This is a genomic window from Streptomyces sp. NPDC002104 (genome assembly GCF_053593795.1).
Genome location: NZ_JBSFDF010000005.1, coordinates 1 through 56,130, shown reverse-complemented (window position 1 = coordinate 56,130; position 56,130 = coordinate 1). Strand labels below are relative to the sequence as shown.

At 71.2% G+C, this 56,130-nt stretch carries 51 protein-coding genes and 1 pseudogene (1 of these 52 only partly in view); 17 read left to right on the top strand and 35 right to left on the bottom strand.

All coding sequences use genetic code 11. From position 1 onward, the window contains the following. On the top strand, window positions 1–602 hold the 3' end of the coding sequence (locus ACWCP2_RS06305) for an ABC-F family ATP-binding cassette domain-containing protein (protein WP_450907424.1). The gene continues 1,042 nt to the left of window position 1, outside the view; 602 of the gene's 1,644 nt are visible here — the last part of the coding sequence; the start codon falls outside the window, past its left edge; the stop codon is at window positions 600–602. Window positions 603–682: 80 nt separating this feature from the next. Here the strand turns inward: ACWCP2_RS06305 and ACWCP2_RS06300 are convergent, their stop codons facing one another. The 3 genes from ACWCP2_RS06300 to ACWCP2_RS06290 form a co-directional block, all read right to left on the bottom strand. Further along, window positions 683–2,077 carry an NAD(P)/FAD-dependent oxidoreductase gene (locus ACWCP2_RS06300; RefSeq protein WP_450907423.1) on the bottom strand — a complete coding sequence of 465 codons (1,395 nt, stop codon included), beginning with the start codon at window positions 2,075–2,077 and terminating at the stop codon, window positions 683–685. An 832-nt stretch (window positions 2,078–2,909) separates the two neighbouring features. Further along, complete coding sequence (locus tag ACWCP2_RS06295) at window positions 2,910–4,064, bottom strand: epoxide hydrolase family protein (protein WP_450907422.1); 1,155 nt, start codon at window positions 4,062–4,064, stop codon at window positions 2,910–2,912. Window positions 4,065–4,337: 273 nt separating this feature from the next. After that, entirely contained in the window at window positions 4,338–4,478 is a 141-nt protein-coding gene (locus tag ACWCP2_RS06290) for a hypothetical protein (RefSeq protein WP_450907421.1), read from the bottom strand. Window positions 4,479–4,841: 363 nt separating this feature from the next. Between ACWCP2_RS06290 and ACWCP2_RS06285 the strand changes: the two genes are divergently transcribed. After that, window positions 4,842–5,150, top strand: coding sequence for a hypothetical protein (locus ACWCP2_RS06285; RefSeq protein WP_450907420.1), 309 nt, complete (start codon window positions 4,842–4,844; stop codon window positions 5,148–5,150). A gap of 79 nt (window positions 5,151–5,229) precedes the next feature. On the opposite strand, the gene ACWCP2_RS06280 is transcribed toward ACWCP2_RS06285, so the two are convergent. The 21 genes from ACWCP2_RS06280 to ACWCP2_RS06180 all read right to left on the bottom strand — a co-directional run bounded on the left by ACWCP2_RS06280 (window position 5,230) and on the right by ACWCP2_RS06180 (window position 27,469). Next, window positions 5,230–5,721, bottom strand: coding sequence for a hypothetical protein (locus tag ACWCP2_RS06280; RefSeq protein ID WP_450907419.1), 492 nt, complete (start codon window positions 5,719–5,721; stop codon window positions 5,230–5,232). Then, the gene (locus ACWCP2_RS06275) at window positions 5,718–5,984 is read right to left on the bottom strand and encodes an Ada metal-binding domain-containing protein (protein ID WP_450907418.1); all 267 of its coding nucleotides are present in this window, start codon (window positions 5,982–5,984) and stop codon (window positions 5,718–5,720) included. Before ACWCP2_RS06275 ends, ACWCP2_RS06280 begins: the two co-directional genes overlap by 4 nt. A gap of 4 nt (window positions 5,985–5,988) precedes the next feature. Then, window positions 5,989–6,705, bottom strand: coding sequence for a 2OG-Fe(II) oxygenase (locus ACWCP2_RS06270; protein ID WP_450907417.1), 717 nt, complete (start codon window positions 6,703–6,705; stop codon window positions 5,989–5,991). Between the two features lie 13 nt (window positions 6,706–6,718). Next, complete coding sequence (locus ACWCP2_RS06265; RefSeq protein ID WP_450907416.1) at window positions 6,719–7,234, bottom strand: methylated-DNA--[protein]-cysteine S-methyltransferase; 516 nt, start codon at window positions 7,232–7,234, stop codon at window positions 6,719–6,721. Between the two features lie 15 nt (window positions 7,235–7,249). After that, the gene (locus ACWCP2_RS06260) at window positions 7,250–7,981 is read right to left on the bottom strand and encodes a 2OG-Fe(II) oxygenase (protein ID WP_450907415.1); all 732 of its coding nucleotides are present in this window, start codon (window positions 7,979–7,981) and stop codon (window positions 7,250–7,252) included. 74 nt (window positions 7,982–8,055) lie between these two features. Then, a complete protein-coding gene (locus ACWCP2_RS06255; protein ID WP_450907414.1) occupies window positions 8,056–8,490 on the bottom strand; it encodes a nuclear transport factor 2 family protein in 435 nt (144 codons plus the stop codon). Window positions 8,491–8,521: 31 nt separating this feature from the next. After that, window positions 8,522–9,409 (bottom strand): methylenetetrahydrofolate reductase [NAD(P)H], encoded by an 888-nt coding sequence (metF, locus tag ACWCP2_RS06250; RefSeq protein ID WP_450907596.1) that lies wholly within the window; start codon window positions 9,407–9,409, stop codon window positions 8,522–8,524. A 35-nt stretch (window positions 9,410–9,444) separates the two neighbouring features. Continuing rightward, window positions 9,445–10,428: a carbohydrate kinase family protein gene (locus ACWCP2_RS06245; RefSeq protein WP_450907413.1), complete on the bottom strand. Its 984-nt coding sequence runs from the start codon at window positions 10,426–10,428 to the stop codon at window positions 9,445–9,447. Window positions 10,429–10,510: 82 nt separating this feature from the next. Next, window positions 10,511–11,719 (bottom strand): methionine adenosyltransferase, encoded by a 1,209-nt coding sequence (gene metK, locus ACWCP2_RS06240; RefSeq protein WP_450907412.1) that lies wholly within the window; start codon window positions 11,717–11,719, stop codon window positions 10,511–10,513. Next, window positions 11,719–13,197 (bottom strand): lyase family protein, encoded by a 1,479-nt coding sequence (locus ACWCP2_RS06235; protein ID WP_450907411.1) that lies wholly within the window; start codon window positions 13,195–13,197, stop codon window positions 11,719–11,721. The genes metK and ACWCP2_RS06235 overlap by 1 nt, the downstream gene beginning before the upstream one ends. Then, window positions 13,194–15,158 (bottom strand): FAD/NAD(P)-binding protein, encoded by a 1,965-nt coding sequence (locus ACWCP2_RS06230; RefSeq protein ID WP_450907410.1) that lies wholly within the window; start codon window positions 15,156–15,158, stop codon window positions 13,194–13,196. The genes ACWCP2_RS06235 and ACWCP2_RS06230 overlap by 4 nt, the downstream gene beginning before the upstream one ends. Further along, the gene (locus ACWCP2_RS06225) at window positions 15,155–16,843 is read right to left on the bottom strand and encodes an FAD-dependent monooxygenase (protein WP_450907409.1); all 1,689 of its coding nucleotides are present in this window, start codon (window positions 16,841–16,843) and stop codon (window positions 15,155–15,157) included. Before ACWCP2_RS06225 ends, ACWCP2_RS06230 begins: the two co-directional genes overlap by 4 nt. Next, complete coding sequence (locus ACWCP2_RS06220) at window positions 16,844–18,730, bottom strand: FAD-dependent monooxygenase (RefSeq protein ID WP_450907408.1); 1,887 nt, start codon at window positions 18,728–18,730, stop codon at window positions 16,844–16,846. After that, on the bottom strand, window positions 18,727–19,743 hold the full coding sequence (locus ACWCP2_RS06215) for a methyltransferase (protein WP_450907407.1): 1,017 nt from the start codon (window positions 19,741–19,743) through the stop codon (window positions 18,727–18,729). The genes ACWCP2_RS06220 and ACWCP2_RS06215 overlap by 4 nt, the downstream gene beginning before the upstream one ends. A 101-nt stretch (window positions 19,744–19,844) precedes the next feature. Then, complete coding sequence (locus tag ACWCP2_RS06210; protein WP_450907406.1) at window positions 19,845–21,608, bottom strand: class I adenylate-forming enzyme family protein; 1,764 nt, start codon at window positions 21,606–21,608, stop codon at window positions 19,845–19,847. A gap of 95 nt (window positions 21,609–21,703) precedes the next feature. Continuing rightward, window positions 21,704–22,864 (bottom strand): 3-dehydroquinate synthase II family protein, encoded by a 1,161-nt coding sequence (locus ACWCP2_RS06205; protein WP_450907595.1) that lies wholly within the window; start codon window positions 22,862–22,864, stop codon window positions 21,704–21,706. Then, window positions 22,804–23,616 (bottom strand): 2-amino-3,7-dideoxy-D-threo-hept-6-ulosonate synthase, encoded by an 813-nt coding sequence (locus tag ACWCP2_RS06200; RefSeq protein WP_450907594.1) that lies wholly within the window; start codon window positions 23,614–23,616, stop codon window positions 22,804–22,806. Before ACWCP2_RS06200 ends, ACWCP2_RS06205 begins: the two co-directional genes overlap by 61 nt. 121 nt (window positions 23,617–23,737) lie before the next feature. Further along, entirely contained in the window at window positions 23,738–24,385 is a 648-nt protein-coding gene (locus ACWCP2_RS06195; RefSeq protein ID WP_450907405.1) for an O-methyltransferase, read from the bottom strand. Between the two features lie 169 nt (window positions 24,386–24,554). Then, window positions 24,555–25,181 (bottom strand): cupin domain-containing protein, encoded by a 627-nt coding sequence (locus tag ACWCP2_RS06190; RefSeq protein ID WP_450907404.1) that lies wholly within the window; start codon window positions 25,179–25,181, stop codon window positions 24,555–24,557. Window positions 25,182–25,226: 45 nt separating this feature from the next. After that, entirely contained in the window at window positions 25,227–25,994 is a 768-nt protein-coding gene (locus ACWCP2_RS06185; RefSeq protein ID WP_450907403.1) for an SDR family oxidoreductase, read from the bottom strand. Further along, a complete protein-coding gene (locus tag ACWCP2_RS06180; protein WP_450907402.1) occupies window positions 25,991–27,469 on the bottom strand; it encodes an MFS transporter in 1,479 nt (492 codons plus the stop codon). Before ACWCP2_RS06180 ends, ACWCP2_RS06185 begins: the two co-directional genes overlap by 4 nt. Before the next feature lie 134 nt (window positions 27,470–27,603). On the opposite strand from ACWCP2_RS06180, the gene ACWCP2_RS06175 reads away from it, so the two are divergent. From ACWCP2_RS06175 to ACWCP2_RS06160, 4 genes are all read left to right on the top strand, one after another. Then, complete coding sequence (locus tag ACWCP2_RS06175) at window positions 27,604–28,191, top strand: RNA polymerase sigma factor (RefSeq protein ID WP_450907401.1); 588 nt, start codon at window positions 27,604–27,606, stop codon at window positions 28,189–28,191. Beyond that, window positions 28,188–29,003 (top strand): MGMT family protein, encoded by an 816-nt coding sequence (locus tag ACWCP2_RS06170; protein ID WP_450907400.1) that lies wholly within the window; start codon window positions 28,188–28,190, stop codon window positions 29,001–29,003. Before ACWCP2_RS06175 ends, ACWCP2_RS06170 begins: the two co-directional genes overlap by 4 nt. A gap of 59 nt (window positions 29,004–29,062) precedes the next feature. Beyond that, a complete protein-coding gene (locus ACWCP2_RS06165; protein ID WP_450907399.1) occupies window positions 29,063–29,608 on the top strand; it encodes a methylated-DNA--[protein]-cysteine S-methyltransferase in 546 nt (181 codons plus the stop codon). Between the two features lie 252 nt (window positions 29,609–29,860). Further along, on the top strand, window positions 29,861–31,093 hold the full coding sequence (locus tag ACWCP2_RS06160) for a class I adenylate-forming enzyme family protein (protein ID WP_450907398.1): 1,233 nt from the start codon (window positions 29,861–29,863) through the stop codon (window positions 31,091–31,093). A gap of 128 nt (window positions 31,094–31,221) precedes the next feature. Here the strand turns inward: ACWCP2_RS06160 and ACWCP2_RS06155 are convergent, their stop codons facing one another. The 7 genes and pseudogenes from ACWCP2_RS06155 to ACWCP2_RS06125 all read right to left on the bottom strand — a co-directional run bounded on the left by ACWCP2_RS06155 (window position 31,222) and on the right by ACWCP2_RS06125 (window position 39,093). After that, window positions 31,222–32,043, bottom strand: coding sequence for an AfsR/SARP family transcriptional regulator (locus ACWCP2_RS06155; protein ID WP_450907397.1), 822 nt, complete (start codon window positions 32,041–32,043; stop codon window positions 31,222–31,224). 533 nt (window positions 32,044–32,576) lie between these two features. Next, complete coding sequence (locus ACWCP2_RS06150; protein ID WP_450907396.1) at window positions 32,577–33,614, bottom strand: hypothetical protein; 1,038 nt, start codon at window positions 33,612–33,614, stop codon at window positions 32,577–32,579. Beyond that, window positions 33,611–34,894: a CHAT domain-containing protein gene (locus ACWCP2_RS06145; RefSeq protein WP_450907395.1), complete on the bottom strand. Its 1,284-nt coding sequence runs from the start codon at window positions 34,892–34,894 to the stop codon at window positions 33,611–33,613. Before ACWCP2_RS06145 ends, ACWCP2_RS06150 begins: the two co-directional genes overlap by 4 nt. 491 nt (window positions 34,895–35,385) lie before the next feature. Then, window positions 35,386–36,705, bottom strand: a pseudogene (locus tag ACWCP2_RS06140) (hypothetical protein); the annotation flags it as partial. Window positions 36,706–36,968: 263 nt separating this feature from the next. Beyond that, entirely contained in the window at window positions 36,969–38,177 is a 1,209-nt protein-coding gene (locus tag ACWCP2_RS06135) for a NupC/NupG family nucleoside CNT transporter (RefSeq protein ID WP_450907394.1), read from the bottom strand. A gap of 527 nt (window positions 38,178–38,704) precedes the next feature. Continuing rightward, complete coding sequence (locus ACWCP2_RS06130; RefSeq protein ID WP_450907393.1) at window positions 38,705–38,923, bottom strand: hypothetical protein; 219 nt, start codon at window positions 38,921–38,923, stop codon at window positions 38,705–38,707. Beyond that, window positions 38,920–39,093: a hypothetical protein gene (locus ACWCP2_RS06125; protein WP_450907392.1), complete on the bottom strand. Its 174-nt coding sequence runs from the start codon at window positions 39,091–39,093 to the stop codon at window positions 38,920–38,922. The genes ACWCP2_RS06130 and ACWCP2_RS06125 overlap by 4 nt, the downstream gene beginning before the upstream one ends. 345 nt (window positions 39,094–39,438) lie before the next feature. On the opposite strand from ACWCP2_RS06125, the gene ACWCP2_RS06120 reads away from it, so the two are divergent. Then, window positions 39,439–40,776 carry a lipase family protein gene (locus ACWCP2_RS06120; protein WP_450907391.1) on the top strand — a complete coding sequence of 446 codons (1,338 nt, stop codon included), beginning with the start codon at window positions 39,439–39,441 and terminating at the stop codon, window positions 40,774–40,776. A 76-nt stretch (window positions 40,777–40,852) separates the two neighbouring features. Here the strand turns inward: ACWCP2_RS06120 and ACWCP2_RS06115 are convergent, their stop codons facing one another. Together ACWCP2_RS06115 and ACWCP2_RS06110 are read right to left on the bottom strand one after the other, a co-directional pair. Next, a complete protein-coding gene (locus tag ACWCP2_RS06115) occupies window positions 40,853–41,317 on the bottom strand; it encodes a hypothetical protein (RefSeq protein ID WP_450907390.1) in 465 nt (154 codons plus the stop codon). 258 nt (window positions 41,318–41,575) lie between these two features. Next, window positions 41,576–42,049 carry a VOC family protein gene (locus tag ACWCP2_RS06110; RefSeq protein ID WP_450907389.1) on the bottom strand — a complete coding sequence of 158 codons (474 nt, stop codon included), beginning with the start codon at window positions 42,047–42,049 and terminating at the stop codon, window positions 41,576–41,578. 407 nt (window positions 42,050–42,456) lie between these two features. Here ACWCP2_RS06110 and ACWCP2_RS06105 point away from each other — a divergent pair, with 407 nt between their 5' ends. The 4 genes from ACWCP2_RS06105 (at window position 42,457) to ACWCP2_RS06090 (ending at window position 45,705) form a co-directional block, all read left to right on the top strand. Then, entirely contained in the window at window positions 42,457–43,467 is a 1,011-nt protein-coding gene (locus ACWCP2_RS06105) for a cupin domain-containing protein (RefSeq protein ID WP_450907388.1), read from the top strand. A 24-nt stretch (window positions 43,468–43,491) separates the two neighbouring features. After that, entirely contained in the window at window positions 43,492–44,514 is a 1,023-nt protein-coding gene (locus ACWCP2_RS06100) for a hypothetical protein (RefSeq protein WP_450907387.1), read from the top strand. Then, window positions 44,511–45,398: an amidohydrolase family protein gene (locus ACWCP2_RS06095; protein WP_450907386.1), complete on the top strand. Its 888-nt coding sequence runs from the start codon at window positions 44,511–44,513 to the stop codon at window positions 45,396–45,398. Before ACWCP2_RS06100 ends, ACWCP2_RS06095 begins: the two co-directional genes overlap by 4 nt. An 85-nt stretch (window positions 45,399–45,483) precedes the next feature. Beyond that, a complete protein-coding gene (locus ACWCP2_RS06090; RefSeq protein ID WP_450907385.1) occupies window positions 45,484–45,705 on the top strand; it encodes a hypothetical protein in 222 nt (73 codons plus the stop codon). 69 nt (window positions 45,706–45,774) lie between these two features. Here ACWCP2_RS06090 and ACWCP2_RS06085 read toward each other — a convergent pair whose 3' ends face one another. Then, on the bottom strand, window positions 45,775–46,797 hold the full coding sequence (locus ACWCP2_RS06085) for an ABC transporter permease (RefSeq protein ID WP_450907384.1): 1,023 nt from the start codon (window positions 46,795–46,797) through the stop codon (window positions 45,775–45,777). A gap of 103 nt (window positions 46,798–46,900) precedes the next feature. On the opposite strand from ACWCP2_RS06085, the gene ACWCP2_RS06080 reads away from it, so the two are divergent. The 4 genes from ACWCP2_RS06080 (at window position 46,901) to ACWCP2_RS06065 (ending at window position 52,386) form a co-directional block, all read left to right on the top strand. Next, window positions 46,901–47,557 (top strand): TetR/AcrR family transcriptional regulator, encoded by a 657-nt coding sequence (locus tag ACWCP2_RS06080; protein ID WP_450907383.1) that lies wholly within the window; start codon window positions 46,901–46,903, stop codon window positions 47,555–47,557. Between the two features lie 586 nt (window positions 47,558–48,143). After that, window positions 48,144–49,607, top strand: coding sequence for a hypothetical protein (locus ACWCP2_RS06075; protein ID WP_450907382.1), 1,464 nt, complete (start codon window positions 48,144–48,146; stop codon window positions 49,605–49,607). 163 nt (window positions 49,608–49,770) lie between these two features. Then, entirely contained in the window at window positions 49,771–50,967 is a 1,197-nt protein-coding gene (locus tag ACWCP2_RS06070) for a S8 family serine peptidase (protein WP_450907381.1), read from the top strand. 423 nt (window positions 50,968–51,390) lie between these two features. Further along, window positions 51,391–52,386, top strand: coding sequence for a terpene synthase family protein (locus tag ACWCP2_RS06065; RefSeq protein ID WP_450907380.1), 996 nt, complete (start codon window positions 51,391–51,393; stop codon window positions 52,384–52,386). Here ACWCP2_RS06065 and ACWCP2_RS06060 read toward each other — a convergent pair. Then, on the bottom strand, window positions 52,383–53,957 hold the full coding sequence (locus ACWCP2_RS06060; RefSeq protein WP_450907379.1) for a prenyltransferase/squalene oxidase repeat-containing protein: 1,575 nt from the start codon (window positions 53,955–53,957) through the stop codon (window positions 52,383–52,385). The two genes, ACWCP2_RS06065 and ACWCP2_RS06060, sit on opposite strands and share 4 nt — an antisense overlap. Window positions 53,958–54,166: 209 nt before the next feature. Here ACWCP2_RS06060 and ACWCP2_RS06055 point away from each other — a divergent pair, with 209 nt between their 5' ends. Further along, a complete protein-coding gene (locus ACWCP2_RS06055) occupies window positions 54,167–54,766 on the top strand; it encodes a cysteine hydrolase family protein (protein ID WP_450907378.1) in 600 nt (199 codons plus the stop codon). Between the two features lie 7 nt (window positions 54,767–54,773). After that, window positions 54,774–55,682 (top strand): GlxA family transcriptional regulator, encoded by a 909-nt coding sequence (locus ACWCP2_RS06050; RefSeq protein ID WP_450907377.1) that lies wholly within the window; start codon window positions 54,774–54,776, stop codon window positions 55,680–55,682. The last annotated feature ends 448 nt before the right edge of the window (window positions 55,683–56,130 follow it).

Below are 56,130 nucleotides of genomic sequence, written 5' to 3'. Positions count from 1 at the left end.
CGGTCGTTGCCACCCTGCGCGACGCCACCGTACGGCGCGGCGGGTTCACGCTCGGACCCCTCTCGTTGCAGATCGGCTGGGCCGACCGCGTCGCCATCACCGGCGCCAACGGCACCGGCAAGTCGACGCTGCTCGGCGCGCTCCTGGGCCGCGTCCCGCTCGACTCCGGTCATCAGTCGCTCGGCACCGGGGTGGTGATCGGTGAGATCGACCAGGCCCGGGCGCTCTTCCACGGGCACGAGTCGCTGCTGGACGCCTTCCGGGCCGCCGCGCCTCAGGCGGAGAGCGCCGAGGTCCGTACCCTGCTCGCGAAGTTCGCCCTGGGCGCGGACCACGTCCTGCGACCGGCAGCCACCCTCTCACCGGGTGAACGGACCCGGGCCGCGCTCGCGCTGCTGCAGGGCCGCGGAGTCAATCTGCTGGTACTGGACGAACCCACCAACCACCTCGACCTCCAAGCCATCGAGCAACTCGAATCCGCCCTCGACACCTACAACGGCACCCTGCTGCTGGTCTCCCACGACCGCCGGCTGCTGGACGCCGTACACGTGACCCGCCGCCTGGAACTGACCGACGGCCACATCACCGACACCCCCGTCTGAAACCGCCCGCCCGCGAGCCCCGATCGGCGGCTGCCAGGAGCCGAACACGGCGTCCGGGGAGCCGCCGAGCCCCGGCCCGACTACTGAGGGAGATCTCCTTCGCCGGGACGGTCCACTCCGTCGGCCGCCGTGCGGGCCCGTACCTGTTCCGCGGTGAGGTAGTGGTCCGTGTACTCGAAGTCGCGCAGCGTCCCTGGTTTGTAGGTCTGGAAGCCCGTCCGGACGAAGTCGTCGCCGGCTACGGCGTTCAGGAGCCAGTTCGTCAGCACCCGGGTCTTCGCGGCCCCGGTGCGCAGCGCCGCCCAGTGGTAGCCGCGGGCCACGGCCTGGGCGGGCATCCCGCGCAGGCCGATGCCGAGCGGCCGGGAGACGCCGTCGCGGCCGCCCAGGTCCACGACCAGCCCGAGGTCCTTGTGGACGTACGGACGCAGGGGCGTGCCCCGTAGCGTGGCGACGATGTTGTCGGCGGCGACCTTGCCCTGGCGTTCGGCGTGCTGCGCGGTGGGCGGGCACACCGCGCCCTCCACGCCGCCGGCGAGGTCGGGCACGGCGGCCGCGTCACCGAGCGCGAACGCGCCCTCCGCCCCCGGTACCCGCAGGTCCGGGGCGACCACGAGCCGGCCGCTCCTCGCGGTTTCGGCGCCGAGCGTGGCGATGAGCGGGCTCGCGGTGACGCCGGCCGTCCAGATGAGGGTGCGGCAGGGCAGCACGCGCCCGTCGGTGAGGGTGACGTCCTCGGGGCCCGCCTTGGCGACGGACGCACCGAGCGAGACCTCGATGCCGCGGCGGCGCAGCACGTCGAGGGCGGCCCGGCCCAGCCGGTCGCCGAGCTCGGGCATCAGTTTCGGAGCCATGTCGACGAGGTGCCAGCTGATCTCGCGCCGGTCCAGCCGGGGGTAGCGGTCGACCGCGTTGGTGGTGAGCCGCTCCAGGGAGGCGGCCGTCTCGGTGCCCGCGTAGCCGCCGCCGACCACGACGAAGCCGAGCCGTGAGGTCCGTTCCGCCGAGCCCGGCGTGGCGGCGTCGGCCAAGTCGAGCTGGGCGATCACGTGGTCGCGCAGGTGGGCCGCTTCGGCCAGGGTCTTCATGCCGCGGCCGTGCTCGGCCAGGCCCGGGATGTCGAAGGTGCGGGTCACGCTTCCCGGGGCGAGGACCAGATGGTCGTACGGCTGGTCCACGAACTCCCCGGTGATCTTCCGGATGACGCAGACCTTGGCCCGGGTGTCGACGCCGACCGCTCCGCCGGGCACGATCCGGGTCCGGTGGCGGCGGCTGCGGCGCAGTGACACCGCCACGGACTGGGGGGTGAGCACCCCGGAGGCCACCTGCGGGAGCAGGGGCAGGTAGAGCTGGTAGGAGAACGGAGTGACCAGCAGGATCTCCGCCTCCCCGGGTTCCAGGGTCCGCTCCAGGCGGCGTACGCAGGCGACGCCGGCGAAGCCGGCGCCGACGACCACGATCCTCGGTCGAGCCATGGTGTCCGTCCCTTCTCAGGTGTACGTGCTCCCGGTGCGCCTTCCCCGGGAGGCCGTTCCATGCACGTGGAAAGCGGGGCGGACAACTGCGGATGGCCTCACAATCCGGCGCGGCGGCCGGCAGGCGTCATCCTTGTGCCGTTCTCCGTCACTCTCTGCGTGCGGCAGTGCCCACACGCGGAGCGGCTGGGCCACAGTCACCCGGCCGGGCTCTGTTTCGCGCCGGCGACGCGCGCTTTCGCGCGAATTCCGCGCGTACGAGGCGGCGGCGCGGCCGACCCGCCGCATCGGTCGATGCTGATGACCAGCAGGCAGGCGGGCCCGCACGCGGGGAGAGCGGCTGCCGCCGGGATCCGAGGCCCGGGGACGGTGGTCTGAGCGCCGTCGTCGGGGGCTGCCGGGAAGCCGCTCCGCGGCCGAGGGAGATGGCCGCCGTGCTCGGGCTTCCCGGTGCCGCGCGGATCCCGTGCGGCAGTCGTGGTGCCGGTGGCCGGGGCCGCGTGAGCATCGTTCTCCCGCACGGCTCCGGCCCGCGGAGCATCGCTGCAGTCCGGGCTACGCGCTCCGCTGTCCATGCGTCTGACCCGGTTGTGGCCGGACAAACGCCCCTCGGCGAAAGAATTCTGAGCTGGCGTCAGGGACACATCCCCTGGGTCCGGGCCCTGCCATGTCAGGCGCGGGTCGGGTGTAGCCGCTCGCCCCGCGGTCGCTCCTCGCGGTCGCGCCGGCCCATCGCGGTGGGGTCCGGGTGGCTAGCAGGGAGCCGACCGGCCATCCACCGGGGCGTTCCGGCCGCGCGTGCAGGTCCGGGACGAGGTCGTCGGGCAGGGGGTCAGGCACGCAGGGTACGGAAGAAGGAGCGGATGTCGTCGGCGAGGAGGTCGGGGACCTCGAAGGCGGGGAAGTGGCCGCCTTCGGTGTGCTCTCGGAAGAAGACGGTGCTGCCTTCGCCGGGCCCGAGGACCTTGCGGACCAGCGGGTCGCTGTAGAACAGCGAGGAGGCCATGGGGACGCCGGAGGTGGTGCCCCAGCCCGGGTTGTCGGCGTGGGCGAGTTCCCAGTAGAAGTCGCCGGCCGCGGGTCCGGTCCGCGTGAACCAGTAGAGGCTGGCGGTGATGAGGACGTTCTCGCGGCTGATCGGTGTGGCCGGGTTGGCCCACTGCACGAACTTCTCCGCGATCCAGGCCAGCTGCAGGATCGGCGAGTCCGCCAGGCCCGCGGCCAGGGCGTTGGGCATGGTCTGGTGCAGCACCTTGTAGCCCTTGAGCTGTCCCCAGCTGCGCTGTGCGGCTTCGAGCCTGGCGAGCTCCTCGGGGCTCAGGCCGTCCGGGACCGGGAGGTCCTCGCCGGCCATGCCGAGCTGGAGCCGGTCCCCGTGGGTGTGGGCGCCGATCACCCGCTCCGGCATGAGCATCGCCACCCGGCCCGTCACCCCCGCCCCGAGATCGCCGCCTTCCACGCCGAAGCGCTCGTACCCGAGTCGCGTCATCAGCTCCCCGAAGGCCAGGGCGGTGCGCTCCAGGTTCCAGCCGCGTGCCGAGAGCGGGCTGGAGAAGACGAAGCCGGGCAGCGAGGGAATGACGAGGTGGAACGCGTCGGCCGGGTCCCCTCCGTGCGCGCGAGGGTCGGTCAGTGTCCGGCTGACGTCGAGGAACTCCACGAACGAGGTCGGGTAGCTGTGGTTGAGCAGCAGCGGCGTGGCATCCGGTTCCGGCGAGCGCAGGTGCAGGAAGTGGATGGTCTGCCCGTCGATCTCCGTCGTGAACTGCGGGAAGGTGTTCAGCCGGGCCTCATGGGCCCGCCAGTCGAACCCGTTCGCCCAGTGGTCGGCCAGCTCGTGGAGGTAGCCCGACGGGATGCCGTGATCCCATTCCGATTCGGCGCCGGGCACCGGGTAGGGCGATCGAGTACGAGCCAGACGGTCGTGCAGGTCATGGAGATCGGCCTGCGGAATCTGGATCCGGAAAGGGCTGATGTCGGCACACATGACGGCCAAGATAAGTGGTGCGCAGGCCGGAGCCGGGCAGCGTGATCGCCCATGTCACACAAGCAGCCCAAGCCTCATGTCGAGGCGATCCTTCCCAAGAGGACACGTAGGCGTGTGGTGACAGACACCGCGGCTGGGCGACAACCACCAACTCCTTGCGGGAAAACGCGGGCCACGCATCCGACTGGTGTGACCGTCCTGCCGAGCAGCCCAGGCGTCGTCTCGGCCGGTCGGCACGCGGCGAGTCGGTCTCCCCCGGTGCTCGTCTGGTTCTCAACGCTTCTTCTGGTACCAACGGACCGCCATGAGGGCCAGCGCGGCGACGGCCAGCGAAACGAAGAACACCGTTCCCGTCCATCCGTCCGGGATCCATTGGCCTTTGGCCAGCAGGGTGCTCGATCCGGAGCCGGTCATGCTTCCTCCCTCTGTTCCTGCGCGACGGCACGGGGTCTTGGGCGGTGAATCGGCCGGCGGTGGGGTCGCTCGCCCTTGTCGGTCGTCTGGTGGACGAGCTCATTGGCGGTGTACGTCTTGCCACCCCCCGAAGTCGCGACCTGCGTCGGCCGGTTGCCTGTGTCGTAGCCGTAGCTCGTCGTCTTGCCCGAAACGTTGTCCTTACTCCACTGGAGCAGACTCCGGTCGTCGCCCTTGGCCGCGGAGCAGGTGCCGGGGGTGTTTTTACCAGCGCATCGACGGCTACCACTTCGGTTGGCAGGGGTGAGGTCATGTGTCGGACCATCGTCTGGCGCTGTCGGTGGTGCCCTCTACCCTCCTTCTATGTCGGTCAACATTGATCTCGCCTTCACCGTCACCGGTGTCACGGGTGAGCCGCAGGCCTGGGCCATCGTCCGTGCTCTCGAGGAGCTGCTGCGTGAGGAGTCCCTCAGCCCCCAGGTGTCGTTGGGGGTGGCGGTGGACGACGACGGCGCGTTCTTCGTGTCCGGCGAATCCGACTTTCCGCTGGGGATCAGCCGCTTCTACCTGTGGCGGCCGCATTTCGAAGGGCTCTTCGCGGCGACCGTCGCAGAGGTGGCTGCCGGTGCGAGCGGCAAGGTTCAGTGGGGCTATCCCGACGAGGAGTACTGATCTCCGACCGGCACCGGGGACTGACTCTGCGGCCGTGATGGAGCCAAAGGGCCGGACCGAGGCCGGCTGCCCCGACCGCTCATAGGCCGGCAGGGCCTCCTCGCGCGGTCCGCCAGCTGGCGCCCTCCGGCGTCGGCACCGCGAAGGTTGCGGGGGTGTCGGCGAGGGTGGCCGGTGAGGGGAAGGTGAAGGTGCGCGATGGGGTCCAGTTGGTGCTGTGGAGGAGGCGGCGGGTCATCTGGGCCCAGCCGAGGGGGGCCGCGGCGATCACCCATGCGTCGGGGGTGGGCGCCGTCAGGCGGTGGGCCGGGCGTAGCCAGGATGCGGCCTGTTCGGGCCAGGTGACCGTGTCCAGGACTTCGCCGCCGCTGGAGCGCCAGGCCCTGGCGAAGGCCGACGCGGCGTCGGCCGAAGCGCTGTCGCGGCTGTGGCCGATGACCACCGTCTTGGCCCCGGATCGGGTCACGAGGGTGACGAGGGCCGCCAGTTCGGCCTCGGTGTGCGGGGCGGGGGGTGGGAGGGCGGCGTAGGCGGCTGCCTCGTCCGGGCGGAGCAGGGGCGATCTCTTCATTCTTGGGCTCCGGTCCTCTGGGTGGTCTTCCAGTCGGCGTACTTCTGCGGGAGGCAGCGGGCGCACGGGCGGTAGCCCGCGGCCCGGGCGGTGGGTTCGTCGGCGAAGAAGACGCGGTGCGGGATGTAGCCGCCGCGGGCGATGGCCCGCAGTGCCGAGGGGCAGTCCAGGCGTCCGTAGAGGCGTGCGCCTCGGTGGCCGCCCAGCCGGCCCGGGGTCGGGGACGGGTACGGGCGGCCGTCGGGCCCGGTCAGCAGGTACACCCGGTCAGGCCGCGTCGTGGAAGACCAGGCCCAGGGCGTGGCGGCGGCCGCTGCGGACCGTGCTCACGCCGTGGCGTACGGCGCCTGCGGACCAGCCCCGCTTGGTGCGCACCGGGCGGTCCTTGGTGGTGAAGATCAGGCCGTGGCCTTGGGGCAGCGGGGTCGTGGTGCCCCGGGACTGGGCGCGCGGGCGCTGTTCCACGAGCAGGAACTCGCCGCCCGTGTAGTCGGTGCCGTAGGCGTCGAGGCCGATGACGACCTGCATCGGGAAGACCATGTCGCCGAAGAGGTCGCGGTGCAGGGCGTTCCAGTCGCCTTCCTCGTAGCGCAGCAGGATCTGCGCCGAGCGGTCCTGTCCGGCCGCGTGGCACATCGCGATCCATTCGTCGAGCGAGTCCGGCCAGGGTGCGGGACGGCCCAGGCGTTCGGCCCAGTCGCGGGCGATGGTCAGGAGGTGGGGGTAGAGCGCGGCCCGCAGGGCTGCCACGGGTTCGGGGAGATCGTGGGTGAAGTAGCGGTACTCACCGGATCCGAAGCGGTAGCGGGCCATGTCGATGGTGGTGCGGAAGCGTTCCGCGTCCTGGTAGAGGGAGGCGAGGTCGCGGCACTCGGCGGGGCCGAGGAGTTGCGGTGTCAGCGCGCACCCGTACGTGTCGAGTTCCTGGGCGAGGGCTTTCCAGTCCGCCGTGCCGAGGGGGTGAGGAGAGTTCTGCGGCTTCATCGGGCTCTTTCGTTCAGGTCGTGAGCATCGGCTGGAGGGCGCCCTCGTGGGTGAGCAGGGCGACTTTGCGGTCGATGCCGCCGGCGTAGCCGCGCAGGGTGCCGTCCGCTCCGATCACGCGGTGGCAGGGGCGGAGCAGCAGGAGGGGGTTGGCTCCGATCGCCGCGCCCAGGGCGCGTACCTGGCCGCGGGGGACGTCGAGGCGCTCCGCGAGGGCTCCGTAGGTGGTGGTCGTGCCGTACGGGATGGTGTCGATGGCGTCCCAGACGCGTTCCTGGAATTCGGTGCCCCTGCCGGCGTACTCCACCTCGAAGCGGGTGCGGCGCCCCTCGAAGTACTCCGCCAGCTGGTTGTTCACCTCGGTGAAGGCTTCGGGGTCGTACCGCCATTCGGCGTGGGGCTCGGTGGTGTTGCGGCTGTCCGGCATGGCCAGGGTCAGCATGGTGAGGGTGCCGGGGGTGCTGGTGGACCGCTCTGCGACCAGGAGGAGGGTGCCCAGGGGGCTTTCGGTCCTCGTGAAGAGTTTCATCGGGCTTTCCTTTCGTCAGCGGGCGTTGTGGAAGATCAGGCCCAGTACCGTGCGGCGGCCCCGGTCGACGGCGTTGGTGCCGTGCTTCATGGGGTGGCGGCGGAAGCCCTGGACCCCGCGGACGGGTCGGTGCCGGACCGGGAAGATCATTCCCTGGCCGAGGGACGGTTTGACGACCAGTGCCCGGGACTGGGCGCGGGGGCGCTGTTCGACGAAGACGTTCTCGCCTCCGGTGAAGTCCTCGCCCGGCTCGTTGAGCATGATGGCGATTTGGAGGGGGAAGACGATGTCTCCGTAGACGTCCTGGTGGAGGCAGGCGTAGTCGCCCTTGTCGTAGCGCAGGAGGAGCGGGGTGGGCCGCGACTGGCCGCCTGCCGCACACTCGGCGAGCAGCTCGTCGAGGGTGGCGGGGTAGCTCCGCTCCTTCAGCTGCGGGGCCCACTGGTTGGCCATCCAGGCGACGAGGGGATACAGCTCCTCGCGCAGTCGGCCCACCAGTGGGACCGCGGCGGGGTCGGCGAAGTATTTGTAGGAGCCGCGCCCGAACTGGTAGCGCTGCATCACCACGGTGGAGCGGAACAGCCCCGGCTCGTCGAACAGGGCGGCGATCTCCCGGCACTGCTCGCGGTCGAGGAGGGGCGGGGTGAGGGCCACGCCGTCGGTGTTCAGCTGCTGGAACAGTTCGTCCCGGTCGAGTGTTCCGGGAGCGGTCGTGCGGGCGCGGGTACTCGGTGTGGAAGGGTTCATGGTGGTTCCCATGCTCGACGCCGGGCTGCCGGAGTGCTGGCTGCTTTCCGACGTCGAGTTCTGGGAGCCGGGTCTCAGGGGGCCCGCAGTGCGGTGGTCACCGCCGCCGGGTCCCAGTAGAAGGGGCGGATCTCGGTGATCCTTCCGTCCCGTACGGACATCAGCTGGACGATCCTGGTCTCCAGGACGCGGCCGGACGCGCGGGCCACGAACCGGACGCGGCTGGTGACGACGACATCGGGGCCGTCGATGATCCGGTGCTGGTCCAGGAACTCGACCGACTGCCAGGCCTCCCCCATGACCGCCATGAACCGTTCGATGCCGTCGGGGCCGCGCCAGTCACCCGCGTACGGCAGCCCGGGGGCCTGGTGCAGCACCACCTGCGGGTGGAGGCAGGCGGCGATCTCCTCGAAGCCGGCCCGGCCCGGGCCGCCCGCGGCGATGTAGGCCGTTTCGGCGGCGTAGAACCGGGTCAGGGTTTCGGTTGTGCTCGGATTGGTGGTGGTCACTCGTCCCCTAACGAAGAGGGACGGGTGCGGGTTACAGCCGCGTGATGGCGAGGTTCCGCGTGATGCCGAGGTTCTGGTGGATCTCCAGGGTCGCGGTGGATTTGTTGAGGGTGATGTAGTGCAGGCCCGGGGCGCCCTCGGCCAGGAGGCGGTCGGACATGGCCGTTGCGTGCTCGACGCCGATGCGGTGGCCCGTCGCCGGGTGGTCCTTCGCCGCTTCGAGTTTCCGGGCGAGGACGTCCGGGAAGCGGGCGTCGCTGAGTTCGGCGAAGCGCCGGATCTGGCGGAAGTCGGTCGCCGGCATGATCTCGGGGATGATCGGCGTGTCGCAGCCCGCCGCCGTGACCCGGTCCCGCAGCCGGAGGTAGTCGTCCGCGTCGAAGAACATCTGGGTGATGGCGTAGTCGGCGCCGGCCCGGCATTTGGCGACGAAGTGCCGGATGTCCTCGGCCCAGGAGGGCGAGCGGGGGTGACGCTCGGGGAACGCGGCGACTCCGACCGTGAAGCTGCCCAGTTCCCGCACCAGGGTGACGAGTTCGTGGGCGTGTGTCAGGCCGTCCGGGTGGGGTGTCCAGTGGGCGCCGGGGGCACCCGGCGGGTCCCCGCGCAGGGCGAGGATGTCGCGGATGCCCGCGTCGGCGTAGCTGCCGACGATCCGGCGCAGTTCGGCCACCGAGTGGCCGACGGCGGTCAGGTGGGCCACGGGGCGCAGGGTGGTTTCGGCGGCGATGCGCCGGGTGACCTCGATGGTGCGGTCCCGGGAGGAGCCGCCCGCGCCGTAGGTGACCGAGACGAAGGTGGGCGACAGGGCCTCGACCCGGCGGACGGCCTCCCACAGGGTGCGGTGTCCCGTCTCGGTCTTCGGCGGGAAGAACTCGAAGGAGAAGGAGGGCAGGCCCGCGTCCAGGTGCTCCCGCAGGGGTGTGGCGGCGAGGGGGGAGGCAGCCGGCGTGGTCACGGCAGGTCCGTCAGGATCGGTTCCAGAACGGCGGTTTCTTCGGGTCCGTAGGTATCGGCGATGCGGTGGAGGAGGTCGGTTGGCACGATCTTGTACTCCTGGGTGCCGATCGATTCGAGGACCAGGGTGGCCAGGGCGCAGCCCAGCCGGGCGGCTGTCGCGGCGGGCACTCCGCGGCCGATCGCGGCGAGGAAGCCGGACCGGAAGGCGTCGCCCACGCCGGTGGGGTCGGCCGGGGTGGCTGTCGGGAGGGCCGGTATCCGCTCGGGTCGGCCGTCGCGGGTTTCGAGGCGTGCGCCGTCGGCGCCGAGGGTGGTGACCCAGGTGCCGACGCGGGCGAGGACGTCCTCGCGGCTCCAGCCGGTGCGCTGGAGGAGGAGGGCTGCCTCGTAGGCGTTGGTGAAGAGGAAGCGGGCGCCGGTGATCAGGCGCCGGGTCTCGTCGCCGTCGAGCCGGGCGAGCTGCTGGGAGGGGTCGGCGGCGAAGGGGATCCCCAGCCGGCGGCACTCGTCGGTGTGGCGGAGCATCGCCTCGGGGTCGTTGGGGGCGATGACCACCAGGTCGGGGGTTCCGGTGCGTTCGGCGACGGTGGCCAGGGAGATGTGCCGGGCCTCGGCCATGGCGCCGGCGTAGAAGGTGGCGATCTGGTTGTGGTCGGCGTCGGTCGTGCACATGAACCGGGCCGTGTGCAGGGTGGTGCTCACACGTACGGAGCCGGTGTCCACGCCGTTGTTCCGCAGCCATGCGGCGTAGTCGGCGAAGTCCTGGCCGGCGGCGCCGACGAGCACGGGGGTCAGGGCCAGCCGGGCCAGGCCCACGGCGATGTTGGCCGCCACGCCGCCCCGTCGCACCTCGAGGGTGTCGGCGAGGAACGACAGCGAGACGTGGTCGAGTTGGTCGGGGATCAGCTGGTCGCGGAACCGGCCGGGAAAGACCGTCAGGTGGTCGGTGGCGATCGAACCGGTGACTGCGATGCGCACGAGTTCTCCTGGGCTGGTTGGGGCCGGCTCACGCTGTCGGCGGGTCTGGCCGGATGGGGGCAACGGCGCCGGAGGCGCGCCGTCACCGGGCTGCTGCGGCCTTCAGCTGTGCGGCCCGGTCGGTGCGCTCCCAGGTGAAGTCCGGCAGCTCGCGGCCGAAGTGGCCGTAGGCGGCGGTCTGGGCGTAGATCGGGCGCAGCAGGTCGAGGTCGCGGATGATCGCGGCCGGGCGCAGGTCGAAGACCTCGCCGATGGCGTTCTCGATCTTCTCGACGTCGACCTTGTGCGTGCCGAAGGTCTCCACGAACAGGCCGACGGGCTCGGCCTTGCCGATCGCGTACGCGACCTGGACCTCGCAGCGCGAGGCCAGACCGGCGGCGACCACGTTCTTGGCGACCCAGCGCATGGCGTACGCGGCGGAGCGGTCGACCTTCGACGGGTCCTTGCCCGAGAAGGCCCCGCCACCATGACGGGCCATGCCGCCGTACGTGTCGATGATGATCTTGCGGCCGGTCAGGCCGGCGTCGCCCATCGGGCCGCCGATCTCGAAACGGCCGGTCGGGTTGACCAGCAGGCGGTAGCCCTCGGTGTCGAGCTTGATGCCGTCCTCGGCCAGGTCGCGCAGGACGTGTTCGACGACGAACTCGCGGATGTCGGGAGTGAGCAGCTTCTCCAGATCGATGTCCGCCGCGTGCTGGGAGGAGACGACGACGGTGTCGAGGCGGACGGGGCGGCTGCCCTGGTATTCGATGGTGACCTGGGTCTTGCCGTCGGGGCGCAGGTAGGGGATCGAGCCGTCGCGGCGCGCGGCGGACAGCCTCCGGGACAGGCGGTGGGCCATTTCGATGGGCAGGGGCATCAGGTTCGGCGTCTCGTCGGTGGCGTAGCCGAACATCAGGCCCTGGTCCCCCGCGCCCTGCCGGTCGAGCTCGTCCTCCTCGCCCTCCACGCGGCTCTCGTACGCGGTGTCGACGCCTTGGGCGATGTCGGGGGACTGGGCGCCGATGGAGACGGAGACTCCGCAGGATGCGCCGTCGAATCCCTTGGCGGACGAGTCGTAGCCGATCTCCAGGATCTTCTCGCGCACGAGCTGGGCCATCGGCGCGTAGGCCTGAGTGGTGACCTCGCCCGCGATGTGTACGAGGCCGGTGGTGATCAGGGTCTCGACGGCGACGCGGGAGGCGGGGTCCTCGCGCAGCAGGGCGTCGAGGATGGTGTCGCTGATCTGGTCGGCGATCTTGTCGGGGTGGCCCTCGGTCACGGACTCCGAGGTGAACAGGCGGCGGGACATCACATTTCCTCCGGCTTGTCGGGACGCGGCACGGGCGGTGGCGGCTCGCGGAGCGCGCGGGAGACGAGCGAGCGGGCCGCGCCGGTGTAGGTGGTGGGGTCGAGCAGGCGGTTCAGTTCCTCGCCGGTGAGGTGGCGGGACACTTCGGGCAGTTCGCGCAGGACGTGGGCCAGCGGGCGCTGCTCGCGGTCGGCGGTGAGCGAGGCCGCGGAGAGGAGGTCCTTGGCGCGGGTGCGGCCCAGCCCGGGGGTCAGGGCCGCGGCCAGGCGCTCGGTGGCCACCTGACTGCCGGTGAGGGCGAGGTTGCGGAGCATGCGCCGCGGATCGGGAGTCAGCCCCCGGGCGAGTTCGGCGGCCGTCCACGCGGCGCCGCCCGCCAGGCGCAGACACTCGCGCAGCAGGAGCCATTCGGCGTGCCAGACGCCCGCGGCACGTTCGTCCTCCGTGATGAGGCACTGGGTCAGGGCGCTTGCCATGGCGGGGACTTGGAGGGCTGCGCTGCGGATCAGGGTGGAGAGCACGGGGTTGCGTTTGTGGGGCATCGCGGACGAGCTGCCCCGGCCGGGGACGGCGGGTTCGGCGGCCTCGGCGATCTCCGTGCGGACCAGCACCTGTACGTCGACGGCGAACTTGCCGAGCGCGCCCGTGGTGAAGGCGAGCGCGGCCGCGGTGTCGGCGATCGGTGTGCGCAGCGCGTGCCAGGGCAGCACGGGGCAGGCCAGACCGGTCTCGGCGGCGAAGGCCTCGGCCAGCCGGGCCGGGTAGGCCTCGGGGGCGGGGGGCCCCGCCGGGGCGGAGGCGTCCGCCGGGGTCCGGCCCGGGGCCGGGGCCGCGTACTCCAGGTAGCCGGCCAGGGTGCCGGCCGCGCCGCCCAGGGAAACGGGCAGGGAGGTGCGTACGGCGGCGATCCGCTCGGCGGCGTCCAGGACGAGGCGGCGCCAGCCGGCCGCTTTGAGGCCGAAGGTGGTGGGGACCGCGTGCAGGGCGAGGGTGCGGCCCGCCATGACGGTGTCCGCATGTTCCCCGGCGAGTACGGCCAGGGCCTCCGCGGTGCGTGCCAGGTCGGCGCCGATCAGGTGCAGGGCGCGGGCGCACACGAGCATCGCGCCGGTGTCCAGCACGTCCTGGCTGGTCGAGCCGCGGTGCACGTATGCGGCGGCCGCCGGATCCTCGGCCGCCACCAGGCCGGTCAGGGCCCGTACGAGGCCCACCACGGGGTTGGCGGTCTCCCGGGCGGCGACGGCCAGGGCCCGCGGGTCGAACCGTTCCGCCCGGGCGGCGGCGGTGATGGCCTGCGCGGCGGCCGGTGGGACCGTGCCCAGCCGGGCCTGCGCCCGGGCCAGGGCCGCCTCCGCGTCGAGCATGGCCTGGATCCAGGCCCGCTCCCCCACGGCTTCCTCGACGGGGGCGCCCACCCGTACGGGCGAGAGGAGTCCCGCGTCGGGCCCTCCGTCGAACTGATCGGCCGGATCGGTCATGTGCCCACCTCCACGAGGCCGGCCGCGGGGACCGCCCGATGCGGGGCGAGCTCCAGCAGGGCCCTGGCGATGGAGTCCGAGTCGCCGAGGGTCACCGAGTTGACGCCCGGCCTGATCCCGGCGGCGGTCACCCAGTGCACGGCCTCGGTGGGCACGCCGTAGGCGAAGCGGCGCGGATGGGCGCGGCCGTGCGCGTCCACGGTCCGGTACGGGCGCTGGGTGACGGCCAGGCCGCCGGACTCGTACACGGTGCCGCAGCTGCCCTCCAGCCGGTACGGGACGGCCTGGCCGGTGTGCAGCAGGTGGAGGAGCAGGGCGTCGCCGGTCCGCCGCAGGTCGGGCTCCGGCAGCCGGGCCTCGATGAGCACGGACGCACGCACCGGTTCGGCGTCCACGCTCCGGGAGCGGGCCGCGAACGCGGGGGCGGGGCCGTCGGATTCGATGACGATCTCCAGATCGGGCCCGAGGATCTCGACCACTCCGGCCTCGATGAGCGCGTGCAGCTCCTCGATGCGGGAGACGGGAGGGCCGATCGAGAGGAAGGCGTTCAGGGGCGTGTACCAGCCCTGCAGGTCGTCGCGGTAGGAGTTGCCCTCCAGTCCGCCGTGGTCCACGGCCAGCCGTATCTCGTTGCGCAGGTCGCGCAGGACGTCCAGGGCCGCCTTGAGCGGGCCGCTGACGTTGCCGGAGGCGGCCTCCCGCATGTCCCGTGCCAGGTAGTCGAGGAGCCAGCGGCGAAAGTGCGCGCGGTCGGTGAATCGGGTGGAGCCCGCGGGGCGTGCGAGCGCGTCCCAGTCCCAGCGGGCGCCCTCCTCGATGCCGTGTGCGTCGAGGAGTTCGCACTCCGCGGCTGTGCCGGGAGCCGCCAGGTAGGCCTCGGCGAAGGCCGGGACCCGCTCGGCCTGCCCTCGGGAGACCAGCAGCGTCTCGTAGTAGACGCTCTCCACCTCCTTGGCGATCAGCGGCCACATGTGGGTGGAGAAGTGGACCCGCTCGCCCTCGCGGGTGCGGCGGCGCAGTGCGCGGATCGCGTCCGGGTCCAGCAGCCTGGGCTCGTAACGGCCGTGCGCTCCCTTCTCGTTCTCGCCGCGCGCGTGGTACGGGATGCCGCGCCGCGAGCCGGCGTAGATCAGCGGCTCCCGCCCGGACGGCAGGTAGCCGAGCCGGCCCGCGCGGCGGACGAAGGTGCCGCCGCGGCCGCGGGTGAGCAGGGCCATCTGGTCGAAGAAGTTCAGGCCCAGGCCCCGGATCAGCACCGGTCGTCCCGCCTTGACCTCGGAGAGGTCCAGGTCCGCCGGGTTGGCGGGGAGGACGTGCGCGAGGCCGTGGGCGGCGGCCTTCCGCGACCACTCGGCCTCCTTCTGCGAGGGCCGTCCCCGTACGTGGCCCTGGGCGAGCACGACGGCGTCCAGGCCGGACAGGCGGGTGCCGTCGGCGAGGGTGAGCGTCTGCGCGCCGCCGGGGGCGGGGCCGTCGTCCTCCAGGGCGACCGCGCGGGTGCGGTGTTCGACGATGGCGCAGTGGGCGGGTGCTTCGTGCCTCACGCGGTGGTAGGCGTATTCCAGGTACCGGCCGTAGAAGGCGCGGGTGGGGTAGTCGTCGGCGCCCAGGCGCTGTGCCTCCGCGCGGGTCGCGTCGTCGTAGGCGCCGGTGTCGTCGCAGGGCACGACGGTACGGGCCCACTCGTGGAGGCTCGGCCCCGGATCCACGGGCCCGTCCATCTCCACCGTCCCGTCGGTGAAGACGGTCACCTGGGAGGCGACGGTGTTCATCAGCAGCAGCCGTGACTGGTCCGTGCGCCAGACCCGGCCGGCGCCGGGCGGATAGGGGTCCACGAGGTGGATGACGACCGCGCCGTGCGCGGCGGACTTGCGCTCGTTGGCGCAGATGCGCTCCAGCACCGACAGGCCGCGCGGACCGGCCCCGACGATGCAGACCTCCAGAGCAGTGGTGCCGCTCATGCCGCCTCCCTCGCCCCGGCCCGCCCCGAACCGGTCAGTTGGGCGACGAGTTCGCCCGGGTGGGTGGGCAGCCTGTTGCCGCGCCAGGCCACGTGCTGGTCGGGACGGATCAGCACGAGGTCCCGCTCGTAGAGGTCCCGGCCTTCCGGGATGTCCACGTCGAGGACGGTCAGCGGCATGCCGAGGCCTTGGGCGGAGGCCTCCAGCCGTTTGCTGTCGGGTGCGCCGCCGCCGAGGCGCAGCAGGGTCCAGCCGGTGCCGAAGCGGTCGTACAGCGAGCTGCCCTGTCCGTGCCAGTCGTCGAGCCACAGGTGCGGGGCCCGGCCGCCGGGGACGCCGGAGGGGGTGTACGTACCCCACGAGTCCGCCGGGGGCTCCCCGTCGCCGGCGACGATGGGCGAGCCGTCGTAGCGGGCTCCGAGCTGTACGCCGAGGGAGTGGGTGCGTTCCCCGTAGTCGCGCAGCAGGGCGCCCACCCTGGCCCGGGCCTCCTCCCCGGCCGGGCCGTCCTCCTCCAGGGCTGGCGGCCGGCCGATGGAGCCGAGCCCCGCGTTGAGTTCGCGGGCCGCGGCGGTGTTGCGCAGGGCCACCGGACGGCGTTCCGTCTCGTACGTGGCGAGCAGGCCGGGGCCGCCCCAGCCCTGGAGGACCGCGGCGAGTTTCCAGGCCAGGTTGGCGGCGTCGTCGACGCCGGTGTTCATCCCGAACCCGCCGTTGGGCGTGAACAGGTGCGCGGCGTCCCCGGCGAGCAGGACCCGGCCGATGGTGAAGCGCTGCGCGACCAGGGCCGCGCCCGGGGTCCAGGGCCGGTGGCCGAGGACCTCGACGGGCAGCGGGGTGCCGGCGGCCCGGCGGACCAGGTCGGCGAGCCGGCCGGCGTCGGCGGTATCGGGGTCGACGGAGCTGGTGAGCAGGAAGAACTCGTCCGCGCCGTCGAGGGCGATCAGGTTCATCACGAGCTCACTGTTGAGCGCCCAGTAGCTCCAGGCGCGCGGGCCGGTCATGACGTCCGTGTGGAAGGTGGGCAGCCGCAGGTGGGCGGCGGTGGCCCGGCGCCCCAGCACCTCCTGGTCGAGGGAGCCGGGGCCCTCGTAGTGGACGCCGAGGGAGCGGCGTACGAAGCTGCGTCCGCCGTCGCATCCCACCGCGTAGCGTGCCCGGGTGTGCTCGGTGCGGCCTTCGGCGTCCTCGGTGCTCAGGACGACCTGGGTCTGGTCCTGCCGCAGGTCGTGGACGGTGCGGCCGAGGCGCAGGGTGATGCGGGGGCGGGTGCGGACGTGCTCGTACAGGAACCGCTCGACGTACATCTGGTTGGCGCGGTGGACCGGCTCGGGTGTCTGGTCGGTGGCGGGTGCGCCGGCCGTCTGGCTCATGCGCCGGCTCCGGGAGGCCAGCGGCAGCCGGGCCAGCTCGTGGCCGTCGTAGCGGGTGAAGTAGGCGATGTCGGCGGGATGTTCGTCGGGCAGGCCGAGCCTGCGGATCGGCGCCGAGATGCCCAGGCGGCGGTAGTGCTCCATGGTCCGCGCGTTGTGGGTGTTGCCGCGTGGCTCGCCGTACGGGTGCTGCGCCGCGTCGAAGACGGTGGAGCGCACGCCGTGACGGTCGAGGAACAGCGCCAGCATCAGGCCGACCGGTCCCCCGCCGACGATGGCGACGGGGGTGTGCGTGGCGGGGGCGACGTCCATCTAGCACCTCCCCTTCACGCCGGCGCTCGTCCGCGCGGTCTTGCCGGCGGCGGGCGCCAGGGGGGCGCGCGGTGTGTGCCCGAGGGCGGTGCGGAGGGCTTCCTCCAGCGCCCGCGCGGGATCCGGGCACGCGGAGAGCAGCCGCATCGTCACGAAGCCGTCGGGACGGACCAGGACGGCTCCGTCCTCGTCGTGGCCGCGCAGCCGGCGCCATTCGCCGTCGGCGTCCTCGAGCCCGTCCCCGGGGGCGACGGCGTACGCGTCGATCCGGACGCCGTGGCGGCGGGCCAGCAGGTCGGCGGCCTCCAGCCAGGGCCGGCCGTGGGCACCGGCGAACAGCAGGAAGGACCCGGGTGCGGTGTGCAGCTGGTGGGTGGAGACGCGCCGGCCCTCCCGGCGGAGCCAGGCGTGCGGCAGCCGGGAGCCGGGCCGGGCGGTCTGCGGGTACTGCAGGCCCAGTGGGTCCGTCTGGGGGCGGGGGCTTCCGTCGGGGGTGACGCTGCCGGCGTCGGCGTAGTCGTAGCCCATCTCCAGGCCGAGGTGCGCGGTGGTGATGCGGTTGGTGTCGAAGTACTCGCGCAGGACGGCGCGGCGGGTCTCGCCGTCCGGGGTGTCGGAGAAGAGCGCGGTCATCTGGGCGCGGTTCCACTCCGGGCGGGCCCCTTGCACCACGCCGGTGCCCGCGGTGAACGCGATCTGGTTGAAGAGGGAGAAGAGCGCGCGCTCCACGACGCGGACGGCGACCGGGCGCCGTTCGGCGTCGTAGCTGTCGAGCAGGGCCTCGTCCGCGGGGCCGCTCAGGACCAGGGCGAGTTTCCACGCCAGGTTGTGGGCGTCCTGGACGGCCGTGTTCAGGCCCAGCGCTCCCGACGGCGGGTGGCGGTGGGCGGCGTCGCCGACGAGGAAGACGCGGGCCGAGCGGAAGTGGCGTGCGACGGTTCCCTCGACGGGCCAGCGGCTGATGCTCTCGACCTCCATGGGGTGGTCGTCGGGGAGTTTGAGCGTGCCGCGCACCATCTTGACGATGGTCTCGTCGTCGAGTTCGGCGGCTCCCTGGGCCCCCGGCGGGCGCGAGAACATCAGCGTCCACTCCTCCGAGTGGCGGCCCCAGCGGCGCGGTCCCATGGGTACCACCCCGCAGTGCTCCAGGGCGCCGTCCTGCGAGAGGCTCGACACCCGGTTGACGACGGCGTCGTCGTACGGGATGAACGGCGAGAAGTCCGCCCGGACGTGGAGGTTGATCCACTCGAGGAAGGTCGGGGTGCCCTCCATCTCGACGTCGTCCCGCAGGCGCCCGACCGTTTTGCCGCCGTCCGCGGCGATCACGTACGAGCAGCGCACGCGGAAGGTCTCGGCGGTGTCGCGGTCGAGCACGGTCGCGGTGATCCCCTCCTCGTCCTCGTCGAGGTCCAGCAGCTCGTGGTGGAAGAGCAGGCTGCCGGGCGCGCGTTCCTCCGCGTGCCGGCGCAGCAGGGGTTCGAGCCAGCGCTGGCCGAGGTTGGCGTGGGGCTGCGCGGAGGCCTTCGCGTAGCGGGCGGCCAGTTCGCCGCCGCCGAACGCGCTCGTGCGGTGCAGCACCTTGCGGTCGTACGGCTCGTCCCCGCCGAGGCTGGACAGCCACACCATCGCCCCGCTGTTCTCCGGCGGCGAGCCCTCGCGGTAGATGTCCTCGGCCACCTTGAGGTGCTCGAATATCTCCATCGTGCGGGCGTTGAGGATGTGCGCCTTCGGCTGGACGGACGTCGAGGGGTGGCGTTCCACGAGGAGCGATTCGATGCCGAGGCCGGACAGGGCCAGCGAGGAGGTGAGTCCGGAGCCGCCTCCGCCGACGATGAGAACGGGGACGCGGCGGTCGGCGGCCGCGCCGGTCCGGGAGTGTGCGTTCATCGTTCTTCCTTCGCCGGTGCCACGACCAGCAGGCTGGTCTCCAGGGCCAGTTCGCGTACGGAGTCCAGGCGCAGGCCGGCCGCGTCGAGCACCGTCCGGTAGCCGTCGAGGGTGCGCTCCCGGCCGCCCGCCGCCATCAGCAGGTGCAGGTCCCACAGCAGCGGCAGGAGCTCCGTGCCGTCGGTGGGGATGACCCGCTCGACGATCAGCAGCCGGGCTCCGTCGGGCATGGCCGCCCGGATCGAGGTGAGCAGGCGTACCGCGTGCGCGTCGTCCCAGTCCTGCAGGACCCGCGACAGCAGGTAGACGTCGCCGCCCGCGGGGACCTCTTCGAAGACGTCCCCGCCGACCGTGCGGTGCCGGCCGGGCCCGAGCGCGCGCGTCAGGTGGGCGTCGGCCACGGGCACGATGTGGGGCAGGTCGAACAGCACCCCGTGCAGACCGGGGTGGGCGGCGAGGATGGTGGACAGCAGCATGCCGCCGCCGCCCGCGACATCGACGACCGTGCGGGCGGAGTCGAAGTCGTAGGAGTCCAGGACGTCCTGGAAGAAGACGTTCCCGGCGTTCATCGCCCGCTGGAACTTGGCGGCGGCTCCCGCGTCCGCCGCCAGGTGCCCGCGCAGGGTGGTGCCGAAGGTGTGCTCGAAGCCGGATATCCCGGTGCGGACGGCGGGCACGACGGCGCCCCATGCGCGGTGGAACTCCTCGCCGTAGATCACCGCCATGTCCCGCATCGAGCGCTCGTGGTCCGTGCGGAGCAGATCGCTGACGTGGGTCAGCCGGTAGCCCTCGGCTCCGCCGCCCGTGAAGACTTCCATGGCGGTCAGGAGACGCATCAGGCGTTCGATCCCGTCCGCCCCGGAGCCGGTCGCCTCGGCGAGTTCGGCCGTGGTGGTGCGGCCGGCCTGGATGTGGTCGGGGATTTCGAGTACGGCGGCCGCGTGGAGCGCCTGTGCCTGCCAGGCGCCGGTGAGGAGGTCCACCACGCGACGCGCGGGATGCCCATCGGCCATGTGTCGGAGCCTTTCGGTGTCGGTTCGTGTTCGGATGTCCGGGGCCGGGTCCCGGCGGGTCCCGGCGGGTCCCGGCGGGTCCCGGCGGGTCCCAGCCCGGGCTACTCGGAGTGCGCGGCCGCCCCGGCCGGCAGGGATGGCCGGAGCGCCGGCTCGTGATCGTGATCGTGCGCCGTGCCCGCGCCGGCCGGGTGGTGCAGGACCTCTCCGTGCCGTTCGCGCAGGGTGCGCTTGAGGACCTTGCCGGTCGGCCCCGTGGGCAGTGCGCCGCGGTCGGCCGCGACGATGAGTGCGGCCAGCGGGGCGAGCCCCTTGCGGGCCAGCGCGACGTTGCACTGGTCGAGCAGACAGCGCGGCGAACGCGCCACGTCGTCGCGGAACAGCACGACGGCGGCCGGCAGGGACGAGCCCGGGTGCGCGGGGTCCTGGACGGCAACGACGGCCGCGTCGAGGGCCTGCGTCGTCAGGAGGACCGATTCCTCCAGCGGGAGGCTGTGGACGGGGCCCGTGGCGGCGGCGATCACGTCGGGGGTGCGGTCCAGGTGGTACCAGTTCCCGTCGGTGTCGCGCCGGACCACGTCTCCGGTCAGGAAGTAGCCGTTGACCAGGGACTCCCGTCCCAGGGTCGGGTCGTCCCAGTAGCCGGGGGTCACACTGGGCGTGCGTACGCCCAGGAGGCCCGCCTCGCCGTCGGGCACCGGGGCGCCCTGCGCGTCGAGGACGGCCGCGTCCAGCACGGCCTTGACGGGGCGTCCGATGAGCCGGCCGTACTCGGCGGTCTGCGGGGTGTACACCGTACGGAAGAGGACCATGCCCATCTCGGAGGAGCCCAGCCCGTCGACGTACCGCGAGCCCGCCAGTCGGCGGCGCCCTTCGCGGCGGATCCCGAGCGAGGTCAGCGGGCGGATGTGCCGCTCGTGGGAGGCGTCGCCCATGCCGTTCCAGGAGTGGATGGACTGGGCCGCGTACGGGGTCACCTGGGTGACGTCGATCTCGGCCAGGGTCAGCGGGAAGCCCAGGACGAACGTGGGGCGGAAGCGGTTGATCGCCCGGGCAGCCGAGGCTCCGTCCGCCCCGTCCAGGACCAGGGTCGGGATCCCCAGCAGGAGCGCCATGGTGAGGTAGCTGATGCCCGCCGAGTGGCTGTGCGGCAGTGCGGTGAGCATCCGGTCGGAGCGCAGCGAGGGGAAGGTCCACAGCCGCTCGCGCTTGCCGTCGAAGAAGGAGTCGTGCGTGAACACGGGGGCCTTGGGCCGTCCCGTGGTCCCGGAGGAGTGCGAGATCATCACCAGGTCGTCGCCCCGGTGCTCGTACGGGAAACCGGGCATCGCGGCCGAGGGGCGCGGCGCGGTCTCGTCGATCCGCCGGATGTCCTCGATCAGGATGTTCTTGTGCGCGGCCGTGCCCGCTTCGTCCCAGGCGTCGATGGACCCTGCCAGCAGGTCGGCGTCGCCGACGAGCACCGTCGTACGGGTGCGCCGGAAGTACTCGGCGGCCGTCGCCGTGGCCATGCTGGGGTTGCAGTGCACGGCGACCGCGCCGAGGCTGGTGATGGCGATGTGGTGCAGCAGGCCGTACATGCCGTTGCGGGTGTGGATGCCGACGTGTGTGTGCGGCAGCACTCCGTGGGTGCGGTACCAGTGGGCGTACCGGATCACGATGATCCGCATGTCGTTGAGGGAGTACCCGGGCAGCTCGCCCTCGTCCCAGGTGTCGGAGGTGACGTCGGGGTGGAAGAGCAGCGGCCGGTCCCGGTCGGTGGCGACCTCCCAGGCGTGCCAGAAGAAGTTGCCGGCTCCCAGACGCCGGTCGAGGGTCAGCCGCAGGCGTTGTACGGCGGACCGCTGGGTCCCAAAGATGTGCATCCGTGTGCCTTTCTCATCCTTCGGCGGTCGATGCCGCGGCCTGTGCCACCGGGCGCCGTGGGAGCGGGCTGCGGGCGCCCGCTCCCACGGCCGGCTCACTTCTCCAGGCAGAACTCGTTGATCGGGTAGCCCACGTGCCTGTCCTCGACGGGCAGGTAGCCGAGGACCTTGTCGCCGGGCTTGAGCTCGGTGCTGTTGAGCACCTTGCCGCCGGGGCCGAGCACGCGTACGTGCCAGTCGTCCTGGAGGATCAGGTTGGCGGTGCGCCCGCCGGGGCCCACCGCGTCGATCGAGATCAGCGGCCGGCTCTCGATCTTGACGCGGCCCACGGTGACCAGGCGGGTCCGGCCGTGGATGTCCACCGCGGTGATCTTGATTCCGGCCTTCAGCTCGCTCAGGTAGTTGGTCCGCTCGTTCTGTCCGAGCGTGTACGAGTGGATCGCGCCGGCGTTGACCCGGAAGGGGCGGGTGGGCATGTAGGGCAGGGGGTGCGTCTCGCTGACGCAGAGGATCATTCCCTTGGAGGTCGAACCGACGAGGATGCCCTCGTCCTCGCGGAAGTACGTGGCCGTGTCCACGCACGCCCGGTCGCCCATGCCCACGTGCGCGGTGGCGGTGACCTCGAGCTCCACGAGCTCCACGTCCGCGACGCCCGCCTCGGCGGCCCGCCGCAGGGCGGTGGCGTCCCCGACGGCCGCGGGTGCCAGCAGCACACCGTCCGAGCCGAGTTCCAGGACGCCGAAGATGATCTCCGCCTCCTCCACGTCCTGGGCGAGGGTGACCAGGCTGCCTTCGGCCCTGGCTCCGGCGGCGATCACGATCTCCAGCGGGATCTTGGTCGGATCCCGGAACCACAGGAGGCTCCACCGGTCGGTGCGCGCCGACTGGCAGGCGTCCTCGAGGGTGTCCGCGTCGACGATCTCGACGTAGCGGCCGAACTCCACCTCGGGGTGGCGCAGGGCCAGTTCGGCGGGCTCACCGTGCTTGGCCGCCTCCACGATGACGACGTCGGCGGCGCCGAGGTCCTCGGGGAGCGTCTGCCCCTGGGGGAAGAGGACCTTGCGCACGGTGGGCGGCAGTCCGGCCAGGTCGGCGGGGTCGTCGGTGAGGATGCCGTCCACGCGTGCGTGGATCGCCTCCTCCACGATCGCCTGCTTCGCCGATCCAACCGACCGTATGTCAATCCAGCTGAGCTTCACAGAACACCTGCCATTCGCGGGGAAGTAGTGGGAATGAGGGAGTCGGGACCGACGGATCCGTGCAGGATCCCGGCGAGTTCCCGGACGGTCGCGCGGGGATCGGGCGAGCCGAACACCCGCCGACCCACGGCCAGTCCGCTGCATCCGACCGACAGGGCGGAGGCGGCGAAGTCGGCGAGGCTCGAGACTCCGTCGCCGCCGCCCGCCACGATGATCGGAATCGGGGAGCTCGCGACGACCTCGGCCATGCGCTCGGCCGGAGAGGCGAAGACCGTCTTGACGATGTCCACACCCAGGTCGGCGGCGATGTTGACGACGTGGGAGAGGAGGACGGGGTCGTACGGGTCGGCGACCCGGGGGCCGCGCGGGTAGATCATGGCCAGCAGCGGCATGCCCCAGCGGTCGCAGGCCGCGGCGATCGCGCCGAGGTCCGCGAGCTGTTCGGCCTCGGTGTCCGAGCCGATGTTGACGTGCACGCTCACCGCGTCCGCGCCGAGCCGGATGGCGTCCTCGACGTCCCCGACCAGCACCTTCGCGTTGACGTCCGGACCGTGGGGTGTGCTGGCGCTCAGGTGCACCAGCAAGGAGCAGTCCGCGAGGACTTCTGAATCGATCACCCGCGCCCGCCCCTTGTGGACGACGATGCCATCGGCGCCGCCGTCGACGACGTCACGGATCAGCGTGTCGAACGCGCCTGCGGTGGTGATCGGGCCGTCGGAGACCGAGTGGTCGAGCGGCACGAAGAGGTAGCGCCCGTCTCCATGGCCGGACAGCCGGGCCAGGCGCAGTGATTTTCCGGAGGAGGACATTCTCGTCATCGGGCACTCCCTTGTGCGGCGGATGCGGGATCCTGCTGGGCCTTCGCCGGGCCCTTGCGCCGGGCCCTCTCGCCGGGGCCCTCTCGCTGGGCCCTCTCGCTAGGCCTTCTTGCTAGGCCTTCTTGCGGATGAGCGTCACTCCGTCGCCGATCGAGAGGATGACCGCCTCCACACGGGGGTCCGCTGCCACGTGCGCGTTGAACGCGCGCATCGGGGCGCCCTCGCCCTCGGGGTCGTCGACCACGGTCGAGAACCACAGGACGTTGTCGACGAGGATCGCCCCGCCGGGGCGCATCCGCGGAACGAGCTCCTCGTAGTACGCGAGGTAGCCCTCCTTGTCCGCGTCGATGAACGCCAGGTCCCAGTCGGCGTCCGCCGGCAGGGAGCGCAGCGTGTCCAGTGCCGGTCCGAGGCGCAGCTCGATCCGGTCGGCGACGCCGGCCTCTTTCCAGGCGTCCTGGCCGATGGCCGTCCACTCCTCGCTCACGTCGCAGGTGAGGAGATGACCGTCCTCGGGCAGGCCTTTGGCGATGCTCAGCGCCGAGTAGCCGGTGAAGGTGCCGATCTCAATGGCCTTGCGGGCCGACATCAGCTGGGTGAGAAGAGTGAAGAACGTGCCTTGCGGAGTTCCGATCTGCATTCGGGCGCGTTCACCGACGGCAGCAGTTCTGTTCATCAGGCTGCGCTGTGCGTCATCGACCGGAAGACTGTTCTCGACGATGTATGCGTACAACGCCTCGGATACAAGTTTTGGCCTCATGCAGACGAGCCTCGCAGTGCCCGCACCAGATCCGTCACAGAAATTCTACAGAGAATTGGAACCGTACCTTCCGAGGGCTGGGCACAAGAAAAGGAGGGGTCGACAAATTCGACCCCTCCTTTTCACCCGCTCCTTTTCGCCCGAACCGACGAACCGGCCCCGGCGGTACTCAGTAGTGCCAGGCGGACACCTCGTCGGGCAGCGGCTCCAGCTCCGCGATCTCGCTCGGCTTGCGGTCCATGTACTCCGGATTGCAGCCCTGGTAGCCGAGCAGCCGGGCCACCGGAGCGAGGGCCCCGAACAGCAGGCGCTGCACCGGCCAGGCCGGCGAGGTGAAGCGCAGGACGTCCTCGAACTCCAGGGTGGTGACGGCCTGCTGGAGCAGGTGCGGCATGCCCTCCGGGGAGGTCTTGCCGTCCTGGGCGAGGCCGAAGAGCTGGCGCAGCACCAGCTTTTCGAAGCGGTCGGCGCCGCCCCGCAGCTCGCATATGTGGCGGGACTCGTCCCCGCCCGCGTTCCACCAGCGGTGCTTGATACCGGGCGGGATCAGGATGCTCTGGCCGGCCCGGTCCAGCACCACCTCGCGCCCGTCGATCGAGAAGGCTATGCGCCCGCGGACCAGTGTGAACCGCTCCTCACTGAGGGGATGGACGTGCGATCCGGACACGGCTCCGCCCGGTTGCACATACACGTCCATGACGGTCCGTTCGCCGCCGGTCTCCGCGGCGGGCGTCCTGATCACCACGCGCTCCCGGCACCGTGGGTTCTCGTAGACCTCTCCCTGACTCACAGCCATAGGGATCCTCCCCTTCGTCTCGGCGAGCTCGTCGCCTTCGGCAGTTCAAAGTCGTGCACCGCCACTCACGTCGATGACCTGGCCTGTGATCCAGCGCGCCCCGTCGGACGCCAGGAAGGCGACGACGTCGGCCACGTCGGCCGGCTGCCCCACCCTGCCCAGGGCGGCCTGTTCGGAGACGAGCCGCCCGGCCTCGGGGTTGCCGCGCAGCCAGCCCGCGTTGACGTCCGTATCGAGCGTTCCTGGTGATACCGCGTTCACCGTGATGCCACGGCCGCCCAATTCCTGCGCGGCGGTGAGCGTGAGCGTGTCCATCGCGCCCTTGGTCAGACCGTAGGCCACGACCTGAGGAAATGCCATGCGTGTGACGGCTGACGACACATTAATGATGCGAGCTCCGTCGCGCAATCGCGTCAGGCCCTGCTGGATGAGAAAGAACGGGGTTCGGATGTTGACTGCGAACATCCGGTCGTAGTCTTCCGGCGCCGTCTCGGAGAGGGTGGCCATGACCGATGTGGCCGCGTTGTTCACCAGGATGTCGACCCCCGGATCGTGGCTGAATTCTGCAATTCCCTTGTCGAATTCCGTCCACAGCTGCTCGGCGGCGTCCGGTGCGGAGAATTCGGCCTGGACCGCGAAGGCCGCGCCGCCCGCCGCGAGGATGCCCCCGACCACCTCGTCGGCCGCGGCGGCGGCCGATGCGTAGTGGACCGCGACCACGGCGCCGTCCGCCGCCAGCCTCTCGGCCGTCGCCCGCCCGACTCCCCTGCTGGCGCCGGTGACCAGCGCCGCCTTTCCGTCCAGCCGCTTCATCGCGCACCGCCCTTGGTCTCGGTGGCCTGGGCCGCGCGGCCCCGGCCGAGGAACAGCCACACGATCAGCGCGGAGGCCATCAGGAACAGGGCGTTGACGAGCACACCCGCGTGCAGGCCACCCAGTACGGCGTCGGACGCCGATCCCGTCTTCTCCAGTGCCGAGGTCCGCGCCGCGATCACGGCGCTCACCACCGGGATGCCCAGCGTGATCGCGATCTGCATGCTCATCGTGGTCAGACCGGTCGCCAGCCCCTGCTCCTCGTCCGGCAGCCCGGACGTGGCCGTCACCATGTACGACACCAGGCTGTACGCATGGCCGAAGAATCCGACGGCCAGCGCGACGAGGACCAGCACGACGCCCGAGTTCCCGTCGTTCAGCCACAGCAGGACCGCGTACCCGACGGACTGAACCACCAGCGACAGGGCCAGTACGGCGGGCGCGCCGATCCGGGCCAGCAGCTTCGGCGCGATCGTGCCGCCGATGATGGTCAGGATGCCCGGCAGACCGATCACCACACCGGTGGTGAAGGCCGAGAAGCCCAGCACCTTCTGCATGTAGAGCGTGGTGGTGAAGGAGATCGCGGTGGCCATGGCGATCGAGGCGAACCCGCCGAAGTTGCCCCAGCGGACGGTGCGCCGCTTCAGCACCCGCACGGGGGCGAGCGGGTTCGGGCTCTTGAGCTCGATGAACCAGAAGGCGACCAGAAGGACGACGGCCGCGGCCAGCCAGATGTACACGCCCGGGTTCGCCCAGCCCTCGTGACCGGCGGTGGTGATGCCGAAGACGAGCGCGAGCAGGCCGGCGGAGACGGTGACGGCTCCGGGCACGTCGAGCTTGGTGTGTCCGCCCGTCCGGTTCTCGGGGATGACGGCCAGCGTGCCGATCAGCACCATGAGCGCCACCGGGACGTTGATCAGGAAGGACCAGCGCCAGCTGAAGAGTTCGGTCAGTACGCCGCCCAGCAGGGCGCCCGCGCTGAAACCGCCGCCGAGCAGTGCGCCGTTGAGCCCGAGCGCCCTTTGCCTGAGCGGGCCTTCGGGGAACGCCGTGGTCAGCAGGGAGAGGGCGGACGGCACCGAGATGGCCGTCGCCAGGCCCTGTACGACGCGTGCGGCCACCAGCATCGTGGGAGATTGCGCCATCCCGCCCGCGAGCGAGGCCGCGGCCAGCAGCACGATGCCCAGCAGGAACATCCTGCGCCGCCCGAACAGGTCTCCGACGCGGCCGAACAGCAGGGTGAAGCCCGCCGCGGGCAGGGCGAACCCCGTGGTGATCCACTGAAGACTGTCCAGGGAGAAGCCCAGCGAGTCGCCGATCACCGGCAGGGAGACGGTCAAGATGGAGAAATCGGCGGCGAGCATGAACTGGGCACCGAGCAGGACGGCCAGCGCCAGTTTCTGCTGACCCGTCATCCGCTGCGGCGCTGCCGCGGGCGCGCCCCGCGTGCCGGTCATCTCCTCTAGGTCGGACATTGCTTCCCCTTCGCTTCGTGAGCCAGTTTCCTGGCGTGCGGAAGGTGGAACACCGGTTGCCTCGGACGGGTTGCACGCGAAGACCGCAGTCCTCGCGTGCAACCCTCCGGGAAGTCGTGGTGTTGTGTTGAGTGATGAACGAAATGGCCGAGCAGGTGAGCGAACGCCTGGCAGCGGATCTCGACGACGGCTTCACGGAGCTGGTGCGGGTCCATGCCACGGCGGTCCGTGGGTTCCTGTTCCGGGTCACCGGATCCGCCAGCGAGGCGGACGACCTGGGGCAGGACACCTTCCTGCGCGCTTACACGGCGCTGCAGGAATATTCTCCCGAGCGCCGTCGTGAGCTGCGTCCGAGAGCCTGGCTGATGGCCATCGCCGCGAACGTCTGGCGCAACCACGTCCGTACCAGCGTGCGCCGCCCCGTGTCCGCCACCACCGTCGAGGACGCCGGCCGGGCCTGGCCCGACGCCCGCCCCGGGCCGGAGGAACGGGCCGGGACGGCCGAGGACCGGCGTCGGCTGGTGTCGGCTCTGAGGGAGTTACCGGAGAACCCCCGGGTCGCCGTCGTGCTCCGGCACGTCGTCGGTCTGAGCTACGTGGAAATAGCCGAGGCCCAGGGGTGTCCGGTCGGAACGGTCAAAGCGCAGGTCTCGCGGGGTATCGGTAGCCTTCGTCAGCTGATGGATGCCAAGGACCCGCCCACAAGGGAGGTGTTGAAGTGAGTACAAACGCTGAGGGCACTGCCTCATCGCAGCCCGATCTGGAGAGTGCGCTGGCCGATCTCACCACTCCCGCTCCGGTGGACTTCGGACTCCGGGTACTGCGGCACGTGGGTATCTCCCGGGACCGCTACGACCAGTACGTCCACCTGGGGACGGACGCAGGGGGCCTCTACGTGGCCTTCAGCCCCGTCGCCATCACCGGCGCCACGCTGGAAGCGATGGTCGCCAGCGCCGAAATGTTCGAGGAGGTCCACTGGGGCCGGACCCGACGGACCGCGATCCGCGCCACGGCACCCTTCCCCGGCCTGCGCCCCGCCCTGCGGACCAGCCGGGCGAAGGCCCTGCCGATCGACCTGGGCGGCCTGGACGAGCAGCAGCGCACCGTGCTGGAGGCCGTACGGACCGTGCCGCGGGGACAGCTGCGGCCCATCGGCTGGATCGCCCGGGAGGCCGGTGTCGGATCCGCCGGGGAGGCGACCGTCGTTGCCGCCCTGGCCGCCAACCCGGCGACCCTGCTCATCCCCTGCCACCGGATCACGTACGAGGACGGCTCGCCCTGCGACGCGGGATACCTGCCCAGCGCCGGCCGGGCACTGCGCGCGGCCGAGGAGATCGACATGGAACGGATCGCCACACTGGCGGGACGGGGCGTGATCCTCCTGGGCAGCGACACCACGAACATCTACTGCCATCCCACCTGCGCCCACGCCCGCCGCATCACCCCGCCCCACCAGCGGCCGTTCCACAGTGCCTCCGAGGCCCGGCGGGCGGGCTATCGCGCCTGCCGCAGCTGCCGCCCCCTCACCGTCTGACATCCGACGCACCGCGTGCCCGGCACCGTATGCCGGGCACCACCGGAAGGATCACCGCCATGCCCCCCGCCGACTCGCCCCGTACGGACGACGCCGAGCTCGTCAGTCATCCGACACCGCTCGGCACACTGACCCTCGCGGCGACCGGCCATGCCCTCGTGTACTGCGCCTTCGGCGCACCGGAGGACGTACGCCCGCGCCTCGCCGCGCTCCCGGCGGCGCCGGGTCCGGGGCCGGACCCCGTCACGGCCCGGACCGCCGGGGCAGTCCTCGACGAGGCGCGCGCCCAGCTCGACGCGTATCTGAGCGGCCGGCTGCGGAAGTTCTCGCTGCCGCTGGACCTGCGCCTGGCCACCCCCTTCTCCCGCGAGACGGTCTCGGCGCTGACGCACTTCGTCCCGTACGGCACCACCGGTACCTACGGCGCCCTCGCCGAGCACCTCGGGCGGCCCCGGGCGGCCAGGGCCGTGGGGACGGCGCTCGGTTCCAACCCGCTGTGCGTCGTGCTCCCCTGCCACCGCATCGTCGGTGTCTCCGGGCGCTTCACCGGGTACGCCGGCGGGAGCGCCGCCAAGCAGTACCTCCTCGACCTGGAAGCCGGCTGACCCCGGCCCCAGCGCAGCGGCCTCGCGGCCGCCCGTGAACGGGGGCCGGCGGCCACATCCCCCGCGCCGCCGGCCCCTCCCCCGCTTCTTCCGGTCCTTCGGGCCCTTCCCCGGCCGTTCTCTGGCCCCTCCCCGGTCCTTCCTCGGCCCTTCGCCCGGCCCTTCGCCCGGTCTCGATGCAACCCTTTCCCGCGTTCCGGTGTTCGGTTCTGTGTGACACGGTCCTGACACGAGTGGGGAGTGAGCATCCGCATGCGCGACTTACCCGAGAGCAAGCACGGCTGGTGGGGGGAGGAGCTCCTGGCACGGCACCCGGCGGACGCTGTATGGGCGCAGGCCGGACACGAGGTGACCTACCGGGACCTGCGCGACCGGACCAGCAGGCTCGAAGGACTGTTCAGGGCGCACGGGATCAAGCCCGGCACCACCGTGGCCCTCCAGGGCACCCCCAGCTTCTCCCAGGTGTGGTCGGTCTTCGCCCTGTGGTCGATCGGCGCCCAGGTGATGCTGATGGGGCAGGAGATACGGGGCCGCGAGCTCAGCCGGCTCCTCGACCGCTGCCAGCCACAGTTCCACGTCTCCTACGGGTCGACCGGGCACCCCCTGCTCGCCTTCCACGACGAGTGCGAGATCCTCGTGCGCCGCATGCGCGGGGGCGCCCGCGCCACCACCGACCACTGCCTGGTCCACTTCACCTCGGGCAGCACCGGATTCGCCAAGGCCGTCGGACGCACCCCGGCCTCCCTGCTCGCCGAACTCGACGTCTTCCGCCGGATCGGCGGCATGCCCGAGGCCGGCTCGCGCGTGCTCGTCCTGGGCTCGGTCGCACACTCCTTCAACCTGGTCGGCGGCCTCCTGCACAACATGAACGTCGGTGCCACCACCGTCTTTCCGACCCGCGCGGGCCGTCCTGCCGCGCTGCGCACCGCCATCCGCTCGCGCACCGACACCATCCTCGGCACCACCGGGCACTTCACGGAACTCGCCCTGGCCGAACGCCCCGTACGCGTGCCGGGCTTGCGGCGTGCGATCTCGGGCGGCGACCGGCTCGACGACCGGGTGCACGCGCGGTTCACGGAGCGCTACGGCGTCCGCATCGGCCAGGCGTACGGCACCACCGAGACCGGCATCGTGGCCGCCGACCCCACGGGCTGGTACGGCCCGGGCACGGTGGGGCTGGTCGTGCCGGTGGCGCGGGTGCGGCTGGAGGGCGGCGAGTTGCAGGTGCGTCTGGCCCGTACCCCCTACCTCGGCGAGGAGGAGCCACCCGCGCGCTTCCTCGCCGACGGTCCGCACGGCGGGCCGGGCTGGCTCAGCACCCGTGACCGGGCCGTGTTCGATCCGGCCAACGGGGCGCTGCGGATCCTCGGCAGGATCGACCCGTTCGCGGACCGCGGCAGCCTGACCCGCGGGCCGAACCGCGACTTGCTCCTCGACCGGACCGCCGAACGGGCCCTGACGCGCGCCGGACGCCCATCGCGGTGATCCGTCGCGGTTTCCTTTGCCGGGCGTTGCCGTTGCCGTTGCCGTTGCCGTCAACACGCACGGCAACGGCAACGGCGCAACCGGTGGACCGCGGAAGGTGTTCTTCTACTGAGAGGTTCCGACGGCCACTAGCCCGCCCGCATCATCCGGCCCGTCGACGCCGCGTACGGGGCGTCGTCGTCAAGGTCCCAGGCGTTGAGGATCCGGTGCTGCAACTGCTGCACCGGGGCGCCCGGCTCGATGCCCAATTCAGAGACCAGATTCAGCCGCAGGCGATTGAAGACCTCCAGGGCGCGCGCCCTGGATCCGACGAGGTCCAAAACGCGCATGTACTGGTAATGCAATCCCTCGTGCAGAGGGTACTCCGACACCGCAACCGCCAGGTCTGAAAGCGCCTCGTGATAGTGGCCGACACGGATGCGGACTTCCGAGAGGATTTCCACGACACCCAGCCTGGACTCTTCGAGCTGAATTCTCTGGGATTCGAGCGCGGGTCCGGCCACGATGTCTATGAATGCGGGCCCACGCCAGGTCGCGAGAGCCCTCGACAGCAAGTCGATTCCCTCACCCAGAGCCCCCTCACGTATCACTCTTCGACCGGCTTCGGCGAGTTCCAGATAACGCCGGTAGTCGAATTGTCCGGCCGTATCGCTGAAGGTGTATCCGCCCGGCCGCGTCAGGAGCAACTCGGCGGCCACTAACCGGACAGGAGCCCCTGTGACCTGGGACAACACCTTGCGTGACTGGAGCACGTAGGTCTGGATGTTCCTTAGAGCACTCACCGGCGGGGCGTCGCCCCACACTTCACGCACCAGGGAGGAAGCGGGGATTATCCCTCCCGAATTCGACAGCAGAAGGGCGAGTACCGTGCGGGGTTTCGGGGCGAGTTCGATGTATCTTGGCGGCTCATTCTTCGATACGACAAGAGGGCCTAATATCCCGATCTCCATTCAGACTCCAAAACAGGCATCGTAAGTCGCCGAATACGATCCAGGGTAATTCGTGGAGGGTTGGCGAATGTATGGATAATCACGCATGTGCGACTTGTAGCATGCCAAAACATCCTACATCAAGCAACAGCGGTCCACGCGTACCCGCCCGTTCAAATAGTTGCTTACTTTTTCTTCACAGGGCGCCCCTCAAGCATTCACTTGGACGGCCACATATCCCCGTCGCGGCAACCGGGCCTCCGATGCCCACAAACCCCGGGCCGCTCGCAATGGCCACGGCGTGCCCCCTCTCCCCCCTCCCCCTCCCCCGCGCGGACGAGGATGCGACTCACGGCCCGTAGGGACGGCCTGCCCCTGGCCGACGGCGAGGGCCGCGCCGGCTGGCCCGACTCGCTCCAGCGGTCGGCCCTCGCCACACGGAGGTCCACGATCGGCCCCCAGGACCGCGTCACGGACGCCACGCCACGAGGGGAGGGACACCCCCGGTGCACCACCACATCGTGCAGGGCGCACCGACACGACGGCCTGCCCTTTCAACGCGAGTAGTTGGCCAGGGTCAGCATCAGGTGGGCGGATTCCGGGCGGACATGGTCGGAGTGGGATCCTGCCGGGTTGAGCCGGCGACCGCGGACGTAGACGTCAGAGGCGTCGATGTTGACGAAGCGGTGGTCGAGTGCGGAGATCGGGTAGCTCTCGTCCAGAGGCAGCAGACGTGTGGTGAACATGGGTGCGGGTGCCGGACCGATGCCGGAGTGCCCGATGCCAGGTTGTCGCTCGGCCCGCAGGTGCCAGAAGCCCGTTGCTCGGTCGTGGCGGGAGTACGTGGCGACGATAGGGCCTCTCAGCGGAGCGCCGTCATGCTCCTCCCGCGCCAGGATGTACGGAAAGAGCGAGAGGAACGCGTCGCGTCGTGCGGCCATCTGGAACAGCAGCATGCTGTCCGCGGTGAACGGGCGGGAGGGCGAAAGGCCCACCCTGCTCCATCCGAGCGTGTCGCCCAGCTGGGCATCCGCTGCCCACTGCACCGCCTCGCACAGGAACCGGCAGCCGAAGGAGTGTCCGACAAGATGAAGATACTGCCCGTCGCGGTTGGCCAGCACGGGTGCTCCCCCGGGGTCGGCCCGCTCGGCATGCAGATACCCGAGCAGTCGGCCAAGAATCTGCGCGGCATGTCCGTTTCCGCTGGGTGCGCCCATCGCGTGCGCCCTGTCCCGGATCGTGCGGTAGCCGGCGGGGGTGACCGGGCTGGACGACGGCCAGCGAACCACGACACACCAGGGGTTGAAGCCTCCCGACACCAGAGCCGGATAGCGGGCTGGGGCCGTCGCCGCGTTGTCACGCACCAGGGCCAATAGCCGTTCAGCGGTACGGACGGCGGAGCTGGGGGACGTCTGCCAGCCGTGAACGTAGACGAGGATGTCCGTTGCCCAAGTCGGCGGGGCGAGTCTCTCTTCGAAGTAGCGGTGCAGCTGATGTTCGGGCACCGGCTCGCCGTTGTCGGCGTCGAGCAGCCAGCCGGTCTCGTCTAGGTCGACGGCCGCGACGGCCGCGACGGCCGCAGTGTGGCTCATTCTTCTCCTCGGTTCGTCCGGTCAAGTTGGGTGTCCATGCCGCCGTGGAGCCCATAGGCGAACCCGAGGGGGGTCCGGTACCGGGCGGCGAAATGGCGGGCCAACTCGTACGTGATCCGTCCGGCTGTCTCCTCACCGCGCAGGTACCGTGTGATGAACTCAAGCGCGTATTCGGCGGCAAATGCCTGGGGCATGGCGATGTGCGGCCCGAGCACACCCTGCGCGCCGTGCTCTATGAGCATGCGGCCGAGGAAGGATCGATCCGTGCTCGCCCCGGTGATTCCGGCATGGCAGGCGTTCAGTAGGACGAGCGGCCGGAAGCGGCTGTGGCGGTGGCATGACCGCAGCTCGCGCACGGTGTGGCCGTCGAAAGGGGTGCCGTCCGTGAGTCTGAGGACTAGTACGTGGGGTTCGGGCTCGTTGCTGACGAACTCGCCGTGGCACCAGAAGTACGTCAACTGCTCGTCCAGGTTCGCGTTTCCGAAGTCGCGGACCAGTTCATCGTATGTCGTTCGTACGGTGAACTCCGTACCTTCCGCCAGAGCCTTCGCAACCTCGTCCGCTCGGGTAGCCCGGCCCACGCGAGCGTCGTGGTTCAGGCTGACGGCCGGCTGCTGCGGAACCGGCACAGGCGGCCCAATCCATGCGTAGGCATCGCCGGTGTGCTCAATCTGGTGCTGGTGGCCGAGGAAGCGGGCGAACGTGGCCTTCAAGGTAGCTGCGGACACGGTGGAATCTTTGGCCGTGCAGAGCATCGGCCAGGGCAGATGGAGATCAGAGTCGAATCGCACCCGCAGCCCCTCCTGGGACAGCGCGGATCGCAGGTAGGTGCGGAACATTTCGGTTCGTACGTCGTCTCCGCGCAGCAGAGTATCGAACAGCAGAGATTCTCCGCCGCGGGCCAGATCAGCCACGACCCGGAGCAGTTCGTGCTCTGGCTCGGCGCTGAGGTCGGCTGCCGTCGCATACGGGCGGCGCCGGTCTCGAAGGGCCCGGCCGTGGTCGTCGACCGGCTGGAAGTCGACAAACAGCTCCTTCCAGCGTGTACAGAGCCGGGCCGCCGCACTGTGCACCTCGTCGGGCCGGGCGCTGAGGTCGGCCTTGTGCTCGCTTCCCTTGAGCGCTGGAACCGACGTGCCCGACATGCGGGCCCGGATTCGACCGCCGCCAAGGACGTCGAAGCTGACGCGCAGATCAGGCGGCTCCGTCTGCAGGTGTGGTAGGAAACGGAAGCCGTCACTGGGGTCCTGGACGACGCGGGTGGTCAATGCGCGGGGCACGGTCAGAACCTCCCCTTGCCTGGCCACACCAATCTCGTCTCCACCCCACTGGCCTCGGGACCAGCGATGTAGAGGGTCGTCTCCACCTGTTGCAAGACGATACCCGTGTCGTGGTGCACAAAGGTGAACCGGATCCGGTGCGTGCCGGACTCGGCGGCGATGAGGCGGAACTGTACGGATCCGGTGTCCAAGGGGCCGTACGGCACGGTGGCAGGCTCAACCTCCGCACTGGTCAACGGCACAGCCACGATGTCCAGCCGAGGTCGGGCACCAGGGCAAGTCCAGGGATGTGCGGGCTCCGCCACCAGTTCCACGGTCAAGCGCACAGGCGTGCCAGCGCGGGGCTGGTCGTCCAGAAGCGTCAGCTGGGGTTGGCAGCGCGGCGTTGCCGGGGGCTCTGGAAGCTCCGTGCCCTCCACACGGAAGGTGGCCGGTGCCGCAGGGGGCTCGGCGCTGCCGCCCATTGTTCGCGCCGGTCCTGAGAGCGGCCTCCCCGCATGCACCTGGAAGGCGGCTCGGCGGAAGGCCTTGGCCAAGGCCGGGTCGGGGTGCGCGGCAGCCAGCGCGACCAAGACCTGGACCGTCTGCGGATGCCCTACGGCCCGCACCTCGTCCAGCAGCCGCGGCACGGTGGTGCGGACGGCCGAGTCCAGGTGGCGGGCCAGCAGCTCGGCCTCGCCGTGGTCGGCGATCGCTGCCGCGATGTCCACCCAAAGCCAGGTCAACTCCTCGGCGGTCAAGACCTCTTGGGCATCGTCGGGGTCGGCGCCCTCGTGCTCGGCCAGCCACAGCAGGGCGTAAGGGCGCAGTGCGGACTCACCGGCCGCAGCCCGTACGTCGGGCTCGGCGGGGGCCCCGATCACCCGCAGCGCCTCGAAGGCGAGCCCGCGGACGAGCGCGTCCTTGCCGCGCGCGGCCTGCAGCAGCTCGGTGATGGCGCTGCCGACCGGCCGGGCCGCGAGCCAGGACCGGTACTCGGCGCGCGCCGGACGGGCCGTGAGACGGGCGCAACCCCGGAGCATCGCGGTGGCGGACTGTTCGATGTTGCCCGCGGGGCTCTCCGCTGCAACGCAGATCTGCTCCAGCTTGACCCAGACCGCCCAGCTGCCAAGCGGTGTGAGGGTGGCGTGGGCGGGGCCGAGAGTGAGCGCGTCGACCGCGCCGAGGCAGCCGAGCGCCCAGCGCAGCAGCCGTGCCAGGGAGGCTGGGTCGGGTGAGGGCGCCGGCTCGGGGGTCCCGGCGTCGGGGGCTCTCGAGTCGGGTACCTCGCAGCGCTCGTCGCGCAGTTCGGTGACGCGCTGCCCGAGCAGGTCGAGCAGGACGGGCGTGGTCACCGGCCCGGCGGAGAGCTGCAGCAAGGACAGGAGTTGTGGCATCGCCTCAACAACCTCGGCGACGGCTGAGGGGGCGATGCCGGCGGGGGCCGGGTGGACCAGCGACCAGGCGTCGAAGAGCGCGACCCAGCCGCGCAGTACGGCGGTGTCATCGCGTTCCCAGGCGTGCAGCCGCCAGCCGGGCCGCGCGTGGCCGCCGTGCACCTCGACCAGCCCGGCGAGGCGGGCGCGATCCCAGCCGACCCGGATCTGGCCGTGCGTCAGACCCATTTCCCTGGCTACGCGTTCTACATCTGACGGGGACAGGGCGCCCGCGGGGGCGAGCAGCCCGCCGTCTCCGACGCCCAGGTTGCGCTCAGCCCAGCGGGTCAGCCGTACGGCGTCGGCGAGCGAAGCCCGGGCCCGGTTCGCGAGGTCGGCCGTGGCGGGCGTACCCGCCGGCGGCCGGGGATCGGGTCGGGTGCGTCGGCCGGTCACCTCCTTGCGTGCCGCGGCGACGGAGCGCGGCGAGACGAGTCGGAGTCCGGGGTAGCGAGCAAACTGCTCATCAGGCTTTCGGGACGTCACGAGAACAGTCTCACTGGCTACGGCCTATGAACCCAAGACGTAAAGCCCGAAAACCAGCCCAGCTTGTTCGAGAGCAACGTCACCGGTGCATGACCACCTTGTGAGAGCGAGCCCAGCATGTGGTGATCGCCGTCGCGTACGGGGCGGGCCCTGGGCACCGGGGCGCGTACGGGTCAGCCGACGATCCCGACGATGGCCGCGTTGCTGAGGTTGGCCAGGGTGCCCGCGAGGAGGGCCAGGAGGCCGAGGCGGGCGACGTCGGGCCGGCGTTCGGGGGCCAGCGCGCCGAAAGAGCCGAGCTGGATGGCGATCGAGCTGAAGTTGGCGAAGCCGGCGAGGGCGAAGGTGGTGATGAGTACGGTCTTGTCCCCGAGGGCGGGGATCTCGGGGCCGAAGGAGGCATAGGCGACGAACTCGTTGATGACCAGCTTCTGCCCGAGGTAACTGCCCACGGTCGTGGCTTCGTCCCAGGGCACCCCGATGAGCCAGGCGACCGGTGCGAAGACCCAGCCCAACAGCCTCTGGAACGTCAGGCCGTCGACACCGACCCAGCCTCCGGCGATGCCGAGGATGCCGTTGGCCAGGGCGATGAGCGCCACGAAGGCGATGAGCAGGCAGCCCACGATGACCGCGAGGCGGCCGCCGTTGATCGCGCCGCGGGCGATCGAGTCGATGGCGTTGGCCGACTCCGTGTCGCGTACGCCGCGGATGTCGCCCGGCTGCTCCGGCTCCTCGGTCTCGGGGTAGATCGCCTTGGAGATGACCAGCATCGCGGGGGCGTTCATGACACTCGCCGCCAGCAGGTAGGGCAGGGGCGCGCCGAGCAGCGAGTACCCGACCAGTGTGGATCCGGCCACGGACGCGAAGCCGCCCGTCATGCAGGTGAACAGCTCGGAGCGGGTGAGGCGCTTGAGGTACGGCGCGATGAGGAGCGGCGCCTCGGACTGTCCGAGGAAGATCACGGTGGTGGCCCAGATCGACTCGATGCGGCTGGTCCTGAGCAGCCGGGAGATCCCACCGCCGATGATCTGCACGACCCACTGGATGACGCGAAGGTAGTACAGCAGTCCGACGAGAGCGCCGAGGAAGATGATCACGGGCAGCACGCCGAGGGCGAAGGGGACGGTCGAGCCCTTCGCCAGCGAGCCGAAGAGGAACTCCGTGCCGGCTGTGGTGTAGCCGATGAGCTTCGCGATCATGTCGGCGAACGCGCGCAGGGCCTCGCGGCCGGGTTCCCACTTGAGCACGAGCAGAGCGAAGCCCACTTGCAGGGTGAGGCCGATGCCCAGGGTCCACCAGTTGATCCTGCGCCGGTGTCGCGAAATGGCGAAGCACAGCGCGTAGATCGCGATGAGGCCGAGCAGCCCCTGCAGCCGAGTCATCGGACGTGATCTCCCCATCTGGCCGAGGGCCGGCCCCTCGTGGCCTGGTGGGCGCGCGGACGGGCCGGGGGGGTACCGGGCGCGCACCGGACGGCTGCGCGGATCATGCAAACCGACCGGTCAGAACCTACGAGAGGTTTCGGGCTGAAGCGCTCAGGACACGCCCGCCCGGTCCCAGTCCCGCGCCCGTCCGGTCCGGTCCGGTCCGGTGTGACGCCGGACCCGCACATCCCGTGTCCGGTGCATTCCGCCACCCGGCCGTGCGCCGGACGACCCGGGTACAGGCCGCGCCCAAGCCCTCGCCGTCCTCACCGGGGACCACGCTCTCGGTCCCCGCCCGAGGCTCCGGCGCAAGGGCGGCCAACTGGTCCGGGCGGAGGTCGGGGAACTCGACGTCCCCGCCGAGGTGGACCAAGAGGCCGGCGCGGACGAGGTGGCCGACCGCCGCGGCGGTCACCCGCGGCCCCCACCTCAACGAGGGCGACCGCGGGGTTCCCGTCCCGGTCGTGCGGTGAGGCGGGGCCGGCTCACGTCAGGCCCGCCGCCTCGATGTCGGCCAGGGCAGCGGGCAGTTCGCAACCGCCGGACATCGGACGGATGTAGGCGCGCCGTGTCATCCGCGGTGTGCCGGTGTAGGTGGGGAGCTCCTCGCGGACCACGGCCATCAGCAGGCCCTCGGTCCCGGAGACGGTGTCACGGACGAGGCGGCCGAGCAGCGGATGGCGCTCGTGGCCGTCGCCCTTCACCGGGACACCTTCACCCGGTCGCGGGCGGCGCGGGTCGGGTCGGGACCCGGCGGGGCCCCGCGGGCGGGCATGCGGACCGGACCGGCGGTGAAGTGCGGGGCGCAGCTGCCGGCGGCCTGCCCGGGGCCTGCGGGGCAGGCGGTGTACGGGGCATCGGGGGGTACGCGCATGAAGGCCTCACTCCAGTCGCAGACAGCCGGCTACCGGTCCTTCGGAGCCGGGAGCCCGCCGGATTGGTCCGACAATTCCCGCTGCGCCGGGGCCGTACGGCCACCCGGCCCGCTGCGCCGAGGAACGGTGCGGATTGGGGTGAAGTCGCCTCCCTCCTACGGTCGCGGATTCGCGTGACCGACATCGCCCGGACGGGGACCTCGCGGCCTTGTCGAGCTCAGGTGGCGCAGAGCCGTGTCGCAGGCCTGTTCAAGCCGTTTACCTGCTGGTAACTTGCAGCGCTGTTACCACAGGTAACGCACGACGACTGTCCCGGTGATCCACGAGACGAATCCGAGGGAACCATGCATCGCATCGCCATGGGGAAGCTGGCAGCCGCAGTTGCCACCGCTCTGGCCGTCACCGCCGCTCCAGCGGCCGCGGCCGCTCCGGCCGCCTCGTCGACGGTCGCCGCGGGCGACTCGTTCTACGCGTACGACGGCAGCGCCCCCTTGTCCTCGTACGCACCGGGCGCCGTCCTCAAGACCCGGACGCTGCAGTACCACGTCCTCGGCATCCCGACGCCGGTCACCGCGATCCAGCTGCTGTTCCGCACCGTCGACGCGCAGGGCCGCCCGTCCGCCGGGGTCACGTCGATCGTGCGCAGCCCCAACGGAGACGGCAGCAAGGCCGTTTCGTACCAGTCGTTCTACGACTCCCTCAACCCCGCGGACTCCCCCTCCCGAGCCATCGCGGGCGACGTCTCGCTGGGCGGCCTGATCGCGAACGGCGAGTCCCTCCTCCTGGTGCCGCTCCTGCTCTCGGGCTACAACGTGATCATCCCCGACAGCGAGGGCCAGAACGCCGACTTCGCGGCCGGCCCTGAGTACGGAACGAACACGCTGGACTCGATCCGGGCCGCGAGCCAGTCCCCGCAGACCGGCCTCAACTCCAACACCCGCATCGGCTTGGCCGGTTACTCGGGCGGAGCCATCGCCACCCACTGGGCGGCCGTACTCGCACCGGGCTACGCGCCGGACGTCGACAGGAGGCTGGTCGGATACGCGGAAGGCGGTCTGCTCGTCGATCCGGCGCACAACCTCAAGTACGTCAGCGGAAGTTCCATCTGGGCCGGCGTCGCACCCATGGCCGTCATCGGGGCCGCGCGTTCCTACGACATCGCGTTCGAGCCCTACCTCAACGCCTACGGTCAACGGGTGTTCAAGGAACTCGAACGCGGGTCGATCATCAACGCGCTGGGCCAGTATCCGGGACTGACCTGGAAGAAGATGGTCAAGCCGGAGTACGCGAACCCGAACTCGGTTCCCCCCTTCGTCGAGGCGGTCAACAAGCTCAACCTCGGCTCGGCCCCCACCCCCAGCGCTCCCGGGTTCATCGTCCAGGGCGACGGAGGCGTCCTCGAGGGAACCCTCAGCAACCTCCCGGGCATCGGAACGGGTGACGGGGTCATGGTCGCCGGAGACGTGCGTGCGCTGGTCCGGCAGTACTGCGACAAGGGCAACACCGCGATCAAGTACCAGCAGTACGAGCTGCTCAGCCATGTCGGCGCAGCCGTTCCCTGGGCGCCGGCCGCCCTCGGCTGGCTGGGCGACAGGTTCGCGGGCAAGACGCCCCCGTCCGACTGCGGCCGGATCCCCGCGGGCAACTCGCTCGCACCGGAGGTCCCCACGACCAGGCCCTGACATCAGAGGGCGCGGAGCCGACCGCGGCCGGCGATGCCGCGTGACCGGGCGGCAGCCCGCCCGGTCACCGCTCCCCTCAGCCGCAGCGGACGGGTCCGGTGTTGAGGTTGTACTTCACTCCGCCCCGGACCAGCGAGCCGCTCACCCGGATGCACTGCCCCGTCGAGTTGAACCAGGTGTACAACGGCCCGGCGTAGTAGTGCAGGTTGGCCGGATGCTCCTTGGGCGGATCGATGGAGTAGTCGCCGCCCTCGTCGAAGATCGCCACGGTGACCTGCGAGGCGAGGCCGTCGTAGGGACTGGACCAGAACTTCACACAGTTCTTCTTGGTCGAATTGTTCCAGTAGGTGCGCGCGTAGCCGCCCCCGTCGCGCCCCGCCGGATTCTTGGCCCAGTACGTCTTGCCGTCCCAGCTTCCGCTGCACTGCTCGGCGGCGGGGGCCGCCTGTGCGGTCGGGGAGGCAACGAGACCGAGCAGCAGCGCCATGACGCCGACGCCCAGCACCTGCGGTTTACGTAACCGCTTCTTCAGTAACTTCATGCGCATCTCCTGATGATCAGATGCCGTTGACCCGGTTTGCCCAGGCCATGCCCGTTACGCTCCGCTCCCCGCGGGCCGCACGTCCGACGTTTCACGAAATCTCCACCGGGTTCACCGCGACGCCAAGCGCGCAGCGCGGCCGCTTTCGGTACGCGGGTCCAGCGGGCACCGTAGACGCTCCGCGCGGAGACCGCCCCGCCTCCCCCGCCCGAGCAGGTGTCGAAGTACACCGAGGCAAGGGATGGCGCCGTCGCCCCCCTACGTCTCGGCGTCGCCGCTCTCGACGCGGCCGCGCAGCTCGGCCTCCAGGTCCAGCGGGCCGAACGGCTGGCGCCCCTCCGTCCAGGTTTCCCGAGGGGTGAGCCACATGACCTCGAACTCGAGGCCGTCGGGATCCTTTGCGTACAAGGACTTGGTGGCGCCGTGGTCCGTGCCTCCCAGGAAGGCGTCCACCGCTGTCAGACGCTCTCGGATTTCCACCAGCGAGGAAAGCGACTCGCATTGCCAGGCGGTGTGATACATGCCCGGACTTCCTGGTGTCACGTCGCCTGTCACCTCGGCACGGAAAAGTCCGAGATCATGGTGATTGGGGCTGGTGGGAGAACGCAGAAAGACCTTTTCGTCACCGTGCTTTTCGATCACGGACAGGCCGAGCACGAAAGTGTAGAAATCGGCGGACCGATTCACGTCACGTACCCAGAGGACCACGTGGTTGATTCGTTCGACGCTCACAGGCACCTCCGCGCCCCGTTGGATCGTCCTTTTCAGCAGTCGCGCTTCTTCATGCTAGGCGCGTGCGTTCGCGAGGAGTGGAGCATGATGCGGACGATCCGCATTCATCCGTTCCGGGCCCGATCGTACGAAGCGCCGTCAACATCGGGGCAGCGAGGATGGCGCGTATCCATGACGGGAGGGCTCCGATGCCGCATTACAGGAATGTGGGATGCTATCCGCCGAAGCGGCACATCTACTGGGACGGGCCGGATGGATCGCCCCTGGTGGAGGAATTGCTGGGCGACGACGGATTCGATGGTGAGTCGTCCTTGCTGTATCACCTTCACAACCCGGCAGGCGTCGAGGGGCGTTTTCCGTGGGATCCACCGTCCACGGAATCCGATTCCTCCGGTCCGCACGGCCCCATGCACTTCCCCCGCCGGCCGGCACCCGACCCCGGTGCGACGGCCGACGCGGTGCGTCACCGCGTCATGCTGGTGGGCGGTGCCACGCTGCGCGTCTGGCGCGCCGTGGCCACCGGCGCTTCGCCTCTGTACCGCAATGCCTGCGCCGACGAGTGCGCCTACGTCGAGGCGGGAAGGGCCCTGGTCCACACGGCGATGGGCAGCATGGAGGTCGGCCCGGGAGACCTCGTCGTCATCCCGGCCGGGGTGGTGCACGCATGGCATCCGTCCACGGAGGAAGGGTCCGCAGCCGCCCCTGCGGCGGACCCGGGCCGGCGCCCGCCGCCGGCCGCCCGCGACACGGCACCTCCCCTGCGGCTGACCCTGTTCGAGTCGGCGGGCCGGATCGGCGCCCCGGCCCGGTACTTGTCGCCGCACGGGCTGCTCCTGGAAGGAAGCCCCTACTGCGAACGCGACCTGCGGTGTCCCGACCCGCCGGAGACCGTCCGGGCACACAGCACGACCGTCCTGACCCGGCACGGCCGGCGCGGGACGGCGATCACCTATCGGCACCATCCGTTCGACGTCGTCGGCTGGACCGGGACGCTGTATCCGTACGTGCTCAACGTCGCGGACTGCGAGCCGGTGAGCGCCCGGCTGCACGCGCCTCCGCCGGTCCATCAGGTCTTCGCCATGTCCGGCGCCGATCTGCTCTTCTTCACGCCGCGCGTGCTGGAGTACCACCCGCGAGCCGTCAAAGTGCCCTACCAGCACGTCAACCTCGGGGGCGACGAGCTACTGCTGTTCGCGGACGGCGACTTCGGCTCCCGTACGGAGAGCGGCGTGCGCCAGGGGTCGGTGACCGTGTTCCCGCCCGGCGTCCCCCACGGCCCGCCCCCCGGGCTGGCCGAGTCGACGCGCGACCACCAGGAGACCTCCGAGTGGACCCTGCTGCTCGACGGACACGAGCGTCTCGAACCCGGACGCGAGGCACTGCCCATGCTGGACCCGGGCTATCCGCTGACGTGGTAGCCCCCTGACCCACAGGACCCCGTCATGACCACGAACCCGCTTCCCCTCCTTCGCCCGTGCGACCTCCCGACCACAGGTGAGGAGCTGTGGTCGGCGACGTCCGCCGTCAACGCACTGGTGGCCGAGTTCATGGCCTCACCATCGGGTACCGACTGCGTACGGTTGCGGCAGGCACTGGCGCCCGACGACTACGAGCCCGCCGGGCCTCGGGAAGTCCCCTCCCTTGAGGAGGCCTTCAGCGAGCACGACGCCTTCTTCGGCGTGGCCAGGGCTCACGGACCCGCCGACCTCTTCCTCCGTGCCCTGCTCGTCGCCGAGATCGACACCGTCCTCGACCTCGCGCGCACCGCGTCCTCGCTCAGCGCCGCCGAGCGCTCCACGCTGGTGGGCGGTGGCTCGGCCCTGCTGGGCCATCGGCGTGCGGGCCGCGGGGGCGGGGAACTCGTACGCCCGCCAAGGCAACTCGTACGCCCACCGGAGGACGGCACAGCACCTCCCGCCGACGAGCGCACCGCGCAGCTGCGCTGGGCGTCCGGGCACCGGCTCTTCTTCGCGCACCTCCAGGCCATCACCGTGACCTGCGGATGCGCCGTCCACGCACGCACCGTCGCCGAACAAGACATGTATCTCGACCACACGGTGATGTTCTGCACGAGCGCCGCACTTGCCATGCGGCACGCCGCGGACTTCGCCCCCGAGCTCTACGTCCGCTCGATCCGGCCCACCATGACCCCACCGCGTGTGGGCTCGGGCTTCAGCGGCCTGCAGACCCGCGACCACCATCATCTGGTGCAGTCCCTGGACAGCCTGGGCACCCGGCTGCTGCCGGACGTCGCCGAGGGGACGACCTACCGGAGGTTCACGGAGGCGCTGGGGCAGCTCTACGCAGCACACGTCCATGTGTGCAGTCGCTTCGGCGGCGACGCGAACCCGAGTCTGCGCATGGAGGCGAGCAAGGAGGACAGTGCGACGACAGGCGCGGAACGGGCCCGGCAGTACGCGGATCTGCGCATCCGCAAGCTGGGCGAGCGGCGGCCCGCGGCATGACCGTCACGGACTGGCACGCCCACCTGTGGCCGCGCGCCTACGTCGGCTTCCTCGACGCACACGGCCAGGACTGCCGCCACCAGCGGGACGTCCCGGCGGGTGACGACAGCGCCGCGATGCTGCGCCGGCGCCTGCAGCAGATGGACGACAGCGGCATCGACTGCCAAGTCCTCAATGCCGCGGCCCTGTACCCCGCGCTCGGCCCACCGGGGAGGAACGTCCAAGCGGCGCGGCTGGCCAACGAAGCGCTGGCCGAAGCCGTGCGCACGGCTCCCGGCCGCTTCGCCTTTCTGGGCATCCTGCCCCTCCCCCTGCTCGCAGCGTCCCTGCGCGAGCTCGACCACCTCATGAACCGGCTCGGAGCGAGAGGCGTCGTCCTCCCACCGGCTCTCCACGGCGCATCCACCCTGGGATCCCGCTACGACCCCCTGTACGCGGAACTGGACCGTGCCCGGGCCGTACTGCTCTACCACCCGGCCGGAACCCATGGCGGCCCCTCGCTGTGCGACCCCGACGGCGTGGCATGGTCCGTAGGGGCGATCGCGGAGCAGACCACTGTCGTTCTCGACTGGCTGGCAGCGGACATGTCGGACCGGTTCCCCCACATCTCGCCGATCGTCAGCAGAGCCGGCGGCGCCTGCTTCCTGCTCGACCCTGACACCGTGCGGGGCGTCGCCACGTCCACCCTGCGCTTCGACAGCCACACGCAGGGGAACGCGGCCGCACTGGGACTGGCCGGACGGCATGTGGGCCGGCACCGCGTCCTGCTCGGCACGGACTACCCGTTCGTCCGTGGTGCGCACCTTGCGGAAGCCGTCCGCGTGTTCCAGGTGGTGACCGGGGGCGCAGGTGAGACCGGGAGCCCGTCCCTGCGGCCGGGGTGAGGTGATCCGGTACCGATCCCCTCACCTCGGCCGCGGGCGGAGCGGGTGACCCGAGGCGGCGGACGGGCGTTGTCCCGGCATGGACATGGACGACGAAGACTTCCTCGGCGTACTCCTGGACGCCGTCACCGACACCCGCCTGAAGCTGCTCACCGGCGACGAAGCGCGCGCGGTGATGATGCTCCTCGGCACCCTCGAAGAAGAGACCCGCTGCGAACACGTGCGCGCCGCCGCGGGCGAGATGCGGTGCCGCCTCGGATCACGCCTCGCCCTGCCCGCCGAAACCGCTGTGCCCCGGCGTGGCTGAAGTGGTGCAGCCGGGCGCCCGTCCAACGGAGCCGAGGTGACGGGCACCGCGATGGGCTTCCGGGCGGCTTCAGCCGACGGTAGCGGCCTCCGGTGCCTGCCGCGGCACGGCGGCGGAAGCGGACGCGGGGCGGCGCGGGCGGGCGAGCAGGACGGCGGACAGGCCGGCGATCGCCCAGATGGTCAGCGTGATCACCGGCCGCACGGCCTGTGCGCCATCGAAGAACGAAACCGAGCGCAGCAGCGCGCCACCGGCGCCCGGCGGCAGCCACTGGCCGATCAGCCCGGCCGGCTCGGGCAGCAGCTCCGGGGCGGAGGTCATGCCGGAGAACGGGTTCCCGATCAGCATCGAGAGCATGGCGCCGACCCCTATGCCCGCCGGGCCGATCAGCGCCGCGAGCCCGGCGACGGTCCCACCCACCGCGAGGGCTATGAAGCCGAGCGTGCCCGCCTCGGCCCACCAGTTGCCCGTGAGGGCGCCGAGCCAGCTGTGCGTGAGCGCAGCCGCCGCGATCCCGACCAGGGCGGCGGACCCGAGCAGCGCGAGGACGGCACGGCTCCCGCGCAGCCCCAGGAGCGTGATGACGGCCCCGGCCGCGATTCCCGCGAGGGTCATCGGCAGCAGGCTGGAGTTGAGCACGGCACCGCGCGGATCCCCGGCCGGCGCCGCGACCACGTCGACGGTCTCCACCCGGGTGCCCTCGGGGGCACCCGCGGATACCGCCTGCTGCAGCAGTTGGGCCACCACCGTGCTCGCGGCCGAGGCGGTGAGCAGCCTCGGGCCCTGCTGGGTGACGACGACCGCGCCGTATACCGTTCGGGCCTCGATGGCTGCGCGGGCCGCGGCTTCGTCGGCGTACCGGTGGATCTCGAACGCGCCCGGCTTCTGCTGCAGTTGCTTCTGCACGCCTTCGGCCGCCGCCGCGGGGCCCGCGACGCCGATGGGGAGATCGCGCGGTGCGATCCGGCTGGACGGCCAGGCGAACGCCCATAGGGCAAGGGTCACGAACACCGGGATCAGGACTATGACAGCGATCAGACGCCTGCCCTGTGGCGGTGACGGCGCGGCGGACGTGGCGGAGGAGGTGGCCATCGAGGCTCCCGAAGTAAAAAGAATGAGCATTCGTTCTGAGCAGGTCACTGTGGTGCAGGCTGTCACGCTTGTCAAGAATGAATGTTCGTTTTAGATTGGGTCCATGGCTCGCGTATCCCAGGAACACCTCGACGCCCGTCGCCGTCAGATCCTGGACGGCGCCACGCGCTGCTTCAGCCGCAACGGCTTCCACACGGCGTCGATGCAGGACGTCCTGCGCGAGGTCGGTCTCTCCGCGGGCGCGGTCTACCGCTACTTCAACGGCAAGGACGAGCTGATCGCGGCCATCGCCACCGAGGCTCTCGCCACCGTCCGGGCCGCCTTCGAGCGAGCTGCCGAGGAGTACCCGCCCCCACTGCCCGATGTGCTGCTCACCCAGACCCTCGGAGACGTGCTGGCCGGAGGGTTGCTCGGCAGCGGCGGTGGCAGCGGCGGCGGTCCGGGAGCCGGCGACGAGCCCGACTTTCCCCGGGTGGCCCTGCAGGTGTGGGCGGAAACGCTGCGCAGCCCGGAGCTGGCCAAGGCGCTGCGCCAGGGGTTCGACGAGATGCACGAGGCCTGGAGCAAGGTCGTCACGGCCTACCAGGGGGCCGGGCTGATGAGGGCCGACGTACCGGCCGACCGCGTGGCGCGCACCTTGATGGCACTGGCGCAGGGGTTCATCGCCCAGCAAGCCCTGTTCGGCGATGTGGAGGTCGAACAGGTGCGGGACGGGCTACGCGGCCTGATGTCCATGACGGAGCCAACCAGGATCGGCTGACGAGCAGCGAAACAAACCGCCTCGGCCGTCCAGCGGTGCGGTCAGGCGTTCGCCGGAGATCGCCTCTTCGCGGGGACGAAAGCCCGGAGGAGGCCGTTCCGCGGTGCAGGCGCATGCTGCGGCCGACGATCATCTCCCGGCCTCCGGCTGCGCACTTGCGGATGCGCCCGAGAACACCCGGACCGATGCGGCGTCTGCCGCGCCCCGAACGACCACGTCACCTTCGGGGGCGACGACCCCCACTCCTGCCTCGGCCCCTGCCTCGCCCGCGCGCGGGCCAAGGCCCTGATCCGCGAACTGCTCCGCCGCCAGCTCGACTTCGGCCTGGGGGGCGAGCTCCGCCGGCTGCGCTCGGACTTCCTCAATGGGGTCAAGTACCTGCCGGTGCGCCTCGACTGGGACGGGCCCGGTGGCGATCGCACGGAACTGGACTGCGGGCGCGACAGGTTCCCCGGCCCTCGTACAATCAGCAAACTGTCGAAAAGCAAACCTGACAAGAGCAGCTGACAAGGACCACGAGAAGCCCCGAGTGATCGCCCGCCTTCGGTCGGGCCACCCCTCGGACACCAGCAGGAAAGGTGCACCCGTGCCCGCGCACATGTCGACCTCCTCCGCACACCAGGCATCAGAGCCCGCCGGAGCGACCCCGGGCCTCCCATGGCGGAGTGCCGGACGGTGGACGCGGGCCGGCGCCGCCACTCTGGCGCTCCTCGTCGCCGGGGTCGCCGGAATCGCCGGCTGCGGAGCGGTCACGGGCGGGAAGGACTCCGCGGCCGGCAAAGCGCCCGAGGGACCGTACGCGCCCGCCCTCATGGCCCAGGCCTGGAAGACGCCTCCGGTCAAGGGGGACTCCCTCCTCGTCAAACTGCTCGGCAACTGGAACGCGGACACGGCCTACTACATCGGGCGCCGCACCGGCGTGGAGATCTACGACTCGAAGACCGGCGACCGGATCGGCAGCATCACCCCGCCCGAGCCGGACATGCACCCGTGCGCCATGACCGAAGGCCTCAGCGGCAGCGGCCTCGGTGCCGTCGCCTGGGTCAAGGGCGACCCCCTGGCCTCCACCGCCAGTTGCGACCAGGTGTCGCTGATCGACACCCGCAAGGGCGGCGCCGTCCGCTGGACCACGCAGGTGGCCGGAGTCCCGGCGGGCGGGAAGCCCGTCACCGACGACAGCGCCGCGCTCGCCTTCCTGGACGGCGACGTCCTGGCCGTGATGACACCGAACACCGTGGTCGCCCTGCGTCCGAACAAGAAGGAGGCGTGGACCTGGGTCAGCCCCCGGGCGGGCCTCCACGTCCGGAACACCGACATGACCGCGCGAGGCGACCGCATCATGGTGATGATGGGGCTGGAGACCCGGGGCACTGCCGACTGGACCTGGTCGGTGAGCACCCTCGACGCGGCCAAGGGCCGCCAGGTGGATGCGACCGCCGTGCCGATGACCGCTCCGGAGGGCGGGCGGGTACGGCTGGTCGGCAACGGCGCTCCGGCGGCACTGCTCCTGCCCGACGGGCTCGCGGACAATCCCCCGCCGCCGGAGCTCGTCGTCTTCGGCCGCGACGGGTCCATCGCCCGTCGCATCCCGCTCGCCACCACCGTGGGCCCGGTACTGCTGCACCCCGTGGAACGGGCGAACTGGGCAACACGCTTCGACATCGCCTTCGACGCCGACGCGACCACCGCCTACGTGATCGCCGGAGAGACCACGAGCCTGACCGTCCCCGCCTCCGTCGTCGCCTACGACCTGGCCACCGGCACGCAGAAGTGGACCAAGCCGGTCGGCAAGGCGACCACACCCCGATTCCTCGGCTCGGACGAGGACGCCGTCTACGTCCTGGGCGGAAAGAGCGTCAGCGACATGGACATCCAGTCGTACGCGGCCAAGGACGGGACCCCTGCCAAGATCGGTACGGTCACCGCGCCGGCCGAGCCCCTTCCCGTCTCGGGACTCGTCGTCGACTACCGCAACGGCAATCTCGTCATGGTCGAAACGGGGGCCACTCCCTTTTACGGGGCCATCGCGTTCCGTGCCTCCGGCGGCTGAGCCGGGCACACCCTGACCCCGTAGGGCCGAGGCCGAGGCCGGTGCCGGTGCCGGTGCCGGTGCCGGTGCCGTCCGGTCACTTCACACCCCCCGTCCAGCGCATGGACGCATGTGCTCATCCACGCATGCACACATGGACACTTGGGCACAGAAAGGCGCGAAAATGCAGGACACCACACGTCGAAGCGGGTCGTGGCGGCGGGCGGCGGGCGTCGTCGCCGCGGTGCTGACGGTCAGCGCCGGCACCGCGGTGCCGGCCGCCGCCGACACCGACTCGCGGGGCTACCTCACGAAGATGAAGGCCCAGGAGATGTGGAAGGTCGCGGACGGAAGCGGCATCACGGTCGCCGTCATCGACAGTGGTGTCACCGATCTGCCAGGACTGAAGGGGCGAGTCCTCCCCGGCATTTCGTTCATGGAGCCTCCCTTCGAGCGCCCGGACGTCACCTACCCGCCGCACGAGGACTTCGTCGGGCACGGAACCAGCATGACCGCGGCGATCGTCGGCGACGGCTCGGCGGGCAGCCCGCAGGGCCTCGCCCCCGGCGCCAAGGTACTGCCCGTCCGCACCAGCGTCGGTACGCCCATGGCCTTCGCCGTGGCGTCCGAAGCCGCACGGGGAATCCGGTACGCGGCCGACAACGGAGCCAAGATCATCAACCTGTCCATCGGGGTGACTCCGGACTGGCCGATGGACAAGATCAAGCCGGCTGTCGAGTACGCCCAGCGCAAGGGGTTGTTGATCTTCGCTGCGATGGGCAACGAGGGCGAACGGAAGAACTGGACCAACGCCATCGCCAGCCTGCCCGGGGTCATCGGCGTAGGAGCCACGGACACGACCGGTAAGGCCATGCCGTTCAGTTCCCACGGGCCCGACACGGACCTGACCTCCATCGGCAGCAAGGTCGAGATCCGGTGCGAGGAGAACAAGGGCTGGTGCGCGGGGAACGGCGGCACCTCGTACGCGACCAGTCTGGTCTCCGCCTCCGCCGCGCTCGTGTGGTCGGCCCACCCCGACTGGACCGCGAACCAGGTGGCCCGGGTCCTCATCCAGACCGCCGGCGGCCCCGTCGACGGCTCCGAGCGCAGCGACTGGATCGGCTACGGATCCGCCCGCCCCCGCAAGGTGCTGCTCGACCACGAGGGAGACCCGGGGGCGCCCGACGTCGACCCCCTGGCCGCCCCGCCCGTCGCGAAGTCCCCTGCCCCCGGAGCCGATTCGACGGCCTCGGCGCCACCCCGGGCGGAAGCCGCGGACGTGCAGGCGGGCATCTCCTGGCAGTGGCCGGCACTCGGCGCCGCCGTCGCCGTGGGCCTCGGTCTCGCCGTCACGGTGATGGTCAAGCGCCGTCGCGGCTGACCCTCCGCTCCGGCCGGGGCCGAGCCCGACCTGAGTTCGCGCAGCGAAGCCATAGGACAACCTGCCGTTACGGGCTGCGGAGCCGGGCCCGATGTTCGCAGCAACGGCGCGGGCGCCGACCAGGCCGGGGTTGCCGCTCTTGCGCTCGCCGGTGGGGATGATCAGGTCGGAGCGGATCCGTTCGACGGCTCCGCCCGCTTCCCGGCGCCGGAGCAGGGCGTACGGCCTGTCGCTGGTGAAGACCGGCGACAGGCGCCCGCGCTAGCCCCTGCGGGCGGCCCTGCTTACCGCTTCTCATTTCGGCCGCCGGGCTGGGTTTCGGCGGCGCATGGCAGGATCCACTTGATCACCACGCGGTGACCGCGATCTGCCGCCCGCTGCAGGCAACGACGAACCACCAGCCAGCGCCTCCGAGGAGCCCTGATGACCTCACCAGCCCACCCGGTCGACTTCGGCATCCCGGTCCTCCAGCACATCCATCCCGAGGCCGACCGCGTCGGTCAGAGCCTGGACGCCTGGGCGGTCCGCGTCGGGCTGGCCGGCACCCCGGCCGAGCGGGCCCGGATGCGCGCAGCCGGGTTCCACCTGATCGCCTCCCGGATCCTGCACGATGTGCCGGTCGAGGCCGCGGAGTTGTTCGCGCGGTGGGTGACGCTGCTGTTCCATCTCGACGACCAGCAGGACGAGGGCCCCATGGGCCGGTCGGCCGAAGAGGTCAAAGCCGTCTACCGGGCGCTGACCTCAATCGTCGATGCCCCTCCCGCGTCCGTGATATCGCCGACGCCCGCCGTTACGGCCTTCGCCGATCTGTGGCCCCGCACCGCGGACGGGCTGTCCGCAGCCTGGCGCCGGCGCTTCCGGTCCCACCTGCTGGGCCATCGCGACGCCTTCCTCGCCCAGATCGCCCATCGCGAGGACGGGACGGTCCCCACCTGCGAGGGGTACCCGGGGCTGCGCCGGGACGCCAACGGGATGTTCATGTTCGATCTGGTCGAGGCAGCCCTCCGCACCGAGGTTCCTGCCGCTCTCGCCGAGGGCGCGCTGTGGCGGGAGATGTGCGAGGCGTCCAACGACCTCACCGCCTGGTGCAACGACATCCTGTCCCACTCCCGCGAGACGGCCGCGGGAGAGGTCACCAACTATGTGATCGTCCTGGAGCAGGCCACCGGCTGCGACACCGGCACCGCCCTCGGCCTGGTCCTGGACCGTATCCGGGATCGCCACCACCGGCTCGCCGAGGTCCGCGCCGAACTCGCCGAGCCGTTGGCCGCGCTGCCCGCCCCACTGCGTGGCGCGGTCGCGTACATCGCCGACGCCATGTGCGTCATGCCGGGTACCCAGCTGGCCTGGCTCGCCGAGTCCGGCCGATACCCGGACCTGCTGCTCGCCGAGAGCGGAGCGCAGCCCGGGAGGGGTTAGCGCTTGGCGGGCACGGCAATGCTGGCGGGCACGGCGGTCCTGGCGGGCACGGCGGTCCTGGCAGCCGGTACGGACCGCGGCACCGGCATGCAGGCCGGGGGGCGGATCCGGGCCTGGAGGTGGGCCAGGGCCAGCAGCACGGTGTGGTCGGCCAAAGCGGGCACGTCGAACAGGAACGGGCGAGTTCCCATCTGGTCAGGGAGCGAAGCGATGCCGCCGTCGGGCTTCTGTGCGGACAGCAGGAAGCGTATGCCTGCGGCGGCCCGGTCCGGGTCTCCGCCGGTGGTGAGGCAGATCAGGGCGTAGGCCGTGCTGATGGCATCGCTTGCCTCGCCCGCCTGCTGCCCCCAGCCGCCGTCCGGATTCTGCCCGGCGGCCACTGCCTCACCCAGCCGGGACACCATCGCCTCCAGCCCCGGTCCCTGCGCGCCGGCGGGAGCACCGGCCGCGGCCAGCAGCACCCGGAAGGCGACGTGGTAGCGGCTGCGGCTCCACTCCGGGGCGAACAGCCCGTCCGCCCGCTGCGCGCCGACGAGGTGGTCCAGCCCGGCGCGTATCCGGTCGTGGTGCTCGGCGGGGCGCAGGGAGAGTGCGTTGAGCGCGCCGGCGGTCATCCCGGCCTCGGAGGGTGCGCCGGGCATGTACGTGGCGAAGCCGCCGTCCTCGCCCTGGAGGGAGCACAGGCGGTCCGTGGCGCGGGCGATCGCCGAGCGGTACCGGTCCGCGTCCAGAAGGTGGAGGAACTCCACGGCCACGGCCGTGTCATCGGTGTCGGTGTGCTCCGCCGGGGCGGCGTAGGACCATCCGCCGTCAGGACGCTGGTGATGGACGAGGCGGTCGGCCAGGAGGTGGAGGCTCGCGCGCGGGGTGGGGGTGTGGACGAGTGCGATGCCGGCGGTGACGGCGCACCAGATCCCCAGGTCGGTGACGAACGGCAGCCCGCCGTCGGGGCGCTGGTGCACGAGCGCCTCGCGTACTCCCGTGGCCACCGGCTCGTCCTGCTCCGGGAGCAGGGCGAGGGCGTTGGCGGCCAGCAGGTGCACCAGCAGGTTCCCCTCCCAGATCCCGTCGTGGTCCAGGGCCGCGGCAAGAACCTCTACCTCCTCACCGGTCGCGGTCCCCCCGGCGGCGCAGCGAAGGATCACCGCGACCGCCGTCACCTGGACGCGGCCCGCCGGGTGCAGGACACCACGCGGCGTCGGCTGCCCGGTCTCCACCACCGCGCCGCACAGGGCGAGCACCGCGCACAGCAGCGCCCGCTTGCTGCCCGCCTGGAAGCCGGGGGCCTGCCGTAGGAACCCCTCGACCAGCAGGCGCGCTTCACCGGCGTCCGCGCCTTCCAGCGCCACCCGCGCCAGCAGCGCGTCCACGCCCTTCCAGCGGGGATGCCGGCGTTCCAGGAACTCCTCCAGTCGGACGGCCGCATCCGCATCTAGCCCGGTACGGCGCAGCAGCGTCAGTAGGAGCACCGACTCCAGCGCGCGGCTGCGGCACTCCCATCGCGGTGAACCCCAGTCACCCAGCGCCGACTCCTCGACCAGGGCCCGCAGTGACTCCGTCCGGGCAGCCAAGCCCGGGGGCAAGCCGCCAGCGGACCACACAGGCCCCGCGAAGGGTTGAACGCGCATGTCTCCGGTGGCCTCTCAGCGCACATCAAGATCAACGGACACCGTAGCCGGAGCCGCACGCCATGGGGGTCACCCAGGATGACCGGATCAGTCCGCAGCCGGACTCGATGCGGCCTGTCTCGGGGCCGCCCGCGCGGGCCACGCTTGGGGACATGAACCGAGCACTGATCGTCGTAGATGTCCAGGAGTCCTTCCGCGCCGAGCCGCTGTGGGAAGCGATCTCCGACCCGAACATCGCGGAGAAGGTGAACCGCCTGGTCCGGCTTTCCCGGCAGGCCGGGGACCTGGTGGTGTGGGTACTGCACTCCGAGCCCGGCGCCGGCGATGTCTTCGACCCGGCACTCGGCCATGTCCGGCTGATGGCGGAGCTGGAGCGGGGGGACCGGGAGCCAGTGCTCCACAAGACCTCCCACAACGCCTTCACCACCACCAACCTGCAGCAGCTCCTCACCGTGCACGGCATCCGCGAACTCACCGTCTGCGGTATCCGTACCGAGCAATGCGCGGAGACCACCACCCGCGTCGCATGCGATCTCGGCTACGAGGTCACCTTCGTGATCGACGCGACCGCGACGCATCCCATTCCCCACCGCGACGCCCCCGCCGACCAGAGCGTCGCCGAGCTGCTCGCAGACCCCCGTACGCTGCCGTCCGCGGAGGTCATCAGGCGCACCGAGTACGCGCTCGCCGGACGCTTCGCCACCATCGCGACGATCGACGAGCTGGAGGCCGCAGCGGTACGCGTACGATGACCGAATCGTGAGCCTTATCGTGTTCTTCCTGGTTCCCGGGGTCCAATTGCTGGACCTGGCCGGCCCTGCCCAGGTGTTCTCCACCGCGGCCGACTTCGGGCATTCCTATGCGCTCGCCTACGTCGCCGAGCAGCCGCAGGTCTCCACCGCCCAGGGCCTGCCGCTCCTGGCGGAGCTCGAGTGGCCCGAGCTCGGGCCCGAGGACCTGATCGTGGTGCCGGGTTGGTGGCCAGGTGTCCTGGCCGAGGGCCCCAGCATCGGCTCCGCTTCCCTCCAGGTCCTCCGCGACCACCACGCGCGGGGAGGCACGGTGGCGAGCATCTGCGCCGGAGCCGACGCGCTCGGCCAGGCCGGCCTGCTCGACGGCCGCCGCTGCACCACGCACCACGAGCTGCAGGACGAGCTGGCCCTGCGCCACCCCGGGGCAGTGGTCGTCCGCGATGTCCTGTTCACCGCCGACGACCGGGTGATCACCTCGGCCGGCATCGCCAGCGGCATCGATCTGGCCCTCCACCTGGTCGCGACCCGGCACGGCCCGGCCGCCGCCGCCCAAGTGGCCCGGGACATGGTCGTCTACGCCCGCCGCAACGGCCACGACCCGCAGTCCAGCGCGATGCTCCGACACCGGTCCCACCTCGACGACACCGTGCACCGAGCTCAGGACCTCATCGACACCCGCTTCGACCAACCGCTGCCCCTACCGACGCTCGCAGCGGCCGTGGGCGTAAGCGAACGCACCCTCACACGCCTCTTCAACCACGCCACCGGGCTCACGCCCCTGCGCTACCAGCAGACCCTCCGCCTCGAACACGCCCAGCACCTCATCAGCCACGGTGCGACGATCGATGCCGCTGCCCGCGCAGTCGGATTCGAGGACCCCCGCATGCTGCGCCGCCTCCGCGCCCGCACGGCCTGAGGCGGCAGCGAAGCCACACCCCCGTGCACGACGGATGCGCTCCCCCTGCCCACGAGCGACGATCGACGCGCCCGGAGCCGCCCCGCCCGGCGAAGGCGGACGCGGCCCTGGACTGGGCGAGGACGTCGCAAGGAGGTCGCGCAAAGGTCGCCAGGGCGTCGCTCCGGGGACTGCCCCCGGAGCAGCGGACGTCCAAGTCGGCCGTGCCGCACACACAGCACACCCAGCCCGGCCGTACCCACCCGGCCAGCCAGCCGCATACCGGTACGCGCCGTCATCCGGCTGCCAGCAGCACGCCCCTCCCCCGCACCTCAGACGCTGAGTAGGCCGACAGGCCGGACGCCTACTGGAAACACCTCGGCCGGTGGCCGGCCCCCTCCGTGCTGGAGGTGCCGCCGTACTTGCGGCTGGTGGTCCCGTCGGCCTGCTTGAACGCCTCGAAGATCAC

Excerpts from the sequence above, each read along its gene's own strand:
- ACWCP2_RS06300 (WP_450907423.1), bottom strand. The coding sequence starts at position 2,077 with ATGGCTCGACCGAGGATCGTGGTCGTCGGCGCCGGCTTCGCCGGCGTC.
- ACWCP2_RS06295 (WP_450907422.1), bottom strand. The coding sequence starts at position 4,064 with ATGTGTGCCGACATCAGCCCTTTCCGGATCCAGATTCCGCAGGCCGAT.
- ACWCP2_RS06290 (WP_450907421.1), bottom strand. The coding sequence starts at position 4,478 with ATGACCGGCTCCGGATCGAGCACCCTGCTGGCCAAAGGCCAATGGATC.
- ACWCP2_RS06285 (WP_450907420.1), top strand. The coding sequence starts at position 4,842 with ATGTCGGTCAACATTGATCTCGCCTTCACCGTCACCGGTGTCACGGGT.
- ACWCP2_RS06280 (WP_450907419.1), bottom strand. The coding sequence starts at position 5,721 with ATGAAGAGATCGCCCCTGCTCCGCCCGGACGAGGCAGCCGCCTACGCC.
- ACWCP2_RS06270 (WP_450907417.1), bottom strand. The coding sequence starts at position 6,705 with ATGAAGCCGCAGAACTCTCCTCACCCCCTCGGCACGGCGGACTGGAAA.
- ACWCP2_RS06265 (WP_450907416.1), bottom strand. The coding sequence starts at position 7,234 with ATGAAACTCTTCACGAGGACCGAAAGCCCCCTGGGCACCCTCCTCCTG.
- ACWCP2_RS06260 (WP_450907415.1), bottom strand. The coding sequence starts at position 7,981 with ATGAACCCTTCCACACCGAGTACCCGCGCCCGCACGACCGCTCCCGGA.
- metK (WP_450907412.1), bottom strand. The coding sequence starts at position 11,719 with ATGTCCCGCCGCCTGTTCACCTCGGAGTCCGTGACCGAGGGCCACCCC.
- ACWCP2_RS06235 (WP_450907411.1), bottom strand. The coding sequence starts at position 13,197 with ATGACCGATCCGGCCGATCAGTTCGACGGAGGGCCCGACGCGGGACTC.
- ACWCP2_RS06230 (WP_450907410.1), bottom strand. The coding sequence starts at position 15,158 with ATGAGCGGCACCACTGCTCTGGAGGTCTGCATCGTCGGGGCCGGTCCG.
- ACWCP2_RS06225 (WP_450907409.1), bottom strand. The coding sequence starts at position 16,843 with ATGGACGTCGCCCCCGCCACGCACACCCCCGTCGCCATCGTCGGCGGG.
- ACWCP2_RS06220 (WP_450907408.1), bottom strand. The coding sequence starts at position 18,730 with ATGAACGCACACTCCCGGACCGGCGCGGCCGCCGACCGCCGCGTCCCC.
- ACWCP2_RS06215 (WP_450907407.1), bottom strand. The coding sequence starts at position 19,743 with ATGGCCGATGGGCATCCCGCGCGTCGCGTGGTGGACCTCCTCACCGGC.
- ACWCP2_RS06210 (WP_450907406.1), bottom strand. The coding sequence starts at position 21,608 with ATGCACATCTTTGGGACCCAGCGGTCCGCCGTACAACGCCTGCGGCTG.
- ACWCP2_RS06200 (WP_450907594.1), bottom strand. The coding sequence starts at position 23,616 with ATGTCCTCCTCCGGAAAATCACTGCGCCTGGCCCGGCTGTCCGGCCAT.
- ACWCP2_RS06195 (WP_450907405.1), bottom strand. The coding sequence starts at position 24,385 with ATGAGGCCAAAACTTGTATCCGAGGCGTTGTACGCATACATCGTCGAG.
- ACWCP2_RS06190 (WP_450907404.1), bottom strand. The coding sequence starts at position 25,181 with ATGGCTGTGAGTCAGGGAGAGGTCTACGAGAACCCACGGTGCCGGGAG.
- ACWCP2_RS06185 (WP_450907403.1), bottom strand. The coding sequence starts at position 25,994 with ATGAAGCGGCTGGACGGAAAGGCGGCGCTGGTCACCGGCGCCAGCAGG.
- ACWCP2_RS06180 (WP_450907402.1), bottom strand. The coding sequence starts at position 27,469 with ATGTCCGACCTAGAGGAGATGACCGGCACGCGGGGCGCGCCCGCGGCA.
- ACWCP2_RS06175 (WP_450907401.1), top strand. The coding sequence starts at position 27,604 with ATGAACGAAATGGCCGAGCAGGTGAGCGAACGCCTGGCAGCGGATCTC.
- ACWCP2_RS06165 (WP_450907399.1), top strand. The coding sequence starts at position 29,063 with ATGCCCCCCGCCGACTCGCCCCGTACGGACGACGCCGAGCTCGTCAGT.
- ACWCP2_RS06160 (WP_450907398.1), top strand. The coding sequence starts at position 29,861 with ATGCGCGACTTACCCGAGAGCAAGCACGGCTGGTGGGGGGAGGAGCTC.
- ACWCP2_RS06155 (WP_450907397.1), bottom strand. The coding sequence starts at position 32,043 with ATGGAGATCGGGATATTAGGCCCTCTTGTCGTATCGAAGAATGAGCCG.
- ACWCP2_RS06150 (WP_450907396.1), bottom strand. The coding sequence starts at position 33,614 with ATGAGCCACACTGCGGCCGTCGCGGCCGTCGCGGCCGTCGACCTAGAC.
- ACWCP2_RS06135 (WP_450907394.1), bottom strand. The coding sequence starts at position 38,177 with ATGACTCGGCTGCAGGGGCTGCTCGGCCTCATCGCGATCTACGCGCTG.
- ACWCP2_RS06125 (WP_450907392.1), bottom strand. The coding sequence starts at position 39,093 with ATGCGCGTACCCCCCGATGCCCCGTACACCGCCTGCCCCGCAGGCCCC.
- ACWCP2_RS06120 (WP_450907391.1), top strand. The coding sequence starts at position 39,439 with ATGCATCGCATCGCCATGGGGAAGCTGGCAGCCGCAGTTGCCACCGCT.
- ACWCP2_RS06115 (WP_450907390.1), bottom strand. The coding sequence starts at position 41,317 with ATGAAGTTACTGAAGAAGCGGTTACGTAAACCGCAGGTGCTGGGCGTC.
- ACWCP2_RS06105 (WP_450907388.1), top strand. The coding sequence starts at position 42,457 with ATGCACTTCCCCCGCCGGCCGGCACCCGACCCCGGTGCGACGGCCGAC.
- ACWCP2_RS06100 (WP_450907387.1), top strand. The coding sequence starts at position 43,492 with ATGACCACGAACCCGCTTCCCCTCCTTCGCCCGTGCGACCTCCCGACC.
- ACWCP2_RS06095 (WP_450907386.1), top strand. The coding sequence starts at position 44,511 with ATGACCGTCACGGACTGGCACGCCCACCTGTGGCCGCGCGCCTACGTC.
- ACWCP2_RS06090 (WP_450907385.1), top strand. The coding sequence starts at position 45,484 with ATGGACGACGAAGACTTCCTCGGCGTACTCCTGGACGCCGTCACCGAC.
- ACWCP2_RS06085 (WP_450907384.1), bottom strand. The coding sequence starts at position 46,797 with ATGGCCACCTCCTCCGCCACGTCCGCCGCGCCGTCACCGCCACAGGGC.
- ACWCP2_RS06080 (WP_450907383.1), top strand. The coding sequence starts at position 46,901 with ATGGCTCGCGTATCCCAGGAACACCTCGACGCCCGTCGCCGTCAGATC.
- ACWCP2_RS06070 (WP_450907381.1), top strand. The coding sequence starts at position 49,771 with ATGCAGGACACCACACGTCGAAGCGGGTCGTGGCGGCGGGCGGCGGGC.
- ACWCP2_RS06065 (WP_450907380.1), top strand. The coding sequence starts at position 51,391 with ATGACCTCACCAGCCCACCCGGTCGACTTCGGCATCCCGGTCCTCCAG.
- ACWCP2_RS06055 (WP_450907378.1), top strand. The coding sequence starts at position 54,167 with ATGAACCGAGCACTGATCGTCGTAGATGTCCAGGAGTCCTTCCGCGCC.